Source organism: Micromonospora rosaria (assembly GCF_001567585.1).
Lineage (GTDB): Bacteria > Actinomycetota > Actinomycetes > Mycobacteriales > Micromonosporaceae > Micromonospora > Micromonospora rosaria.
Genome location: NZ_LRQV01000050.1, coordinates 1 through 44,500, shown reverse-complemented (window position 1 = coordinate 44,500; position 44,500 = coordinate 1). Strand labels below are relative to the sequence as shown.

General features: G+C 73.7%; 41 protein-coding genes, 1 tRNA gene and 1 pseudogene. 13 read left to right on the top strand and 30 right to left on the bottom strand.

The features are described 5' to 3' along the window. A pseudogene (locus tag AWW66_RS34865) lies at positions 1 to 383 on the bottom strand (D-alanyl-D-alanine carboxypeptidase/D-alanyl-D-alanine endopeptidase); the annotation flags it as partial. A gap of 147 nt (positions 384 to 530) precedes the next feature. Here AWW66_RS34865 and AWW66_RS15495 point away from each other — a divergent pair. After that, entirely contained in the window at positions 531 to 1,037 is a 507-nt protein-coding gene (locus tag AWW66_RS15495; RefSeq protein ID WP_067366206.1) for an inorganic diphosphatase, read from the top strand. 44 nt (positions 1,038 to 1,081) lie between these two features. Here the strand turns inward: AWW66_RS15495 and eccD are convergent, their stop codons facing one another. Then, positions 1,082 to 2,473 (bottom strand): type VII secretion integral membrane protein EccD, encoded by a 1,392-nt coding sequence (gene eccD / locus AWW66_RS15490; RefSeq protein WP_067366204.1) that lies wholly within the window; start codon positions 2,471 to 2,473, stop codon positions 1,082 to 1,084. Between the two features lie 102 nt (positions 2,474 to 2,575). Here eccD and eccCa point away from each other — a divergent pair, with 102 nt between their 5' ends. The 3 genes from eccCa (at position 2,576) to AWW66_RS15475 (ending at position 9,014) form a co-directional block, all read left to right on the top strand. Beyond that, positions 2,576 to 6,583, top strand: coding sequence for a type VII secretion protein EccCa (gene eccCa, locus AWW66_RS15485; RefSeq protein WP_067366201.1), 4,008 nt, complete (start codon positions 2,576 to 2,578; stop codon positions 6,581 to 6,583). A gap of 464 nt (positions 6,584 to 7,047) precedes the next feature. Then, positions 7,048 to 8,226, top strand: coding sequence for a type VII secretion-associated serine protease mycosin (gene mycP / locus AWW66_RS15480; RefSeq protein WP_067366208.1), 1,179 nt, complete (start codon positions 7,048 to 7,050; stop codon positions 8,224 to 8,226). A 50-nt stretch (positions 8,227 to 8,276) separates the two neighbouring features. Then, entirely contained in the window at positions 8,277 to 9,014 is a 738-nt protein-coding gene (locus AWW66_RS15475) for a phosphatase PAP2 family protein (protein WP_067366198.1), read from the top strand. Between the two features lie 22 nt (positions 9,015 to 9,036). Here the strand turns inward: AWW66_RS15475 and AWW66_RS15470 are convergent, their stop codons facing one another. The 6 genes from AWW66_RS15470 to AWW66_RS15445 form a co-directional block, all read right to left on the bottom strand. Beyond that, the gene (locus tag AWW66_RS15470; RefSeq protein WP_067366195.1) at positions 9,037 to 10,215 is read right to left on the bottom strand and encodes a MarP family serine protease; all 1,179 of its coding nucleotides are present in this window, start codon (positions 10,213 to 10,215) and stop codon (positions 9,037 to 9,039) included. Positions 10,216 to 10,273: 58 nt separating this feature from the next. Beyond that, the gene (locus tag AWW66_RS15465) at positions 10,274 to 10,972 is read right to left on the bottom strand and encodes an NUDIX hydrolase (protein WP_067366192.1); all 699 of its coding nucleotides are present in this window, start codon (positions 10,970 to 10,972) and stop codon (positions 10,274 to 10,276) included. Next, on the bottom strand, positions 10,969 to 11,598 hold the full coding sequence (locus tag AWW66_RS15460; RefSeq protein WP_067366189.1) for a TlpA family protein disulfide reductase: 630 nt from the start codon (positions 11,596 to 11,598) through the stop codon (positions 10,969 to 10,971). The genes AWW66_RS15465 and AWW66_RS15460 overlap by 4 nt, the downstream gene beginning before the upstream one ends. Next, entirely contained in the window at positions 11,595 to 12,374 is a 780-nt protein-coding gene (nth, locus tag AWW66_RS15455) for an endonuclease III (RefSeq protein WP_067366185.1), read from the bottom strand. The genes AWW66_RS15460 and nth overlap by 4 nt, the downstream gene beginning before the upstream one ends. Positions 12,375 to 12,538: 164 nt before the next feature. Then, positions 12,539 to 13,693 carry a CapA family protein gene (locus tag AWW66_RS15450; protein ID WP_067366182.1) on the bottom strand — a complete coding sequence of 385 codons (1,155 nt, stop codon included), beginning with the start codon at positions 13,691 to 13,693 and terminating at the stop codon, positions 12,539 to 12,541. Between the two features lie 11 nt (positions 13,694 to 13,704). Then, a complete protein-coding gene (locus tag AWW66_RS15445; RefSeq protein ID WP_067366181.1) occupies positions 13,705 to 14,574 on the bottom strand; it encodes an adenosylcobinamide amidohydrolase in 870 nt (289 codons plus the stop codon). 229 nt (positions 14,575 to 14,803) lie between these two features. Between AWW66_RS15445 and AWW66_RS15440 the strand changes: the two genes are divergently transcribed. Together AWW66_RS15440 and AWW66_RS15435 are read left to right on the top strand one after the other, a co-directional pair. After that, on the top strand, positions 14,804 to 15,481 hold the full coding sequence (locus AWW66_RS15440) for a Crp/Fnr family transcriptional regulator (RefSeq protein WP_007073398.1): 678 nt from the start codon (positions 14,804 to 14,806) through the stop codon (positions 15,479 to 15,481). Between the two features lie 90 nt (positions 15,482 to 15,571). Continuing rightward, positions 15,572 to 16,315: a metallophosphoesterase family protein gene (locus AWW66_RS15435; protein WP_067366178.1), complete on the top strand. Its 744-nt coding sequence runs from the start codon at positions 15,572 to 15,574 to the stop codon at positions 16,313 to 16,315. 108 nt (positions 16,316 to 16,423) lie between these two features. Here AWW66_RS15435 and AWW66_RS15430 read toward each other — a convergent pair whose 3' ends face one another. Then, on the bottom strand, positions 16,424 to 17,569 hold the full coding sequence (locus tag AWW66_RS15430) for a hypothetical protein (protein ID WP_157527483.1): 1,146 nt from the start codon (positions 17,567 to 17,569) through the stop codon (positions 16,424 to 16,426). Next, complete coding sequence (locus AWW66_RS15425) at positions 17,566 to 18,510, bottom strand: transporter substrate-binding domain-containing protein (protein WP_067366172.1); 945 nt, start codon at positions 18,508 to 18,510, stop codon at positions 17,566 to 17,568. Before AWW66_RS15425 ends, AWW66_RS15430 begins: the two co-directional genes overlap by 4 nt. Positions 18,511 to 18,655: 145 nt before the next feature. On the opposite strand from AWW66_RS15425, the gene AWW66_RS15420 reads away from it, so the two are divergent. Further along, positions 18,656 to 18,991, top strand: coding sequence for a hypothetical protein (locus AWW66_RS15420; RefSeq protein WP_157527481.1), 336 nt, complete (start codon positions 18,656 to 18,658; stop codon positions 18,989 to 18,991). Here AWW66_RS15420 and AWW66_RS15415 read toward each other — a convergent pair. From AWW66_RS15415 to AWW66_RS15390, 7 genes are all read right to left on the bottom strand, one after another. Beyond that, complete coding sequence (locus tag AWW66_RS15415) at positions 18,978 to 20,531, bottom strand: serine/threonine-protein kinase (RefSeq protein ID WP_067366166.1); 1,554 nt, start codon at positions 20,529 to 20,531, stop codon at positions 18,978 to 18,980. The genes AWW66_RS15420 and AWW66_RS15415 overlap by 14 nt on opposite strands. A gap of 30 nt (positions 20,532 to 20,561) precedes the next feature. After that, entirely contained in the window at positions 20,562 to 21,041 is a 480-nt protein-coding gene (locus AWW66_RS15410) for a hypothetical protein (protein WP_067366161.1), read from the bottom strand. Positions 21,042 to 21,153: 112 nt separating this feature from the next. Next, positions 21,154 to 24,732: an adenylate/guanylate cyclase domain-containing protein gene (locus AWW66_RS15405; RefSeq protein ID WP_067366158.1), complete on the bottom strand. Its 3,579-nt coding sequence runs from the start codon at positions 24,730 to 24,732 to the stop codon at positions 21,154 to 21,156. Then, on the bottom strand, positions 24,729 to 25,583 hold the full coding sequence (locus AWW66_RS15400) for an MBL fold metallo-hydrolase (RefSeq protein ID WP_067366154.1): 855 nt from the start codon (positions 25,581 to 25,583) through the stop codon (positions 24,729 to 24,731). The genes AWW66_RS15405 and AWW66_RS15400 overlap by 4 nt, the downstream gene beginning before the upstream one ends. A gap of 158 nt (positions 25,584 to 25,741) precedes the next feature. Further along, positions 25,742 to 26,203 (bottom strand): RidA family protein, encoded by a 462-nt coding sequence (locus AWW66_RS15395; RefSeq protein ID WP_067366150.1) that lies wholly within the window; start codon positions 26,201 to 26,203, stop codon positions 25,742 to 25,744. After that, positions 26,200 to 26,355: a Sp36 family protein gene (sp36, locus tag AWW66_RS33715; RefSeq protein ID WP_157527479.1), complete on the bottom strand. Its 156-nt coding sequence runs from the start codon at positions 26,353 to 26,355 to the stop codon at positions 26,200 to 26,202. Before sp36 ends, AWW66_RS15395 begins: the two co-directional genes overlap by 4 nt. A gap of 44 nt (positions 26,356 to 26,399) precedes the next feature. Then, positions 26,400 to 26,882 (bottom strand): hypothetical protein, encoded by a 483-nt coding sequence (locus tag AWW66_RS15390; protein WP_067366147.1) that lies wholly within the window; start codon positions 26,880 to 26,882, stop codon positions 26,400 to 26,402. 415 nt (positions 26,883 to 27,297) lie between these two features. On the opposite strand from AWW66_RS15390, the gene AWW66_RS15385 reads away from it, so the two are divergent. The 3 genes from AWW66_RS15385 (at position 27,298) to bagB (ending at position 30,170) form a co-directional block, all read left to right on the top strand. Next, positions 27,298 to 27,888, top strand: coding sequence for an Rv0361 family membrane protein (locus tag AWW66_RS15385; RefSeq protein WP_067366144.1), 591 nt, complete (start codon positions 27,298 to 27,300; stop codon positions 27,886 to 27,888). 98 nt (positions 27,889 to 27,986) lie between these two features. Beyond that, positions 27,987 to 28,964 (top strand): ATPase BagA, encoded by a 978-nt coding sequence (gene bagA / locus AWW66_RS15380; RefSeq protein WP_067366141.1) that lies wholly within the window; start codon positions 27,987 to 27,989, stop codon positions 28,962 to 28,964. Positions 28,965 to 29,018: 54 nt separating this feature from the next. Next, entirely contained in the window at positions 29,019 to 30,170 is a 1,152-nt protein-coding gene (bagB, locus tag AWW66_RS15375; RefSeq protein ID WP_169807117.1) for an ArsA family ATPase, read from the top strand. 9 nt (positions 30,171 to 30,179) lie between these two features. Here bagB and AWW66_RS15370 read toward each other — a convergent pair whose 3' ends face one another. Next, positions 30,180 to 30,500, bottom strand: coding sequence for a WhiB family transcriptional regulator (locus AWW66_RS15370; protein ID WP_067366136.1), 321 nt, complete (start codon positions 30,498 to 30,500; stop codon positions 30,180 to 30,182). Between the two features lie 396 nt (positions 30,501 to 30,896). Here AWW66_RS15370 and AWW66_RS15365 point away from each other — a divergent pair, with 396 nt between their 5' ends. Continuing rightward, positions 30,897 to 33,317 (top strand): penicillin-binding protein, encoded by a 2,421-nt coding sequence (locus AWW66_RS15365; RefSeq protein ID WP_067366133.1) that lies wholly within the window; start codon positions 30,897 to 30,899, stop codon positions 33,315 to 33,317. 114 nt (positions 33,318 to 33,431) lie between these two features. Here AWW66_RS15365 and AWW66_RS15360 read toward each other — a convergent pair whose 3' ends face one another. Further along, a complete protein-coding gene (locus tag AWW66_RS15360; RefSeq protein WP_067366130.1) occupies positions 33,432 to 33,887 on the bottom strand; it encodes a GatB/YqeY domain-containing protein in 456 nt (151 codons plus the stop codon). A 25-nt stretch (positions 33,888 to 33,912) separates the two neighbouring features. Between AWW66_RS15360 and AWW66_RS15355 the strand changes: the two genes are divergently transcribed. After that, the gene (locus AWW66_RS15355) at positions 33,913 to 34,809 is read left to right on the top strand and encodes a metallophosphoesterase (protein ID WP_067366127.1); all 897 of its coding nucleotides are present in this window, start codon (positions 33,913 to 33,915) and stop codon (positions 34,807 to 34,809) included. 457 nt (positions 34,810 to 35,266) lie between these two features. After that, positions 35,267 to 35,343: transfer RNA gene (locus tag AWW66_RS15350), tRNA-Pro, on the top strand. A gap of 65 nt (positions 35,344 to 35,408) precedes the next feature. Here AWW66_RS15350 and AWW66_RS15345 read toward each other — a convergent pair. From AWW66_RS15345 to AWW66_RS34420, 11 genes are all read right to left on the bottom strand, one after another. Then, positions 35,409 to 36,572 (bottom strand): site-specific integrase, encoded by a 1,164-nt coding sequence (locus tag AWW66_RS15345; protein WP_067366124.1) that lies wholly within the window; start codon positions 36,570 to 36,572, stop codon positions 35,409 to 35,411. Beyond that, the gene (locus tag AWW66_RS32735; protein WP_083978515.1) at positions 36,572 to 36,766 is read right to left on the bottom strand and encodes a helix-turn-helix domain-containing protein; all 195 of its coding nucleotides are present in this window, start codon (positions 36,764 to 36,766) and stop codon (positions 36,572 to 36,574) included. Before AWW66_RS32735 ends, AWW66_RS15345 begins: the two co-directional genes overlap by 1 nt. Positions 36,767 to 37,211: 445 nt before the next feature. Beyond that, positions 37,212 to 38,777 carry a hypothetical protein gene (locus AWW66_RS15340; RefSeq protein WP_067366121.1) on the bottom strand — a complete coding sequence of 522 codons (1,566 nt, stop codon included), beginning with the start codon at positions 38,775 to 38,777 and terminating at the stop codon, positions 37,212 to 37,214. Continuing rightward, positions 38,774 to 39,670 (bottom strand): bifunctional DNA primase/polymerase, encoded by an 897-nt coding sequence (locus AWW66_RS15335; RefSeq protein ID WP_067366118.1) that lies wholly within the window; start codon positions 39,668 to 39,670, stop codon positions 38,774 to 38,776. The genes AWW66_RS15340 and AWW66_RS15335 overlap by 4 nt, the downstream gene beginning before the upstream one ends. Continuing rightward, entirely contained in the window at positions 39,663 to 39,935 is a 273-nt protein-coding gene (locus AWW66_RS35355) for a hypothetical protein (protein WP_067366115.1), read from the bottom strand. Before AWW66_RS35355 ends, AWW66_RS15335 begins: the two co-directional genes overlap by 8 nt. Then, positions 39,935 to 40,225, bottom strand: coding sequence for a hypothetical protein (locus tag AWW66_RS15325; protein ID WP_067366112.1), 291 nt, complete (start codon positions 40,223 to 40,225; stop codon positions 39,935 to 39,937). Before AWW66_RS15325 ends, AWW66_RS35355 begins: the two co-directional genes overlap by 1 nt. Then, on the bottom strand, positions 40,222 to 40,470 hold the full coding sequence (locus AWW66_RS15320; protein ID WP_067366109.1) for a hypothetical protein: 249 nt from the start codon (positions 40,468 to 40,470) through the stop codon (positions 40,222 to 40,224). The genes AWW66_RS15325 and AWW66_RS15320 overlap by 4 nt, the downstream gene beginning before the upstream one ends. A gap of 142 nt (positions 40,471 to 40,612) precedes the next feature. Further along, positions 40,613 to 42,805 (bottom strand): P-loop NTPase family protein, encoded by a 2,193-nt coding sequence (locus AWW66_RS15315; protein ID WP_067366107.1) that lies wholly within the window; start codon positions 42,803 to 42,805, stop codon positions 40,613 to 40,615. A 360-nt stretch (positions 42,806 to 43,165) separates the two neighbouring features. Further along, the gene (locus AWW66_RS15310; RefSeq protein WP_067366104.1) at positions 43,166 to 44,053 is read right to left on the bottom strand and encodes a hypothetical protein; all 888 of its coding nucleotides are present in this window, start codon (positions 44,051 to 44,053) and stop codon (positions 43,166 to 43,168) included. Continuing rightward, a complete protein-coding gene (locus AWW66_RS33710) occupies positions 44,050 to 44,226 on the bottom strand; it encodes a hypothetical protein (RefSeq protein WP_157527477.1) in 177 nt (58 codons plus the stop codon). The genes AWW66_RS15310 and AWW66_RS33710 overlap by 4 nt, the downstream gene beginning before the upstream one ends. Further along, positions 44,226 to 44,500 (bottom strand): NUDIX hydrolase (locus tag AWW66_RS34420; protein ID WP_483819088.1); only part of this gene is annotated, 275 nt, incomplete at its 5' end. The genes AWW66_RS34420 and AWW66_RS33710, both read right to left, overlap by 1 nt.

Here is a 44,500-nt window from a genome sequence, read left to right as displayed (position 1 = left end):
GCGGCGCCGCCGGACGGCGTGCCCGCGCCGGGCCCGCCGCCGGACGGCGTGCCCACGCCGGGCCCGCCGGCGGACGGGGTGCCCGCCCCGGACGGATCCGCGGGGCCGGCGGTCGGCTCCGGGGCGGTCGCGCCCGGGGGACGGTAGACCGGCGGTGGGGGCAGGTGCCGGCCGGCACCGTACCCACCGCCGGCCGGACCCTGCGGCTGGGGGGAGCCGACGCCGTCGGTCGCGCCGACACCGGGCCGGACGCCCTGGTCGGCGGCCCGGGGAAGCTGGGCCTCCGGCACCGGAACGCGGCCGGTCGCCCCGCCACCGCCCGGTCTGCCGGTCCGTCGCCCGTCGGCGCTGTCCGGGCGGTAGTGTGAATCTTCCCTCCCCACGGCCCCCTCCTCCCCAGCGCAAAATCGGCTTGGGTGACACTACTTCGGTCCGAAGACTATGCGGCGGCCGGAGCCGACGGGTGGGCATTCATCCGACCGGAGCGCCACTGGTTCCGTCAGCCAGCGTGGGCAACGAGGGAGCGTGAGATGGATTTCGACGTCACGGTTGAGATCCCCAAGGGTCACCGCAACAAGTACGAGGTGGACCACGTGACCGGTCGGATCAGGCTCGACCGTACGCTCTTCACGTCCACGCAGTACCCGGCCGACTACGGGTTCATCGAGGGCACCCTGGGCGAGGACGGCGATCCGCTGGACGCGCTGGTGCTGGTGCCCGAGCCGACCTTCCCCGGTTGCCTGATCCGGTGCCGCACCATCGGCATGTTCCGGATGACCGACGAGAAGGGCGGCGACGACAAGGTCCTCTGCGTGCCCTACGAGGATCCGCGCCAGGAGCACCTGCGCGACATCCACCACCTCGGCGAGTTCGACCGGCTGGAGATCCAGCACTTCTTCGAGGTGTACAAGGACCTGGAGCCCGGCAAGTCCGTCGAGGGGGCGACCTGGGTGGGGCGCATCGAGGCCGAGGCCGAGATCGTCGCCTCGTACCGGCGTCACCAGGAGGCCGAGGCGCGCGGGGAAGCCCCGCACTGACCCGGCCACCGGCCGGACCGTTCGCCGACCGCGCCCGTGGGCTGCTAACCCAGCAGCCCACGGGCGCGGTCGTACAGGCCCAGCACCGCGCAGGCCACCGGCACCACGGAGACCACCAGCGCGGTGTCGGTCAGGTCCGCGATCCGGCCGAGGTACGGCGACACCGGCCGCTGGGCGTACGTGCTGCCCGCCGCCACCGTCACCAGCGCCAGGACCAGCCCGGCGACGGTCAGCACGGCCAACCCGGTCGGGCCGGCCCGGTCGACCAGCACCAGTCCCGCGACGGCGAACCCGGCCAACCCGGCGGCGACGGGCGGCACCCGGTGCCGCAGCGCCACGAAGAGCCGGGCGCGCAGCAGCAGCACCGCCGACCCGACCGCCACCAGCACCAGCCCGGCGGTACCGCCCAGCGCCCCCAGGACGACCGTCGCGGCGACCGCCAGGACGGCGTGCCCGAGCAGCAGGCCGGTCAGCATCTCCTCGGTGCGGGCCACCGCCGCGTGCACCCGGGACCGGTCCGGCAGTTCGCGCGCCCGGTCCGGCCCGCCGTCCCCACCGGCCGGCAGGGTCACCGGGGGCAGCGGCAGCTTGCCGAACCGGATGGCCAGCAACGGCACCGCCCCCACCGTGAGGACCAGGACGCAGAGCAGCACCGCCGCCGTCGCCGTCGGGGCGAGGACGAGCCCGCCGAGCGCGGCGAGCGCACCGACCAGACCGACCGTGGTACCGGCGACGAAGACCCGCAGCCGGGCGGCCACACCGAGCAGGCCGAGCACCGCGACCAGCAGCAGCGCCACCGTACCGGCGAGCAGTTCGGGGGCGCCCAGCCAGCGCAGTGCCGGCACCGGGCCGACCGGGTCGCCGGTGGCGACCGCCACGGCACCGGCGGCGAAGGCGTAGGGCAGCGCGTACCCACCGAGGGTGGCGCCGACCGGGCCGTCCCCGTACGCCCGGGAGGCCACCGTGCCGGCGAGGGTGAGCAGCAGCGCCACCACCACGGCGAACGGCCAGCCGCCGCCCTGTCCGGTCAGTACGGCGGCCAGCCCGACGGCGAGCGGCACCCCGGCGCCGGCCAGGGCGGCGGCCCGGGTGGCCGTCGGCGCCCAGGCGCTGCCCCGCCGGCGGGCCCCGTCGGCGATCGCCTCCACCACGTCGTCGTACTCCAGCTCGGGCCACTGCGCGCGGGCCGGCACCAGGTGCAGCACCTCGCCGTCGCGTACCCCCTGCGGTAACAGCGCCTGAGCGGTGTGCAGCACGACGCCGTCGGTCCGCCGCAGCACCCAGCCGCCGTGCCGCTCGCCGTCGTCGGCGAGCCCCTCCCCGGCATGCCGGAGCACCTCCGGCAGCAGCTCGGCCAGGGGAACCTGCTCCGGCAGGGCGACGTCCACCCGGCGCTGCGGCGCGCTGATGGTGACCCGGGCCAGGCCGATTGACATCGACTCATCTCCATATCGAGCGGGAGTGGTGGCTGCGCGGACGACAGGACTTTACCTACGATGAGCCAGGCTCGGGTTACCGAGCGCTGTGGGGGAGGGTGTGTGTCCACTGTCGTGATCAAGCGGCCACCCCGGCGGCCGGCACCCGAGATCCCGGTCGGGGAGCTGCCCGTGGACGGGCCGCCGGAGATCCCGGCCAGCACCGGCGGACGCTGGCAGCAGCTGCTGATGGTGCTGCCGATGGTGGGTGGCACGGTCGCGATGGCGATGATGTTCGGCCGGGGCGGTGGGGCCTACTCCTACGTGGTCGGGGGCATGTTCGGGCTTTCCTCGGTGGCGATGCTGGCCACCTCCTGGGGCGCCGCCTCGGGGTCGCCGAAGAAGTCGGAGATGATGGCCGCCCGCCGGGAGTATCTGCGCCACCTCGCCGCCCTGCGCCGTCGGGTGCGGCAGACCGCCGGGCAGCAGCGGGCCGGCCTCTACTACCGGCACCCCGACCCGGGTCACCTCTGGTCGACGGTGGAGAGCCACCGGGTCTGGGAACGCCGCCCCACCGACCCCGACTTCGCGGTGGTCCGGGTCGCGGTCGGCCCCCAGACGCTGGCCACCCCGCTGGTGCCGCCGGTCACCCGCCCCCTGGAGGAGCTGGAGCCGATGACCGCCGGCGCGCTGCGCCGGTTCCTCGACGTGTACTCGGTGGTGCCCGACCTGCCAGTGGCGCTCTCGCTGCGCAGCTTCGCCCGGGTCTTCGTCCGGGACGCGGCGGGCGGCGGGCGGGGCGACGCCGTCGTGCCGGGTTCGACCGCCGGGCTGGACGCGCGGGCCGCCGGGGTGACCGGCGCGCAGGCGCTGACCCGGGCGATGCTCACCCAGCTCGCCGTCTTCCACGCCCCGGACGAGCTGCTCGTCGCGGTCTGCGCCGGCCCGGAGCGCCGGGCCGCCTGGGAGTGGGTCAAGTGGCTGCCCCACGCCCACCACCCCGCCCGCACCGACGCCCTCGGCCCGGTGCGCCTGGTCGCCAGCTCCGCCGCCGAGCTGGAACGCCTCCTCGACGAGGTGCTGGCGGCCCGGCCCCGGTTCAGCCCGACCGGCCCGGCCACCGACGGCCCGCACGTGGTGGTCGTGCTCGACGGCGCCGACCTGACCGGGGCCACCGAGCTGACCGGGGACGGGGGCATCGACGCGGTCACCGTCCTCGACCTGGACACCCCGCCGCCCCGGCTGCTCGACCGGTTCGCGCTGCTGCTGGAGATCCGCGACGGCCGGCTGCACTCGCACTCCGCCGACGGGCACGCCGAGGTCGGCACCGCCGACCGACTGGCGGTCGCCGACGCCGAGGCGGTCGCCCGGCGGCTCGCGCCGCTGCGGCTGGCCACCCCGGCCCGGGGTCCCGACGCCGCTCCCGGCGCCGAGCTGGGCCTGCCCGAACTGCTCGGCATCGGCGACCCGGAGAACTTCACCGCCGAGCAGGGCTGGGCGCCCCGGTCGGCGCGGGACCGGCTACGGGTGCCGATCGGGGTGGGCACCGACGGCGGCGCGATCGAACTCGACCTCAAGGAGTCCGCGCAGGACGGCATGGGGCCGCACGGGCTGCTGATCGGGGCGACCGGCTCGGGCAAGTCCGAGCTGCTCCGGACGCTGGTCCTCGGGCTGGCCGCCACGCACAGCTCCGAGCAGCTCAACGTCGTCCTGGTCGACTTCAAGGGCGGCGCGACCTTCGCCTCCTTCGACCGGCTGCCGCACACCGCCGCTGTGATCACCAACCTGGCGGACGCGTTGCCCCTGGTGGACCGGATGGTCGACGCGATCAACGGCGAGCTGGTCCGCCGGCAGGAGCTGCTGCGCCGGGCCGGGAACTTCGCCAGCCTGCGGGACTACGAGCGGGCCCGGTCCGCCGGCACCCCGCTGGCCCCGCTCCCCTCCCTGCTGCTGGTCTGCGACGAGTTCTCCGAGCTGCTGTCGGCCAAGCCCGACTTCATCGACCTGTTCGTGCAGATCGGCCGGCTGGGCCGGTCGTTGGGGGTGCACCTGCTGCTCGCCTCGCAACGGCTGGAGGAGGGGCGGCTGCGGGGGCTGGACACCCACCTGTCGTACCGGATCGGGTTGCGGACCTTCTCCGCGCTGGAGTCCCGGACGGTGCTCGGCGTGCCGGACGCGTACGAGCTGCCCCGCTCCCCCGGGCACGGGTACCTCCGCTTCGGCACCGAGCCGCTGGTCCGGTTCCGGGCCGCGTACGTCTCCGGGCCGGCCCGGCGCCGGGGTGCGGCCACGGCCACCGGGGCCACCGGCGCGCCCCGGCTGCTCACCTTCTCCACGCACCACGTGCCGCTGCCCGAGCCGGCCGTCCCGGCCCCGGCCGCCACCGAGGAGGCGGGGGCGGAGAGTCTGCTCGACGTGCTGGTCGACCGGCTGGCCGGGCAGGGCCCTCCGGCGCACCAGGTGTGGCTGCCGCCGCTCGGTGACCCGCCCGCCCTGGACGACCTGCTCGGCCCGGTCGGCACCGACCCGGCCCGGGGCGTCACCGTCGGCAACCCCGAGCTGCAGGGTGCCCTCCAAGTGCCGGTGGCCGTCGTGGACAAGCCGTACGAGCAGCGCCGCGACCTGCTCTGGCTGTCGCTGGAGGGCGCGGCGGGGCACGTCGCGGTGGTGGGCGCGCCGCAGAGCGGCAAGTCGAACCTGCTCCGGACGCTGGTCTGCGCGCTGGCGCTGACCCACACCCCGACCGAGGCGCAGGTGTACTGCCTCGACTTCGGCGGCGGCGGGCTGGCGGCGCTGCGGGACCTGCCGCACGTCGGCGGGGTCACCGGCCGCTCCGACCCGACCGCCGTGCGGCGGACCGTCGGCGAGGTCGTCACGGTGCTGGCCGACCGGGAGCACCGCTTCGCCGAGCTGGGTGTCGAGTCGATGGCCGCGTACCGGCGGCGGCGGGCCGCCCTGGCCACGACCGGCCAGCCGGTGACCGACCCGTTCGGCGACGTGTTCCTGGTGGTCGACGGGTGGGCCACCCTGCGGGGCGAGTACGACGACCTGGAGCCACTGATCACCGACCTGGCCACCCGGGGCCTGTCGTACGGGGTGCACGTGGTCGCCAGCGCCGTCCGGTGGACCGACTTCCGCCCGGCGATCCGGGACCTCTTCGGTTCCCGGATCGAGTTGCGGCTCAACGACCCGTCGGACTCCATGGTGGCCCGGCGGGCGGCGGCCAACGTGCCGGAGGCGACGCCGGGTCGGGGGGTGACCGCCGGCAGCCTGCACTTCCTGACCGCGCTGCCCCGGCTGACCGGCCCCGGCTGGGAGACCGTCGACCTGGTCAAGGCGGTCGCCGACGGGTGGGCCGGTCCGCCCGCGCCCCCGGTCCGGCTGCTCCCGCCGGTGCTGCCCTACGCCGACCTGGACCTGACCGCGACGACGGGCCTGCGGCTGCCGGTGGGGATCGCCGAGGCGGACCTGCGGCCGGTGCTGCTCGACTTCGCCGCCGAGCCGCACTTCGTGGTCTTCGGTGACGCCGAGTGCGGCAAGTCGTCGTTCCTGCGCGCGTTGGCCACCTCGATCACCCGACGGTTCACCCCGGAACAGGCCCGGGTGATCCTGGTGGACTACCGGCGCAGCCTGCTCGGCGCGATCGACGACCTGCCGCACCTGATCGGCTACGGCACCGCGGCGGCGCACACCACCGACCTGGTCGAGTCCTCGGCCGGGTACCTCCAGCAGCGCATCCCCGGCCCGGAGGTCACCCCGACGCAGCTACGGGAGCGGTCCTGGTGGTCCGGGCCGGAGCTGTTCGTGCTGGTGGACGACTACGACCTGGTGTCCAGCGGCCCGGCGAACCCGCTGCGGGCGCTGGAGGAGTTCCTGCCGCAGGCCCGGGACGTCGGCCTGCACCTGGTGCTGGCCCGCCGCTCCGGCGGCGCGGCGCGGGCCCAGTTCGAGCCGATCGTGCAACGGCTGCGGGAGCTCTCCACCGCCGGGCTGGTGATGACCGGCAGCCCGGACGAGGGTCCGCTGGTCGGCCCCGTCCGGCCCGGCCCGTTGCCGCCGGGCCGGGGTCGGCTGGTCACCCGCCGGGAGGGCGTACGGCTGGTGCAGCTCGCCCACCTGCCACCCCCGTGAGGCGGGGCGGGGCAGCCGGTGGGATCGTCGAGCCAGGACATCTGCGCGGTTCGCTCCGTGGCAGGCGGGGAATTCGGTAATCTCCGAGCATCATGTGTCTGTCGCGATGAATGGCTGAGGATGTGACTGGGACTCGGCACGGCTGCTCGACAGCGGCCCGACGACTGGCCGGCCGGGCGTTGCTCGGCGTCACGGTGACCGCCGTCTCGGTCGCCGGCCCGGCCTCCCCCGCCCTGGCCACCACTCCCCTTCCGGCCACCGCGCCCGCCCTGACCGCCGTCCCCGCCCTGGCAAGCTCGGCCGACAGCGCCACCTCGACAGACCGGGCCACCTCGACAGACAGGGCCACCTCGGCCGACAGCACCAGCTCGGCCGACAGCGCCAGCTTGGCGGTCCGCGCCGCGCCGGCGGCGGCCACCTGGACGGCCCTCGGGGCGGCGACGCTCACCACGCCCGTCGGGTTCGTGCCGCCGAGCGGGTTCGCCCCGGTGGACACGCCGACCCGGGTCGACCAGGTCCGTGACGAACAGTGGCAGTTGGACGCGCTGCGGGCCGACACGGCGTGGCGGACGTCGACGGGGCGGGACGTCACCGTCGCGGTCATCGACTCCGGAGTGGACGGCAGCCACCCGGACCTCGCCGGCCAGGTGCTCCCCGGGCTCGACCTGGTCGACCCCGGCCGCTCCGACAGCCCCGACCCGGTCGGCCACGGCACCACGGTCGCCGGCCTGATCGCCGGGCGCAACGACGACAGGCGGGGCGTGGTCGGGCTGGCCCCGGACGCGAAGATCCTCCCGGTCCGGGTCCTCGACGAGGACAACCGCTACGACGACGCGCTGATCGTCGCCAAGGGGGTGCGCTGGGCGGTCGACAACGGCGCCCGCGTGATCAACCTGTCCCTCGGCGGCAGCGGCGACAGCCCGGCCCTGGCCGCCGCGGTCGACTACGCGTTCGCCCGGGACGTGGTGGTCGTCGCCTGCACCGGCAACGTCGCCACCTCCACCAGCACCAAGGTGTGGTACCCGGCCCGGGAGCCCGGCGTGGTCGCGGTCGCCGGCCTCGAACGCGACACCGAGCAACTCTGGTCCGGCTCGATCACCGGGCCGGACACCGTGCTCACCGCCCCGGCCAGCGGGCTGGTCGGGGCCCGCCCGGGTGGCTACTGGCGGGTGCAGGGCACCAGCTTCGCCGCCCCGTTGGTGGCCGCCACGGCCGCGCTGATCCGCGCGAAGTACCCGCAGATGTCCGCCGGGGACGTGGTCAACCGCCTGATCACCACCGCCCGGGACATCGGCCCCACCGGCCGCGACGACCGGTTCGGGTACGGTCTGGTCGACCCCGTCGCGGCGCTCACCACCGACGTCCCGTCGGTGCCCCGCAACCCCCTCGACGACAACCTCTCGCCCGGGGTGGCCGGGTTCGGGCCGGCGCCCGGCACCGCCCCGGACGAGCAGGCCGCCGGTACCGGCACCGACTCGCTCGACCTCGCCGCGCCCCGGCAGCAGACCTGGTGGACCGCGCACCCCGCCGGTGGGCGGGACGACTCGGGCCCGGACCGGCTCTGGACCGGGGTGGCGGTCCTCGCCGCCCTGGTCGTCGGGGCCGCGTTGGTGGCCCGCCGAATCCGTCAGTCGGGGCGCTGACCCGCCCGGACCGGTCTGATCCGACGCCGCTCGGGGTAGAAATCGGAGGCATGAACCAGCCCGTCCCGCGCACCGCCGTACCCGACTCCCCGCCGTCCTGGCTGCGCCGCCGGCTGGCCCCGGAGCAGCCACGCGGGTTGCGGCTCACCCTGGCCGCCGTCGCCGGCCTCCTGATGCTCCCGTCCACCGGGCTGGCCGTCCTGGTCCTCACCGGCTGGCCGCCCCTGCGGGACCTGGACGTACGGGTGACCGACGCGCTGCACGCGTACGCCCTGACGAACCCCGGCTGGGTCCGGCTGACCAGCCTCTGGACGGACGTCTTCGCGCCGAACCCGCTGCGGGTGGGGGCGCTGTTCCTGGTGCTCTGGCTGGTCCGGCGCGGGGCCCGGCGGCTGGCCGCCTGGGTGACCGTCACCATGGTGGGCGGCGGGCTGCTGGGCCCGTTGCTGAAACTGGTCGTCGGGCGGGACCGGCCCGACCTGCTCGACCCGGTCTCGTCCGCCGCCGGGTACGCCTTCCCTTCGGGTCACGCGCTGAACGCGACCCTCGCCGCCGGGGTCCTGCTGGTGGTCTTCCTGCCGGCCACCGGGGGCCGGCCCGGCCGGCGGGCCGCCTTGTGGGCGGCGGCCGTCGCCCTCGCCGCGGGGACCGGGCTCAGCCGGATCGTCCTCGGTGTGCACTGGACCAGTGACGTGCTGGCCGGCTGGCTGCTCGGCGCGGCCGTGGTCACCGCCACGGTCGCCGGCTTCGCGCTCTGGCGCCACCGGCCCACCGCCCCGCCCACCTGACAGCGCCCGCCCGAGCGGCTGCTCAGGTGCATCCGCCGGTGCCGACCGGGCGGGTGTTCTCCGCGCCGGCCAGCGCCACCGGACGGGCCTCGGCGGCGGTCACCGCGAAGCCGGTGTTCGGGTCGTCGGCCGCCGCCGCGAAGATCACCCCGAGCACCAGGCCGTTGGAGGAGACCAGCGGCCCACCCGAGTTGCCGCTGCGGACCAGGGCCCGGATCGTGTAGATCTCCCGGGTCACGTCCCCGGAGGAGTAGATGTCCGGCCCGGTGATCCGGTCGACGTCCCGGACCCGGGCCGACTGCGCGTCGTACGGCCCGTCGAGCGGGAAGCCCAGCACGATGGCGTCGGCCCCGCTGCCGGCGTTGCCGGCGGCGAACCGCATCGACGGGCCGGGCAGGTTGGGCACCCGCAGCACGGCGAGGTCCCGGTCCGGGTCGTAGACCACCACGTCCCCGTCGTACCGCTGGCCGTTCAGCTCGACGGCCACCCGTTCGGTGCCGGCGACCACGTGCGCGTTGGTCATCACCCGGTCCCGGGCGTACACGAACCCGGACCCCTCGATCCGCCGGGAGCAGCTCGGGGCGGAGCCGAGCACCTTCACCACCGAGCGTTGCCCGTTGGCGACCACCTCGGAGCCGGCGAGCGCCGGGTCGGGCGGGGAGACCTGCCGGGCCCGGGTGGGGGCCAGGTTGCCGAAGACGTCCGGGAAGCCGTTGGTGTCGACGGTGTCCCGCAGCGCGGTGGAGAGCTGCTGCGCCTCGTCCGGCATGACCTGGTCGACCACGCCCAGCACCGCGCTGTTGCGCACGGAGGAGGCCAGCCAGGGCAGCGACGAGGAGCCCAGCGGCACCGCGACCAGCCAGGCGACGAGGATCACGGCGAGCAGCGAGACGAACGCGCCGCCCACGTCGTCGGCCCGCCGCCCGATCTCGCTGGTGATCGTCCGGCGCAGGTGGGAACCGAGCCAGCCGGCCAACGCCTGCCCGATCACGGCCAGCCCGAAGACCGCCACCAGGGAGATCAGCACCCGCATCCCGCTGTCGACGAACTGGTTGGCCAGCATCGGGCCCACCTGGAGCCCCACCAGCGCACCCACGAAGAACCCGGCGAACGACAGCACCCCGATGACGAAGCCCTGACGGTATCCGCTGATCGCGAACACGAGCATGAGCAGCAGGAGCACGAGATCAACGGCGGACACCCGTCAAGGGTACGGGCACCGCGCACGCCCGACGGCCGGCGCTGGCGGAGCGTGACCGTCAGGTCAGCGGACCCGCGACCTCGTCCACCGGGTCGGTACCGGCCGAGGGCGCCGGGCTCGCCCCGGTGGGCGGCAGGTCGATCACCCGGTCCCGGGGCCACGGCCGGGCCCAGCCGGCCATCTCCAGCAGCGTGGCGAGGACCCCGGCGGTGAACCCCCAGACCACCATCCCCCGCGCGGTGAACGCCGGGCCGATCCACCCGCTGGAGTGGCGTACCCGCAGCCGGTTGGCCGGGTCGACCAGCTCCGCGACGGTCAGCCGGGCCACGTGCGCCACCTCGGCCGGCTCCCGGGGATGCACCGGGTGCGGCGTGTGCCACCAGGCGAGCACCGGGGTCACCACGAAGTCGCTGACCGGGATCCAGAGCCGGGGCAGCTCGGCGAGCACCGTGACGCTGGTCGGGTCGAGACCGACCTCCTCGTTCGCCTCCCGCAACGCCGTCGCGGCGGCGTCCGCGTCGCCGGGGTCGGCCGCGCCGCCGGGGAAGGCCGGCTGCCCGGCGTGGTTGCGCAGGGTCGCGGCGCGCTGGAGGATCAGCACGTCCGGGCCCGCGCCCGGTTCCTCACCGAGGAGCACCAGTACGGCGCTCTCCCGGCCCCCGGTGGTCGGGGTGGCCAGCTGGGTGAAGTCCGTCACCTGGGCGGTGGCGAGCCGGGTCAGCAGCGGCGCCATCCACTCCGGTGGTCGACGGGTCACGCCGTCACCCGCACGCCGAGGTGCCGACGGACCAGATCGGCGAGGCTGGCGTCGTCGAGGGCCCCGGAGACGTCGAGGTGCCGGATCCGGCCGTCGGCGCCCACGAAGAGGGTCATCGGGATCGCGTTGCGCTCCACCGCGCTCTGCACACTGTCACCCTGGTCGTACAGCATCGGGAACCGGACGCCGAAGTCCTCGCCGATGGACTGGGCGCCGGTCCGGCGGTCCCGGCTGTTGATCCCGATCACCTGGAGCCGGTCGTCGGCCCGCTCGGCGAGCCGCTGGAAGGCGGGCAGCTCCTCGCGGCAGGGCGGGCACCAGGACGCCCACACGTTGATCACCGCCGGCCCGCGTACCTCGGCGAGCGCGACGTTCTCCCCGCCGGTGAAGCAGGGCAGGACCAGGTCCGGCAGCCGCTGCCCGACCGGCGGGCCGGCGGAGGTGGCTGGGGCCGGGGTGTCCGGGCCGGCCGACGGCGGGACGGACGTGAGGGCGGCACAGTCGGCGAAGGGTGACGGCCGGGTGTTGCCCTGGGCGGTCGGCACGGGGCCCGGTTCGGGCCCGGTCGTGCAGCCGGCCCCGAGCAGCAGTACCGGCAGGAGCAGGGCGGCGAGTCGTCGGTTCACGGTACCTCCGCCGCCACCGCCGCCGTCGGCACCAGGTCCGGGTCGACCCCGGCGGCCACCGCGAGGTCCCGCGCCCGGGGGCCCTTGAGCAGCTTGGCCGCCAGCGCCGGATCGGTCGGCCCGGTGCCGTACGCCGGGCAGAGTGTGGCCAGGGTGCAGGCCCCGCAGGCGGGCTTGCGGGCGTGGCAGACCCGCCGCCCGTGGAAGATGATCCGGTGCGACAGCATCGTCCAGTCGCGCCGGGGGTACAGCGCGCCGACCGCGTGCTCGATCTTGACCGGATCGGTCTCGGTGGTCAGCCGCCACCGTCCCACCAGCCGCTGGAAGTGGGTGTCGACGGTGATGCCGGGTACGTCGAAGGCGTTGCCGAGGATCACGTTGGCGGTCTTGCGGCCGATCCCGGGCAGCGTCACCAGGTCGACGAGGCGGCCGGGCACCTCGCCGTCGTACCGCTCGACCAGCTTCCGCCCCAGGTTGATCAGCGAGGTGGTCTTGTTCCGGTAGAACCCGGTCGGCCGGATCAGCTCCTCCATCTCCGTCCGGTCCGCCCCGGCGTAGTCGGCGGCGGTCGGATAGCGGGCGAAGAGCTTCGGCGTGACCTCGTTGACCTTCTTGTCCGTGCACTGGGCGGAGAGGATCGTCGCCACGGCCAGCTCCAACGGCCCGGAGTGGTTCAGCTCGCAGTGCGCGTCGGGATGGGTCTCGGCCAGCTTCCGCCCGATCCGCCTGGCCCGGCGGGTACGCCCGAGGTCGGTCTCGTTGGCACTCCTGCTCACGCCGGCCAGCCTACGTCGCCCGCCCCGTCCCCCGTCCCAACCCACCCTCCCGCCCGCCCGGCCCACCGGCCCCGCCGGTGAGCAAGGGGTCTGTGTCGATGCGGGGGCGCGACACTGACGGAAACTCCGCGACCACCGGGACCCGCCCAGGGGGCGGGAGGGGCTCAGGCGGGGCGGGGGGTGGTGATCGAGCCGGTGTCGGAGAAGCGGGCCCCGGTCTTGGGGAAGTCCAGCCGGGTCAGCTCGCGGGCCAGGCCGAGGCCCCGGTCGTCCGGGTCCATCGTCGGCTTGCCGGTCCCGTTCATGTACGTCGAGACGAACTCGCCCTCGACGAACGTGCCGTCCGGCTTCAGCGACACCTTGAGCACCCCGCCCCAGCCCAGCCGGCCGGAGTTGTTCAGCGTGTTGCCGCCCCCGGCGAAGTTGCCCAGGCTGTAGGCGATCAGCCGGCCCTGGTGGAACTCCATGCCCCGCAGCACGTGCGGCCCGTGCCCGACGACCAGGTCCGCCCCGGCCTCGACCATCCGGCGGGAGAACCTGATCGGGTCGCCCCGGTTCTCGCCGAGGAACATCTCGGTGCCGGGCTTGACCCGGGTCATCGCCGCGCCCTCGGCCCCCATGTGCACCTGCACCACGACCAGGTCGGCCAGGGTCGCCGCCTTCTTCACCACCTTCTCGGCGGCGTCGATGTCGACCAGGCTGTTCGACCAGACGTACGACGAGAAGCCGGCGACGGCGACCTTGACGCCCTTGACGTCGACCACGGTGATCTGGTCGGGCGCGCCGGTGTGCTCCAGGTCGTACTTCTCCAGCGCCTCCTGGGTGTTCGTGTACCCCTTGGGGCCGTAGTCGTACCCGTGGTTGTTGGCCATGTTGAGCAGGTGGAACCCGGCGTCGCGCAGGTGCGCCGCGTACTCCGGCGGGGCCCGGAACTGGAAGCACCGGGTCGAGTTGGGGCCACACTTGCCGGTGCCGGTGTCGACCGTCAGCGGCTCCTCCAGGTTCCCCATCACCAGGTCGGCCTCCAACGCCTCGGTGACCGACTCGAAGAAGCCCTTCCCGCCGTTGGCGGGCAGCCGGTTCGGGACGTTACCCATCAGGATGTCGCCGGTCGCGGAGAGCGAGATCACCTGCTCCGCCTCGGCCGGTGGTCCACTCGTGGCGGGGCTGCCGCTCGCCCCGCCGGCGGCCGGCGGCTGCCACAGCGGGGTGGCGGCGGGCTCGGCGCAGCCGGCGGCGAGCAGCACGGTCAGGACCGCGCCGAAGACGAGCGGGACACGGCGACGCGAGCGGGACGCGAGGGGGGCGGCAGCATACATCGCCGCCGACGCTACCGCCCGGTTTTCCGTGTGGCGATGGCCGTTCGGACGAACTCGGCCGTCCGCACCTTCCGGGACCACGGGGGCGCGTCGGCGGCTCCCCCGGCGCGGACGGCGGCGTGCACGGCGCGGGCGAGCGGCGCGCCCCACCGGCTCCGGGGCCCGCCGTAGTCGGCGACCGGCCCGTCGACCGGGCAGAGCACGGTGACCGCGTCGGTCGGGGTGCCGGTGCCGGCCCGACCCAGTTCGATGATCGCCTGCGTCTTCGCCTCGGTTGCCGTGGCGACGGCGTTGACCAGTGCCGCGTCGCCGAGCCGCACCGGCACGTACACCACGATGTTGACCGTGCCGACCCGCCGGGGCGCCGGCGGCACCGGCCCGCCACCGGCACCGGACGCGGGCCCCGGACCCGGCACGGACTCCCCACCCGACGCGACGGCGGCAGCACCGTCGGCCGGGGCGGACGTCGCGGGTTCGTCGGCCGGCGTGGGTTCGTCGGCTGGCGTGGGTCCGGGTGCGGCGGGCCCCTCGGTCGACGCGGGGGCGGCGGCCCAGAGGGGCAGGCCGAGACCGACCGTGGCCCAGACCCGGACCCCGGTGTCCGTCCGGCTCACCACGTCGGCCACGTCCACCCCGGTCAGCAGGCCCACGCCCGGCCCGTCCAGGCCGAGGCCGGCGGCGAGCGCGGCCAGGTGGTCGGCCGGGTCGTCGCGGTGGTACGACATCGGCACGGTCGCGTTCACCACCCACCGGCGAACGCCGAGCCCGCCGCCGAGCGGAGCCGAACTGACCGCGCGCAGTGGTCGCTCCGCCCGCCAGACGAGCACCGGTGGGTTCCCACCGTCCTCGGCGCGGGTGGTCAGTACGGGCTCGGTCAGCACACCGGTGACCCTACTGTCCCGCTGACCTGGGCGGTCGTGGGAGCGCTCGCATCCGGCGGCGACCGGAATCGTAGTGGTTGATCAGGTCGGGCAGGTTACGTCCAACGATCAAGTTTCCAGGGGTGCACCTCTGATTACTGCTCACATGCGCCTAGACTTGGCGGCGCGCGAGGGATCAGCGGACGGCGAACCCGGGCCGACGGACGGCACGCGCAGGCGGAGGTGCGCGATGGACGAGGTACTGGCCCGCAGCGGGATCTTCCAGGGCGTCGACCCGGAGGCTGCCGAGGCGCTCGCCAAGGAGATGGAGACGATCGAGGTCCGCAAGGGCGAGGTCGTGTTCAACGAGGGCGAGCCCGGAGACAGCCTGTACATCCTCCTGTCCGGCAAGATCAAGGTCGGTCGCCGGGCAGCGGACGGCCGGCAGAACCTGATCGCCGTGATGGGCCCGTCGGACATGGTCGGCGAGTTGTCCCTCTTCGACCCGGGGCCGCGGACGGCGACCGCCACGGCGGTGACCGACACCCGCCTGGTACGGCTGCGCAAGCAGGCCCTGCGGCCGTGGCTGAACAACCGACCGGAGATCGCCGAGCAGTTGCTGCGGGTGCTGGCCCGCCGGCTGCGCCGCACCAACGACTCGCTGGCCGACCTGATCTTCACCGACGTGCCGGGGCGGGTCGCGAAGAACCTGCTCCAGATGGCCGGCCGGTTCGGCACCCGCGACGGTGGCGTGCTGCGGGTGACCCACGACCTGACCCAGGAGGAGATCGCCCAGCTCGTGGGGGCCTCCCGGGAGACCGTCAACAAGGCGCTGGCCGACTTCGCCTCGCGCGGCTGGCTGCGGCTGGACGGCAAGAGCATCATCATCCTGGACCCGGAGCGCCTGGCCCGCCGCGCCCGCGTCTGAGCGGCCACCGGGTCCGGGCCAGCCGGAAGCGGCGTCTGCCCAGCGCAGAAGCGCTGGACCGGCCGGCGGGCCACGGATCACGATGGGTGGATGCTCGAACGCGTCGCCGTCCTCTCCGACATCCATGGTGCCCTGCCCGCGCTGGAGGCGGTGCTGGCCGAGCCGGACGTCGCCTCGGCGGACCTGGTCGTGCTCACCGGCGACCTCGCCGCCGGACCCCAGCCCGTCGAGACGCTGGACCTGCTCGCCACGCTCGGCGACCGGGCCCGGTGGGTACGCGGCAACGCGGACCGGGAACTGGTCGAGGCGCGGGGCGGGGTGCCCTCCGGCATCGAGGTCTCCGACTGGGGCGCCCGACAGCTCCGCGACGACCAGGTCGACCGGCTGGCCGCCCTGCCGCTGACGGTCACGCTGCCCGTCGCCGGGTTGGGCGAGGTGCTGTTCTGCCACGCCACGCCCCGCGACGACGAGGAGGTCGTCCTCGTCGACACCCGGCTGTCCCGCTGGGCGGAGGTGCTCGCCGACGTCCCCGATCCGGTCCGCACCGTGGTCTGCGGGCACACCCACATGCCCTTCACCCGGCTGGTCGACCGCCGGCTGGTGGTCAACCCGGGCAGCGTCGGGATGCCGTACGGCGGGCCGGGGGCGTACTGGGCGCTGCTCGGGCCGGGCGTGCAGCTACGCCGTACCGACTTCGACGTGGCGGCGGCGTGCGCCCGGGTGGCGGCGGAGTCGACGTACCCGGAGGCGGGGGCCTGGGCCGACGTGTACCTGCGCTCCCGGCACAGCGACGCCGAGGCGCTGGCCGTCTTCGCCCCCCGCGACGGCCGCTGACCCGCTGCCCCGCTCCCCGCCCCCGCTCCCCGCCCCCCGCTCGACGGGGTGAGAAGGGTTCCCCTCTCGACCGTATGCGTTAACAGGGGGCCCCTCCTTACACCCCTCTCAGCCGATCGCGCGGCAGGCGGCGTCGATGCGGTGCACCGGGCGTACCCGGCGGCCCAGCCCCTCCAGCAGCGAGTCCTCCACGTGGAAGTCGTGGACGCGCAGCCGGTGCCGGGGCAGTTCCTCCTCGGCGGGGCAGAGCACCTGCGCCCGGACCTGGTCGACCGGCACGTACCGGACGCCGCCCCGCTCCTGGAGGATCACCATGCTGATGTCGTCGACGCTGACCACGTGCCCCCGGATGTCCTCGGTGTCCGCCCCGGCGGTGGCCGCCGTGGTCACGGTCAGCGGCAGCACCGGTGTGCTGATCACCGGCAGGGCCGCCCAGACCAGCCCGGCCAGCACGGCGGCCTGGGCCACCGAGGCCAGCGGCCGGATCACCAGGCGGGGCAGCGGCCCGGTGATGGCCAGCGCCAGCAGCGGCGGGACGGTCACCAGCGCGATCACCAGCGACTCCCGCTGGGCGGCGGCGGCGAACAGGGTGGGTCGCAGGAACCAGAGGTACCCGAGGTACAGCCCGGCCGCGATGGCGATCCGGGCGCCGATCCGGTCGTGCAGGCGTTCCGGCCCGAGTTGGAACGCGGCGGCGAAGGCGGGCAGCAGCAGCGGCAGGTAGAGCAGCTTCCAGGTGACCAGGGCGAGCAGGAAGCTGGCTACCACGAACCAGTCGGGGGTGATCTCGACCCAGCGGGCGAAGATCGGTCGGCGGAACGTCGGTGGCAGCCGGTCGGCGCTCACCGCCAGGACGGCACCGAGGGCGAACACGGCGACCAGGCCGGTGGAGAGCAGCCGGGCCGCCGTGGTGAGGAAGCCGGCGAGCAGGTTGACCGGCCCGACGTTCGCCACCAGCAGCAGCGTGGTCTGGAGTTCACCGCCGGCCTCGACGCCGAGCCGCAGCACCGAGAAGACGGCGGGCACGCCGACCACCGCCGACCAGAACGACTGGCTGGCCCGCGCCCGGCGTTCCGCCGGGTCGACCCGTCCCAGGCCACCCCGCAGCGACCCGCCGCCCGGGGCCGCACCGGCCGGCACCGCGCCGGTCGTAGTCGCACCACCCGCAGCAGCGTCGCCCGGGGCCACGCCGGCCGGAGCAGCACCGGCCCCGTCGGCACCGGCTGCGGCGGCGGGGGCCGGGGGCGTGCTCATCGCCGGGGGGCCCGCTCGTCGAAGTCCACCAGGTCGGGGACGTCGAGCGGCTGCGGCTGGGTCCGCTCCACCCCCAACCAGCCACCCAGCGTGCGGTTGTACGCGCTCTGCCACGGGCTCGACCCGGTCTTGCGGCCCTGGAGGTAGCTCTTCTGCAGGAAGAAGGCGACCAGGTCACGCAGGGCAGGGTCGCCGATGGGCACCCCGATCGCGAGCAGTTCGCTGGTGCCGAAGGGCATGTTCACGATCTCGAACTCGTTCGGGTACTGGTAGCGGTACCCCGCGAGCATGGTCTCGTCCGAGGCGACCGCGTGGTACCGGCCCTCCCGGATGCCGTCGACGCAGTGCCCGACCTCCATCACGACCACCACCGGTACGTCGTGCCCACGCAGTTCGGTCTCGGTGGTCGAGCCCCCGCTGACGCAGACCTTGTACTTCGGGTCGGCCAGGTCCTCCAGGGTGCGGATCTTGTCCTTGAGCCGGGTCGGCACCAGCACCTCCGGCGTGGTGACCAGGTACGGCCCGGCGAACTGGACCAGCTTCTCGCGTTCCTCGGTCATCGAGAAGCTCGCCACCACGAGGTCGACCTGGCCGCTCTGCAGGGCCGGGATCCGCTCCTCGGTGGTCAACGCGACGAAGTCGACCCGCTCCGCCCCCTCGTAGCTGAGCGAGGAGGCGATGTACCGGGCGATCTCGATGTCGAAGCCGGCGAAGGTGCCGTCGACGTTGCGCTGACCCATCAGCGGGGAGGTCGCGGAGACGCCGATGCGCAGCTTCGGCTGGTCGTAGATGTGGGACTCGCGGAGCTTGTCCCGGACCGAGGGGACCCTCGGCTCCTGCCGGCTGTCGCAGCCGGCGGCGGCGGCCAGCGTGAGGGTCAGCGAGACGGCGAGCGTGGTGGCCATCGACCGGACCCGGGCACGGGAGAGAAGCTGGTTCATCGGCGACCTCACCGGAGAGCGTGGCCTGCGGAACACCGACGGTAGTCGTAGCCGTCCAGTGACACCGCGCAGCCACTCGCGCCCACACTGGGGGACACCACCGGGCCGCGGTTGACAAGCCGCCCGGCCGGTACATGCTTGTCAGGTGAGGAGATTACCCCCGTTCGATGCCCGGGGGGTGGCGGTCACCGCGTCCCTGGCGGCGGCCTCCCTGTTGGGCGCCCTGCTGCTGTGGGGGCGTGACGACGTGGTGACCGTCGGGATGGCGCTGCTCTGCGTCCTCTGCACGGTGACCGCGGGCGTGGCCGCGAGCGCCAGTCGGCAGCAGCGCGCCCCGGTCACCGGCATGCCCCCGGCGGAGCACCACGTGCCCGGCGGCTCCGCCGTCGACGCCGACACCCTCGAGGCGTTCGACTGCCGGGACGCGCTGCACGCGGTGGACGTCCGGCAACGGCGCGCGGGTCGGCTCAGCGATCGGTGAGGGTCGGCACGGCGAGCGCGTCCACGCCCCGCCCGGCCAGACAGCGGTAGGACCCGCCGGCCTCGTCCTCGACCGGCGGCAGCACCTCCAGGTTCCACCCGGTGGGGGTCATCCCGCTGGTCAACCGGAAGGTCTGCGGGCCGCAGGCCGCCTGCACCGTGGGGTCGCCGCGTACCTCGTCGTGCCCCGCGCCGACCAGTTCGGCCGGCAGGTCCCCCTCGGCGAAGCTCTCCCAGGTGTGCCGGCCGTCGCAGGACACCTGGGCCGCCTGGGCCTGCCCGCCCCGGACCAGGACCGGCCCGAAGCACTCCAGTTCGGGGGCGCAGCGGGCCCCGCCGGGCAGCGCCGCCGATGCACCGCCGGTGCCCGGGAGGCAGCCCGGCAGCGCGCCCCAGGGCCCCGCCGGGTTGGTCGTCCGGCTCACCACCGAGGTCTGCGACGACCAGGTCGGGGTACCGCTGGCGACCCAGGCCCCGGCCGCCGCCGACCCGGCCAGCGCGAGCACCCCGGCGCCGCCGAGGAACCAGCGGCGACGCCACCGGGCGGCGGTCGTCGGCACGGTGGCGTGCTCGTCCTGCTCGATGGGCGCACGGGGGCGGGGCTGGGCGGTGCCGTCGCGGGCGACCCCGGCGTCGGGGTCGGTCGGCTGCTCCGCACCGCCCTGCCCCGCCACCTGGAGGTTGCCGAGCAGCGGCATCCCGCTGGACGTGCCCGGGGCCAGCCCCAGGCCGGCGAGCAGGCCGTGCAGTTCCACCGCCGTCGGGCGGGCGGCCGGGTCGTTGTCCATCCCGGCGCGCAGCACGTCGAGCAGCTCGCCCGGCACGCCGGGCAGGTCGGGGATCGGCTGGTGGAACATCTCCAGCACGGTGACCAGGCTCGGGTTGCGTTCGGTGCGCCAGCGTGGCGGCCGGCCGTACATCACCGCGTAGAGGGTGGCGCAGAGCGCGTAGACGTCCACCGCGGGCGAGGGCGGGGCGTGGTTGAACATCTCCGGCGGGGCGTACGCCGGGGTCAGCACCTCCAGCGCGACCGAGGCGTCCCGCAGCTCGGCGACCACGGCCAGCCCGAAGTCGGCGAGCACCGCCGAGTTGAAGTTCGAGTAGAGGATGTTGGCCGGCTTGACGTCGCGGTGCAGCACGCCCGCCGCGTGCGAGTGGGCGACGGCGTCGGCGATCTTGATGCCGAGGTCGCACGCCTCCGCCGGGCCGAGCGGCGAGGTCCGCATCCGCTCGGCGTACGACCCGTCGCAGAGCTCCATGATCAGGTATGGGTGCTGGTCGACCGTGACCCCGACGTCGAAGAGGTCCACCACGTGCGGGTGCGACGACATCCGCCCGGCGGCCCGTGCCTCCCGCAGGAACCGGGCCTGGTCCCGCTCACTGTCCAGGGTGCGGTTCTCCACCTTGACCGCCACCTCGCGCCCGACCGAGATCTGCACGGCGCGGTAGATGGTGGCGTAGCCACCCCGGGCAAATACCTCTAAATCCGTCAGACCAGGCACGATGGGCGTCGGCATGGCGCCGGGCGGGGTGTCGGTCACAGCTCGAAAATACCCAACTCGATCGGCGGCTCAGTGGCCTGTGTCCGGGCCGGTCCCGGCACCGGCCGGGGCGCTCCGGTCGGCGGCGTCCGCGCCGTCCCCACCGGCCGCCGCCCAGCGGGCGTCCACCCGGAGCCCGACGGCCGTCGCCACCGCCCCGAGCCCCTCCCAGGCGGCCACCCCGAAGAAGCGGTCCGGGGCGATCCCGGCCAGCACCGCGATGGTGAACACGGTGAACGTCAACAACCGGAAGTAGACGGTGAAGCGGTAGAAGGCCCGCCACTCGGTGACGGTGGCCAGCAGGTAGTAGACCCCCATGTTGAAGGCGGCCATCGAGGAGGCCATCAGGAAGGTGCCCGTGTAGTCGCCCGGGGCGCGCTGCGCCGGCACCTCGAAGCCGAGCATCCGTAGCTGCGCCTCCGGCCAGAGCAGTCCGACCGCCCCCATGACCAGCGCCAGGATGCCGAAGACCGCGATCGTCCAGCCGGCCACCGAACGCGGCAACCTCATGACACCCCTCCCCGTACCACTGTGGAGCCCGTCGTGCCCCCACACGCTAGCCGGTACGCCCGACACGCACATCGGCGAAACCGGCACATCCCGCCATCCGGCGCGACGGCGGTCAGGCGTCGGCCCGCAGGCGGTGGTGCAGCGTGGTGGCGGCGAGGCGTTCGCTGATCTGCTCGGTCGCGAAGGCCAGGCGTACCGCGTCCTCGGCACTGGCCAGCGCCTCGGCGGGCTGACCGGTGGCGGCCAGGGCCTCGGCGAGCACGATGGCGGCGACCACCTGGCTGCGGACGTCCTCCGCCGGGGCGGCGACCGCGCGCCGGGCCCAGTCCAGCGCCTGCTCCCGCTGCCCGTGGGCGAGCAGCGCGCCGGCGTACCGGGCCATGGTGTGCCGGCGGGAGAAGAGCAGCGACGGCCGGCTCGCCGCGACGGTCGCCACCGGGGCGAGCAGCCCGACCGCGGTCGCCGGGTCCCCGGCGGCCAGCCGCGCGGTGGCCAGCAGGACCCGGGGCCCCACCTGCGCCGGGGCCTGCGGGTTGTGCGGCTCGACGGCGGTCAGCACGGCCCGCGCCGCCGCCTCGGCGGTCTCGTGGTCCCCCATGTCCAGGGCGACGAACCCGCGCAACGTGCCGGCCATCCCGGTCAGCAGCGGGTGCGACGTCCGGTCGGCGTACTCCTGCGCGTCGGTGAGCAGGTCCGCCGCGTGCTCCGGCTCGCCCAGGCCGCGCGCCACCACGCCCCGCACCACCAGGGCGAACCCCTGCCCCCACTCGTCGGAAACCTCGGCGAACTCCCGGTACGCCCGGCGGGCCCCCCGGTCCGCCTCGGCCAGGTCACCCAGTTCGGCGGCGGCGAACGCCTCGACCGCCCGCAGCGTGCCCACCGCCCACGCCTCGCCGACCCGCTCGCCGAACGGCAGGAACACCCGGGCCAGCCGGCCCGCCTCGCGCAGCCGGCCGGCGAGCAGCCGGGCGTACGCGGTGGTGCCGCGCAGCCAGGCCCGGCCGTACGGGTCGCGCAGCTCGGCGAAGAGCCGGGCGGCCCGGCCGAGCACCGCGTCGGTACCGGCGAAGTCGCCCCGGGTGGTGGTCACCCAGGCCAGGTTCTGCAACGACCAGGCCTGCCCGCGCGGGTCCTGCGCGGAGAGGCTGACCTGGTACGCGGCGGCGAGCCGGCTGCTCGCCTGCCCCAGGTGCCCGGTCAGGAAGTCGGCCATGCCGAGCCGCCGCATCGCCGAGGCGCGCAGGGTCGGCAGGCCACCGGCGGTGGCGACCTGGAGCGCCTCCTCCCAGGCGGTCACCGCCCGGTCCGGCTCGCCGAGGGTCTGGTGCGCCTGGCCGGCGAGGAGCAACGCGCTGGCCCGGATCGCCTCGTCACCGGCGTTGGCGGCGATCTTCTCGGCCGAGGCGAGCGCGTCGTGCACCCGGCCGACCTGGAGCAGCGCCCGCGCGTGCACCACCCGGTCGGCGGCCGGTACCCCGTCGCGGGTCAGCTCGGCGGCCCGCTCGGCGTACTCCACGGCGAGGGCCGGCTCACCGGCGGCGAGGGAGCGCCGGGCGGCCCGGCCCAGCGCGGCGACGCCCAGTCCGGCGACCGCGCGGGCCGCCGAGTCCGGCCGCAGCCCCACCGCGTCGGCCAGCGCCACCGCCCGCTCGACGTGGGCGGCGACGAAGTCGTCCCGGGCCTGCTCGGTGAAGCCGGCGGCACCGGCCGGCGGGGTGCCGCCGTCCGCGCCGGGGGCGGCCCAGCGGGCCAGCGCGGCGTGCCGCTCGGCCAGTTCGGCCTTGCTCACCCCGGCGTACGCGGCCTCGCGCATCAGCGGCGTGGCGAAGGCGTACCCGGTGCGGGTGCGGTGCAGCATCCGGCGTTGCAGCAGCTCCTCGACGGCCCGGTCCAGCTCGACGGCGACCACCGCCGCCGGGCGGCCGGCCCGCCCGGTCCGCTGCTCGCGCAGCGCCTCCACGGTGCCGGCCGGCACGGTGTCGCCGACCACCGCCGCGTCGCGCAGCACCGACCGGGCGTCCGGCGGCAGCGCGTCGATCCGGGCCGCCAGCACGGCGGCCAGGTCCCGGGAGAGCAGCCGGCTGCCCAGCGAACCGGGCGCGAGCCGCCACCCGCCCTCCCCGACCGCGGTCAGCGCCCCCCGCTCCATCAGCAGGGTGACCAGCTCGGCCAGGTAGAACGGGTTGCCCTGGGCGGTGGCGAGCAGCCGGTCGGTGTCCGGCTGCGGCAGCCGCCCGCCGCTGAGGTACGTGGTGAGCAGCCGGGCGGCGTCCGCGCCGCGCAGCGGCGGCAGCGCGTGCACCTCGGCGTCCGCGACCCGGGTCAGCGCCCCGGCGGTCCGGACCAGCTCGGGGCGGCCGAGCAGCAGCACCAGCACCGGACCGGTCAGCCGGGACAGGGTCAGGCCCAGCGCCCGGATCGTCTCGCCGGTGGCGTCGTGCAGGTCGTCCACCACGACCACCAGCGGGGTCTCGGCGGCGAGCCCGCTGAGCAGGTCGGCGACCGCGTTCGGCACCGCCTCCGCGTCGGCGGGGTTGCCGCTGGTGCTCCACTCGCCCTGGTCGGTGGGGCTGCCGGTGCCCAGGTCGGCGTACCCGAGCAGGGCCAGCAACTGGTCGGTGGCGACCGGGGCCGGCTCGGGGCGCAGCCGGGCCAGCCGCTGGCCGAGCCGGCGCAGCCGCTCCTCCACCGCCGGCCGGGTCGACGCGGTGGCCGCGTCGTTGGGCAGGCCGACCGCCGCCCGGACCAGGTCGGCCAGGGGGGCGAGCCGGCGCCGCTCGCCGAAGGCGGCACAGCGCACGGAGAGCACCCGGGCCCCGGTGTGCGCGGCGAACCGGCCGGGGCCCACGTCGTACCCGGCGGCGAGGCGTTCCACCTCGGCGGCGAACCGGGACTTGCCGATCCCCGCCTCGGCGGTCATCAGCAGCACCCGGGGTTCGGTGCGGTCGATCACCTCGGCGAGCCGACCGGCGACCCGGCCGATCTCGGTCTCCCGCCCCACGAACGGCGCCTCGTCGCCGAGGCCGGAGCGGGTGCCCGGGGCGTCCAGCAGGCCGAGCAGCTCGTACGCCTCGACCGGTTCCCGCTTGCCCTTGAGCCGCAGCGGGCGCAGCGCCCGCCAGGAGGCGACGTGCCGGGTGGCGGCGGCGGTCCGGCCGCCCGCGTACACCGCGCCGACGGCGGCGGCGTCGGCGAGCCGGGCGGCGGTGTTGACCGTGTCGCCGATGACCGTGTACTCGATGGCGGCCTGGATGCCGGCGATCACGTCGCCGGTGTTCAGTCCGACCCGCAGGCCGAGCGGGGCACCGCCGCCGCGCTCGTCGTCGAGGACCCGGCGGACCGCCCGCTGCATGGACAGCGCGGCGCGGACCGCCCGTTCGGCGTCGTCCTCGTGCGCCACCGGCGCGCCGAAGACCGCCATGATCCCGTCACCGGTGAGCTTGTCGACGTGCCCGCCGAAGGTCTTGACCGCGCCGGCCAGGGCGGCGAGCACCCGGTCGGTGACCGCGCCGACCCGCTCCGGGTCGAGGTCCTCCGACCAGGAGGTGAAGTCGGACAGGTCTCCGAAGAGCACGGTGACCACCCGGCGCTCGGCGGCCGGCAACGTCGCGGCGGCCGGCAGGGCGGCGCCGCAGTTGTGGCAGAACCGGGCGCCGGGTACGGCGACGGTTCCGCACACCGGGCAGGTCACGGCTGGTCCAACCGCGCTTCCGGGCCGCCGGATTCCCCGGTCGGCAGCCCGAGGTACTCCAGTTGGGCCCGGACCGACCACTCGGCCGCCCACCACAGCGAGCGGTCCACGTCGGCGTACACCCGGGCGACCACCTCGGCGGCGGTCCGGTCACCGGCGGCGACCGCCGCCCGGACCTGGTCGAGCCGGGCCCGCCGGTGGGCGAGGTAGTAGTCGGCGGCGGCCCCGCAGTCGGCCAGCGCCGGGCCGTGCCCCGGCAGCGCGGTGACCCCCCGGTACGCGGCCAGCCGGGTCAGGCTGGCCAGATAGTCGGCGAGGTTCCCGTCGGGGTGGGCGACGACGGTGGTGCCCCGGCCCAGGATGGTGTCGCCGGTGAGCACCGCCCGCTCGCCCGCGTGCTCGACGAGAAGGCAGACCGAGTCGGCGGTGTGGCCGGGGGTGGCCAGCGGCTCGATCGACAGGCCGGCCAGTTCCAGCGTCGACCGGTCGCCGGTGGGGTCGGTGGAGACGGCGAGCGGCTCGGCGCCGACGGTGTGCGCCGGGTCGACGGCCCGGACCGGGACGCCACCGAGCAGGTCGGCCAGGCGACGGGAGCCGTCGGTGTGGTCCGGGTGCCCGTGGGTGATCAGCACGGCGGCGATCGGCCCGTGCCCGGCGATCCGGGCCAGGTGCTCCTCGTCGGCCGGGCCGGGGTCGACCACGACCGCCTCGGCCCGGCCCGGAGCGCGCAGCAGCCAGGTGTTGGTGCCGTCGAGCGTCATCGGCCCCGGGTTCGGCGCCCGCAGCAGGGTCGCCCAGCCGGGCAGCTCGTCGGCGAGCGCCGCCACCGGCGCGGTCACATGCCCCGTCATGGCTGCGATCGTACGACCCCGCCGGGCGCTCCCCGCGATCATGACGACTCACCGCCGACGGATCGCGGGAAGCGGAGCGGCTCGGGCCGGGGCGGCGGGCCACCGGAGGGCGCGCACCGACCGCCGGGCACCGGCACCGGATCGCCGGGCGGACCGCCTCAGGCGACCTCGAACACGACCTCGACCTCGACCGGGGCGTCGAGCGGCAGTTCGGCCACGCCGACCGCGCTGCGGGCGTGCCGGCCGGCCTCGCCGAAGACCGCGCCGAACAGGTCGGACGCGCCGTTGATCACGCCCGGCTGGCCGGTGAACCCGGGTGCCGAGGCGACGAAGCCGGTCAGCTTCACCACCCGGACCACGCTCGCCAGGCCGACCAGCGAGTCCACCGCGGCCAGCGCGTTCAGCGCGCACCGCTGGGCGAGGTCCCGGGCCTGCTCGGCGGAGACGGCGTCGCCCACCTTGCCGGTGGCGAGCAGCGTGCCGTCGGCGACGGGGAGCTGCCCGGAGACGTAGACGTGCTGCCCGGACCGGACGGCCGGCAGGTAGCTGGCCACCGGCGGAACGACCTCGGGCAGTTCCAGCCCGAGGTCGGCGAGCGCGGCGCGCGGGTCGGCGCTCACGCCTTGGGCCGCTTCAGGTACGCGACGAGCTGCTCCGGGTTCGGGCCGGGGATCACGGCGACGAGTTCCCACCCGTCCTCGCCCCAGTTGTCGAGGATCTGCTTGGTCGCGTGGACCAGCAGCGGGACGGTGGAGTATTCCCACTTCTGCATCGGTGAGCGCTCCCTGTGTGGACGTCGAACAGTTCCGCGACAGCCTACGGTCCGGCCGACGGCCGGGGCGCGGGGCGCTGCTCAGGAGCGGTGGGCGCCTCACCGCACGGCCCGCCGTGGTCGTACGGCTGGGGACAGCGGGACCGGTCGGCCAGCGGCAGGTCGCAGAAGACCCGCTGCCGGTTGTTCTGGTCGTCGGCCGTGGAGACGGTCGTCTCCCCGGCGTCCAGCTCGACCAGGAAGCCGAGGGAGACCGCGACCCGGCCGGCCAGGGCGGTCGCCGCGGCCAGGTCGGCGACCCGGATCGGCAGGTGGATCACGTACCCCGGCTCCTCCTCGTCCCGGACCCGCTCGTCCGACCGGTGCAGGCTGCGGACCAGCTCCCCGGGATCGGCGAGGCGCCGGTACGACCGTTCGTTGAGGGGCGGACCGTTGACCGGCCCGTCGGTCTCTCCGCCGGCCCCGACCCGTCGGGCCCGGTCGCCGAAGGGGGCAGAGGATCGGGGGGTGTCGTCCGCGTCGTGCATCGCAGTGCCTCCCGGCGTCGTTTTTGTCCTGTCTTCTGGCATCCGGGACGGACAACCCGTCCGGCCCGACCCCCGCCACCGCGGCCGAAGGTAGGGCCGGAAGTCCCGAGGTTCAACCGGACGCGCACAGTCGATCACGTCAAGTCACATATGCGACACATCCCGCGTCCAGTACACGATCGCGGTCCGGCCACCTTCATGCCTCCAGACCTCGCCGGGGGGCGCCCCCGCCCGCCGCACCGGAACCGCGCCGCCCCCGCCGACGGGGACCGGCGGGCGATCCGGACACCCGGCTCACTCCTCTCATCGGGGCATAGACCGCTACCCTTCCCGACGGGCGCCCGGCTCGCCCGCCACGGCTCGACTCGCGTCGCCACCCCTTCCGGTGGCCCGACGCCGCACCCCGGGGGACCAGATGACCCAACCGCCGCACGGTGGCCCGACCGGATCGCCCGCCGCTCCCCCACCCCGCGACGAGTCGACCGCCCGCGGCACGTCGCCCACCGGGCCCCAACACGCCGCGCCCACCGGCCCGGCCGCGCACGCCGCGCCCCGCCCGGCCCGCAACCGGCGGGGCCTGGTGATCGCCTCGCTCGTCCTGGTGGCGGCGGTGCTGCTCTGCGGGGGCGGCGGTGTGGCGGCCTTCCTGACCCTGCGCGACGCGGAGCACGGTGAGGGCCCCCCGGAGCCGACGACCGCCGTGGACAGCTTCATGGCGGCCGTCTACCGGGACCGCGACCCGGCCGGCGCGGCCGACCTGGTCTGCGCGGCGGCCCGGGACGAGAAGAAGATCGCCGCGAAGGTCGCCGAGGTGGAGGAGTACGCCGCCGCCTACCGCAACCCCCGGTTCCGGTGGACCTCGCCGACCGTGGACAACCAGAACGGCGACCGGGCCACCGTCACCACCAGACTGACCATGACCACCTCCGACGAGAAGGTCGCCGACCAGGACCTGCGCTTCACCGTGGTCCGTAAGCAGGGCTGGTGGGTCTGCGAGGTGGGCTGACGGCGGTCGGCCCGGCGACCCGACCCACCGCCACCGGCGGGACGGTGGTCGCGGCGGGAGGCGGTGGCCGGCGGCCCGGGACTGGATAGGCTCGACCGGTGCGAGTCTCTGAGCGGCCGACGGACCCGGCCGGCCCCGGCTGGCCGGCCCGCCTGCACGTGGTGACCGGCAAGGGCGGCACCGGCAAGACGAGCGTGGCGGCGGCGCTGGCCCTCGGGCTGGCCGCCGGTGGCCGGCGCACCCTCCTGGTGGAGGTGGAGGGGCGGCAGGGCATCGCCCAGCTCTTCGGCACCGACCCGCTGCCGTACGAGGAGCGGCACCTGACCGACGCCCCGGGCGGTGGGGAGGTACGGGCCCTGGCGGTGGACGCCGAGGAGGCCCTGCTGGAGTACCTCGACATGTTCTACAAGCTCGGCGCGGCCGGTCGGGCGCTGCGCAAGTTCGGCGCGATCGACTTCGCCACCACCATCGCCCCCGGCCTGCGGGACGTCCTGCTCACCGGGAAGGTGAAGGAGGCCACCACCCGCTCCACCGGGCAGCGCCGGGTGTACGACGCGGTGGTGCTGGACGCCCCGCCGACCGGCCGGATCGGCCGGTTCCTCAACGTCACCGCGGAGACCGCGCGGCTGGCCAAGGTCGGGCCGATCAAGACGCAGAGCGAGGGGGTCGCCGCGCTGCTGCGCTCCCCCATGGCGGCGGTGCACGTGGTGACGCTGCTGGAGGAGATGCCGGTCCAGGAGACGGTGGACGCGATCGCCGAGCTGACCCAGTTCGGGTTCCCGGTGGGCCGGGTGATCGTGAACGCGGCGCGGGCGCCGCTGCCGGCCGGCACCGTGGTCAGCCAGGCCGAGCTGCGCCGGGGGCTGCTCGCCGCCGGCCTGCCGGCCGACCGGGCCACCGTCGCCGGGCTGCACGGGGAGGCGCGGGACCAGGCGGCCCGGCGCGAGCTGGAGGACTCGCTCCGGGCCGACCTGGTGGAGCTGGGGCGGCCGATCACGGAGTTGCCGCTGTTGCCGGGCGGGGTCGACCGGGCGGGGTTGCAGGCGCTGGCCGCGGCGCTGGTCGCCGCGGATTGACTCACACCTGCCCACGGCACCCGGCGGAGCAGCACCGTGGACCGATACGCTCGATTGGTGCCTTCCGAAGACGCGGCGCCGCGACTGGACGTGGACCGGATCCTCGCCGACCCCGGCGTCCGGATCGTGGTCTGCTGCGGCGCGGGTGGCGTGGGCAAGACGACCACCGCCGCCGCGCTCGCGCTCCGCGCGGCCGAGCAGCACGGCCGGCGTACCGTGGTGCTCACCATCGACCCGGCCCGCCGGCTGGCCCAGTCCCTCGGCCTGACCGAGCTGGACAACACCCCCCGCCAGGTCAAGGGGCTCGACGTCGAGGCCAGCGGCGGCGAGTTGCACGCCATGATGCTGGACATGAAGCGGACCTTCGACGACGTGGTGCTGCAGCACACCGACCCGGCGAAGGCGGCGGAGATCTTCGCCAACCCCTTCTACCAGGCCATGAGTTCGACCTTCGCCGGCACGCAGGAGTACATGGCGATGGAGAAGCTCGGCCAGTTGCACGCCCGGGGCGAGTGGGACCTGATCGTGGTGGACACCCCGCCGTCCCGCTCCGCGCTGGACTTCCTGGACGCGCCGGCCCGGCTCTCCCGGTTCCTCGACGGGCGGATGCTGCGGCTGCTGCTCGCCCCGGCGCGGACCGGGGGGCGGAGCATGTTCAGCTTCGTCACGGCGAGCTTCGGGATGTTCTCGAAGGTGGTGCAGAAGGTGCTCGGCGCCCAGCTGCTCACCGACCTGTCCGGCTTCGTCGCCGCACTGGACTCGATGTTCGGCGGCTTCCGGCAGCGGGCCGAGCAGACGTACCGGATCCTGCAGGCCCGGGAGACGGCGTTCCTGCTGGTCGCGGCACCGGAGCCGGACGCGGTCCGGGAGGCCGCGTACTTCGCCGGCCGGCTGCGCGAGGAGCGGATGCCGCTGGCCGGGCTGGTGCTGAACCGGGTGCACCGGCCGGCGGTGCCGGCCCCGGACGCGGCGGAGAGCCTCGCCGCCGCGCAACGGCTGGTCGAGGCCGGTGGGCACGAGGGCACCGTCGAGGTGCTGCGGGCGCACGCCGCCCTGGCCGAGCAGGCGGACCGCGAGCGGCGGGTGGCGGCGCGGTTCACCACGGCGTTCCCGGCGGTACCGGCGGTCTCGGTCGCGGCACAGCCCGTCGACGTCCACGACGTCGACGGGCTGCGGGCGATCGGCGCGGCGATCAGCCAGCCGTGAACCGGCCGGTCAACCGACGTTGACCAGCACCTTGTCCTTACCGGACTTGTCGTCCTTGGCGTTCTTCTTCATCGCCGCCTCGAACATCTTGCGCCAACTCGCCACCTGCGGGTGCCGGCGCAGCAACGCCCGGCGCTCACGTTCGGTCATGCCACCCCACACTCCGAACTCGATCCGGTTGTCGAGCGCGTCGGCCAGGCACTCGTACCTGACTGGGCAACTGCGGCAGATCCGCTTGGCGACGTTCTGTTCGGCGCCCTGGACGAACAAGGCGTCCGGGTCTCCGTTCTGACACGCCGCCAGCGACGGCCAGTCAGTGATCATGCCCATCTGTACACGTCCCCCCTCGGAGTACTACCGACGTCGTCGCGACCAGCCGTCCACGTCCCGGTCGTCCTGCCCGGCCTCCCCCAAGGCGGCACGGACGACTGTGGCTGGATCGTCGCCACCATCATGCTCTGTAGTCGCCTGATTACGCAACGTTGTCGGCGAAATCCATCATTCCGGACACTCCCGGCTTCCCGGGCTCTCGTCGGCCGCTTACCCCACCCCGGGTCAGGAAAACGCTGCGCGACCGGACCACCACGGAGGAGACTCGCCGGTTTCGCGCAACCACTGACGGGGGGTCGTGCGTTTAGCACAACGAGACCGGCGCGTGCAGGAAATGGGGAAAGTGGCCCCAGCGCCCCTCGTTCCCTACTCGCGTACCCTGTCGAGGTGACCTGGATGCGGAAACGTGACCACAATGTGCTGACCAACGCCGCATCGCTGCTCATCTGTGGCCTGTTGGCCGGGGTCGTGGTCGCTGCGGCGGCCTTCCCCGCGGTGGCGATGTCCGGACTAGCCGCCAAGGCGGGCGCGGAGACATTCGGCGCCCTGCCCAAGGAGCTGACGATGGCCCGCGCGCCGCAGATCAGCTACGTGCTCGCGGCCGACGGCAAGACCCCCCTAGCGATCATGTACGACGAGAACCGTCGGGACGTCAAGCTGGCCGACATCTCGCCGGTCATGCAGAAGGCGATCATCGCGGCCGAGGACCACGACTTCTACAAGCACAACGGCGTCGACATCAACGGCGTCGTGCGGGCTTTCGTCAACAACTCCTCCGCCGCCAACTCGCGGCAGGGCGCCTCCACGCTGACCATGCAGTACGTGCGGCTGAACATCGCCTACTCGGCGACCCACCCGCAGGACGTGGTCGCGGCCACCGAGGACACCAGCGCCCGCAAGGTCCGGGAGATGAACTACGCGCTCCAGATCGAGAAGGAGCTCAGCAAGGACGAGATCCTGGAGCGGTACCTGAACATCGCCGCCTTCGGCAACGGCGCGTACGGCATCTTCGCCGCCAGCCAGGTCTACTTCGGCAAGCCGCCGAAGGACCTGAAGATCGAGGAAGCGGCGATGCTGGCCGGCATGGTGAAGGCGCCCACCGCCTTCAACCCGACCACCAAGAGCGGCTACCAGCAGGCGGTCGACCGGCGCAACTACGTGATCCAGAACATGGTCACCACCGGCGCGATCACCCAGGAGGAGGCCGACAAGGCCAAGGCGGTCAAGCTGACGGTCAAGGGCAAGCGCGCCCCCAACGGCTGCGTCGCCACCACCAAGAAGGGCTGGGGCTTCTTCTGCGACTACTTCTACCGCTGGTGGCTGCAGCAGGAGGAGTTCGGCTCGACCACGTACGACCGGGAGCGGCGGCTCAAGAGCGGCGGCTACACCATCACCACCACCCTCGACGTGCAGGCGCAGGACGGCGCGGACAGGGCGGTCCGCGACGGTCTCTCGGTGCGGAGCAAAGCGGCCCGGATGGTGGCGATGGTCGAGCCGGGCACCGGCCGGGTCCGCGCCCTGTCGGTGAACCGCAACTTCAAGCTCGACGACCCGGACAAGCCGCAGAACGAGCTCGCCAGCGAGCCGAGGAAGCGGGACAAGGGCATCCGGGGCAACTACCCGAACACCGTGAACCCGCTGCTCACCGGCGGTGACGGCATCACCGGGTACCAGGCCGGCTCGGTCTTCAAGATCTTCACGATCGTGGCCGCCCTGGAGAAGGGCATCCCGCTCAGCTACTCGTTCGACTCGCCGCAGCAGTTCAAGTCCCAGTACATCGTCGAGCGGGGCAGTCCCGCCGCCTGCCCGGGGACGAACAACTACTGCCCGACGAACTCGAACAAGAAGGCCGGCGGCGTACAGAACATGTGGAGCGCGTTCGCCCAGTCGACCAACACCTACTTCGTCCCGCTCCAGCAACGGGTCGGCGCGGAGAACGTGGTCGACGTGGCCAAGCGGCTCGGCATCGAGTTCCGGGTGAGCGAAGAGGCGAAGTGGGCCGACAACAAGGCCTACGCGCACGACTGGGGCGCCTTCACCCTCGGCGTCTCCTCGGTCACCCCGCTGGACCTGGCCAACTCGTACGCCACCCTGGCGGCGGACGGCAAGTACTGCGAGCCGATCCCGGTGCAGGAGATCAAGGACCCCGACGGCAAGAAGCTGGACATCGCCAACCCCCGCTGCAAGAAGGCGGTCAGCACCGAGGTCGCCCGCGCTGCGGTCGACGCCGCCCGCTGCCCGGTCGGCGACAACTCCCGCACCAGCCGCTGCGGCGGCAGCCGGACCGCCGCCTCGGTCAAGTCGGTGGTGGACGCGCCGGTGGCCGGCAAGTCTGGCACCACCGACTCGGAGAAGACCGCCTCCCTGGTCGCCATGACCAAGCAGTACGCGGTGGCCGGCATCATGGCCGACCCGGACTGGCCGCAGACCCGGCAGCGGATGCCCCACCCGGGCTCGGGCGGTATCAACCAGCCGGTGGAGAGATCGCTGGCCGCCGCGATGAAGGGCAAGGAGCGGATCAACTTCACCCCACCGGGGCAGAAGATCTCCGAGGGTGACCAGCGGAGCATCCCGAACGTGAGTTGTCAGTCCGTGGACAGCGCGAAGTCCCGGATCCAGGGCGCCGGCTTCCAGGCGGTCGTCTCCGACGCGCGGGTCGCGTCGAGTTGCCCGCCGGGTACCGCCGCCGGCACCAGCCCGAACGGCCGCACCATCAAGGGCGGCGTGGTCACCATCCAGGTGAGCGCCGGCAACGGTGGTGGTGGCAACCAGAACGACGGCGGCCAAGGCCCGCCCGACGGTCGACCCGGCGGCTGAGCCGGGCGACACCCGACACACCGAAGCGGGCGGCACGAATCATCGTGCCGCCCGCTTCGTCGTACCCGACAGGTCCGTCGAGGGCGCTCGCCGCCGGCCGGCCGGCGGCCCCGGTCAGAGGCCGAGCTGCCGGCGTACCTCGGCGGCGACCCGACCGCCCTCGGCCCGGCCTGCCACCGCGGCCTGGGCCGCCTTCATCGCCGGGCCCATCTGCGCCTTCCCGGTGAAGCCGCCGTCGGCGAGCGCCCCCGAGACCAGCTCGGTCAGCTCGGCGTCGGAGAGCTGCCGGGGCAGGTACCGCTCCAGTACCTCGCCCTCGGCGCTCTCCTTGGCGGCCTGCTCGGCGCGGCCGGCGTCGGCGAAGGCGGTCGCGGCCTCGCGCCGCTTCTTCGCCTCCTTGGTCAGCACGGCGAGCACCTCGTCGTCGGTGAGCTCGCGCTTGGCCTTGCCGGCCACCTCGGCGGTGCCGACGGCGGCCAGCGCCATCCGCAGGGTGGAGGTGGTCAGTTCGTCGCGCGCCTTGAGCGCGGTTCGCATGTCGGCGGTGAGCCGGTCCTTCAGCGTGCTCATGGACGGTCAAACTACCCTGATCGCCATGCGAAAGCGCACACTATTCCGCCGGCTCGCGGCCGGAACCGTCGTGGCCGGCGCGGCCACCCTCGCGTACGCGTCGCTCGTCGAGCGCAACATGTTCACCCTGCGCCGGTACGACGTGCCGATGCTGCCGGCCGACGCGGAGCCGCTGCGCATCCTGCATGTGTCGGACCTGCACATGATGCCCAACCAGGCCCGCAAGCAGAACTGGGTGGCCTCGCTGGCCGCCCTCGACCCGGACCTGGTGGTGGTGACCGGGGACAACATGGCCGATCCCGGCGCGGTCCCGGGTGTGCTGCGCGCCCTGCAACCGCTGCTCGACTACCCGGGCGCGTTCGTCTTCGGCTCCAACGACTACACCGGCCCGGTGCTGAAGAACCCCTTCTCCTACTTCCTGCCCGACCGGGAGTACGCCGAGGGCGCCGAACTGCCCTACGAGGAGCTGCGGGACGTCCTGGTCGGTGCCGGCTGGGCCGACCTGAACAACGCCCGTACCTCGATCAAGGCGGGCGGGCGGCTGGTCGAACTGGTCGGGGTGGACGACCCGCACATCGGCCGGGACGAGTACGACCTGGTGGCCGGCCCGGTCTCGGCCTCGGCGGAGCTCGCCATCGCGCTCACCCACTCGCCGGAGCCGGTCGTGCTAGACCAGATGGCGGCGGACGGCTTCGAGCTGCTGCTGGCCGGCCACACGCACGGCGGCCAGGTCTGCGTGCCGGGGTTCGGGGCCCTGGTGACCAACTGCGGCCTGCCCCGGTCGATGGCCAAGGGCCTGCACCGCTGGCCCGAGTCGGACGCCTGGCTGCACGTCTCGGCCGGCCTGGGCACCCACCCCACCGCCCCGGTACGGTTCGCCTGCCCGCCGGAGGCGAGCATCCTCACCCTGATCCCCCGCTGACCCTCGCCGTCACGCTCGGGCTGGCGGGCGGGCGGGCGGGCGGGCGCAGCCTAGCGGCCGGCCCTGTCGAGCTGAATCGTTGGTGACATCACCGGTGCGGCGGCCCGTGACGGGGTGCCGTGCGGCGTCGCGGGACGTCGAGGGCTGCGGTCGGCGGCGTCCCACCTACCCGGAGCGACCGCCCGACCGCCCGGCCGGCTCCACAGGGCCCGGCCGGCCGCTCCGGGCGCTGACGACTGAGTCGCTCACGACATCAGCTCGACAGGGCCATCGGAGGTGTTCGGCAAGTCCGGGCCGGAGCGGGGTGCGACCCCGTCGGGCGGCCCGCTCCGGCCGCCCGGTCGGCCGTCGGTCCGCACCCGCGCAGGTCGCGCGGGTGGTGCTGCCGGCCCCCGGAGGGGAGGGGGTACCGAGTTTGCCCCCCGGGCGCGGTGGGCTAGTATTTGTCCGCACGCCTCGGGGTGTGGCGCAGCTTGGTAGCGCGCTTCGTTCGGGACGAAGAGGTCGTCGGTTCGAATCCGGCCACCCCGACCAGGTGAGAGGGCACATCCAATCGATGGATGTGCCCTCTAGTGCTTCCTGAGTGACTAACTGAGTGACTAGCGCTCCGGGGCCAGCGCGAAGATGCGGTCCATGGCGACCGCGCCGCTGAGCAGCACCGGCCGGAGCTGGTGCCGGTAGACCTTCTCCGTGACCGTGGTGCCAGAGTGCCCGCACAGGTCGGCGATGTCTTCCAAGCTCACCCCGCTACTGGACAGCACCGACACGAAGCTGTGACGCAGTTCTCGGGGCGTCCAGTCGGCGGCGGTCAGCCCTGCCTTGGCGGCCACTCTCCGAAACGCGCGCCGGACGTTGGCTGCGTCCAGGGAGCTGCCCACCGTGCTAGCGAACACGAGGTTGCGCGGTCTCCAGTCCTTGCCAGCCTTGTCGCGGTCGCGCTGTTGCAGTTCTCCGTGCCGACGGAGCGCGAGCACGCACCGGAGAGGCAAGGCGAGCGTACGGCGTGACTTGCGGGTCTTGGTATCGCCACCGGCGCGGACCGAGTGCCATACCGCGATGGAGGGCGGCACGGGAGGGTCATCGTCGGGTCGGCCAGTCAGGTCGACGTGGTCCCACGTCAGTGCTCGTAGTTCCTCGGTGCGCGCCCCGGTCAGAAGCGACAGCACGACGTAGGCATAGAGCCGGCTGTCCTCGGCAGCGGCGAGGACAGCCTTTGCCTGGTCCAGGGTCAGCGATTTGGAGGGTCGCCCCTCTTGCCCTTTCGGTATGGAGCAGAGCGCGACCACGTTTCGCTTCACCTTGTCCCGTGCCATTGCGCGGTTGACCGCGCGATTCAGGCAGGCGCACACCTCTCGCAGCGTGCGGGTACTCAGGATTGCCGCCTTCCCTGCAAGCCACCGGTCGACATCTTCCGCGCTGAGGTCACGCAGTTTCCGCGCCCCGATGTCGGGGATGATGTGCCCGCGACAGAGGTAGCCGCACTTATCGATGGTGCCTTTCGACGTTCCGGGCAGTCCGTAGGTAAGCCAGTCGTTCACGGCGTCCGCGACGGTGAAGCCCTGCGGAGCGATGGTCAAGCCGTCTTCATGGTCGCGCAGTACCTCTTTGAGCTTGGTCTTGGCCTCCGTCTTGGTCTTGCCGCTGCCACGCCGAACGATGCGCTTACCGGCAGGGGTGTAGCCGACCGTGACGGACGCGATCCAGCGCTGGCGTGCCTCGTCCCAGTGCAGGCCACCATCCCCGCGACTTCGGCGCTTGGTCATCAGGCAGCCTCCTTCATGCTTTCACCTTCAAGTAGGGCGACGTAGTCGGCGATTGCTTGGGCGGGCACGAGTCGTGCCCGACCTTGGGTGACCGATCGAAGTCGGCCGGAGCGAATCTGTTCGTAGATCACGGTGCGGCTCAGGCTGAGCAGTGCCATTGCCTCAGGGATGCGGTAAAGGGCTTTAGGTCGCACGCTGAGCGCCTTTCGTGAGGGTGGGCACACGGCAAGCAAGACGGGAAGGCATTGACGCAGAACGGCGCTAGCCGGGCCGCTGGGAGCGCCGTAGAGCCAAGATCGGAGGCGGCCCGGTGTTAGGCATGGGCGAATCCGTCTGTGTGGCTCTCAGCGGGTCGGCGTGGATGGGGTCGGTGGCGGGCGGTCGATGCTGTTGTCAGGAGGGCTGAACCATCTCCGCATCTCCGCATCTCCGCAAACATGGCCTTGAGCTGGGCGAATGCTTGCGGAGATGCGGAGTCACCTCGGGGGGCCATCTCCGCAAGAGGGCTTCATCTCCGCAGGTTGGTTGCGGAGATGCGGAGATCGATGATTGTCGGGGTGGCGATCTCCGCAGAGTGTTTTTCCTGCTAGGGGGTGGTGGGTGCGGCGTTGCGGAGATGCGGAGATGGTTCAGCGGGTTTCAGCCCTGGTGGCGTTCGACCCAGAACACGGCCCGGTCACCGCGCTCACTCTTCCCGGCCCGGACGACGTGGTCGCCGCGCCATCGTCCGGCCTGCCCGGTCAGCAGTCGCCCGAGTTGGAGGGGGTTGGGTAGGCGTCCGGCGCTGGTGGTGATGAACTGCCCGTCCCACGGGTCGTGAACGTCGCTGCCCAGCGTCATCGGTTCGGCGTCACGACGAAGGTCGGCGGCGGTCAGGGGCCGACCGGCGTGGCGCTCGTGCCAGGTGGTGAGGAACGCGCGCCAGCGCGTTTCGTCTTCATCGATCTCTCGCACGTCCGCCGCGTTGGTGAGGAACCCGTCGATGTGGTGGTGGGCGAGGAACCCGCCGAGTGCTTGCGCCCACGGGGTGAACTGCCGCATCGACAGCCCGGCGGCGCGGGGTGCCCCTTGACGGGTCCAGTCGAGCACCAGGACCAGGAGGTGCCACAGGACGGTCAGTTGGTTGGCCGGGTCGGTGATCCACTGGTCAAGGTGCGGGATGCCGAACCCGGACTGGTCGCGGAGTTCCGGTCGGGGCATGTTCGGGTCTAGGTGCACCCGCACGGTTCGGGAGGCCATGTCTCCGCCGACTTGCAGGTTGTTGCCGGTGGCCATCCACAGCCGGTCGTTGACGGTGGCGACGTTGCGCGACGCGCCCAACTGCCGATCCGACCACACCCCGCTCGTGACGAGCTGGGCGAGCACAGCGGAGTCGATGACGGTGCCCTCGGCGAGGTTGTCCCAGATCACCACCCCGACCTGCTCGGCCAACACCGCCGTGATGCTCTTGCGGAGTTCTTCGTCGGAGTACGCCCACGGCATGACCCGCTGCCCGTAGAGCATTCCCGGCCCGGCGGTCAGGATGGTTTTCCCCGATGAGGGCATGGTGGCGTCGATCAGCGCGAAAGGGGTCAGGCTGCGGGTGAAGTGTCGCAGGATCGGTGTGGCCAGCAGCGCGACGTAGTTCGCCCGGTCGGCGGCGCTCGCCCATGGGAAATCGCGCAGGAACCGTCCGAGCAGGAACCGTCTCGCCTCGCTGACCTGCTCGCCGGTGGGCTGGTCGGGCACCGGAGGCAGCGCGACCTTGGCGGCGAGGTACAGGCCGGTAGCCGGGTCGTAACCGGGCCGCTGCAACAGCGTCCCGTCACGGCGCAGAACAGGTGCGCCGATGATCCCGCGCAGCGGTGCGACGTTCGGCCACGTCTTCCCCGCCAGCACCGACGACAGGATCTCCCGAGGTGGGGTGACTTCTTCCTCGTACGGTTCGGGGTCGCCGCTGTCGTTCTTGCGGACCTTCACCCGGTAAACGTAGGCGTGTTCGGCGAGCAACCCCGCCAAGCCGGCCGGGGTGACCGGGCTCGCCGCGACCGGGAGGGGTGAGTCGTCGTCGGCGGCGGTGGTGAGGCCACCGGACACCGACTCCATGTGCACGAGGGTGCCGGCCGACACGTACGTGTCGGGCAGCACCCCATCCGTCAGGGCGGCTTTGAGGGTGCGGATGGTTTCGGGGCCGGTGCCGACCTGCAACCGCCGGTCGCTGCTCATGCGGCCACCTTCCTGGGTTGACGCGCCCCGACCCGCAGGCCGGACGCGATGGTGCGGGTGACCTCCCCGTGCCGCAGCCCGATCGACAAGGCGGCGGGCTCCAGGGCGGCGGTCACGTCGTCATCGGTGAGCGCTCCCCCGGCAGCCAACTGACCGAGCGCGACCGCGCTGGCGAACAAGGCGTGATTGCGCTGCCCTTCGGGGGCGTGGGTGAGGTGGTCGACCTGGCGGCGGATCGCGGCGGCCACGTATCGGCCGCGCCGGTCGGCCGGCAACCCGACCACGGCAGGCCGGTGGGCCGGTCGCGGGGCGGGGGCGAGCAGGTCGGCCAGCCATGCGGGTAGCGGGTCGGGGTCGCAGTCGAGCGCCACCGTGTAGGGCCGCCCGGCGACCGTGCTTCCGGCGCCCACGACGTACCCGCCGTGCGCGCGGGTGTCGACCATCGGGCCGACCGTGCCGGCCGTGTTTCGCAACGTCGGCCCGGTGTCGGGGTGCCGGTAGTAGAGGTGCGCGCCACCTCGGCCGGTCGTGACGGTGTACGTCGGGTCGACGGTCCCGCCGTGCCGGCCGGTCAGGTCGGTGAGAGTGTCCAGGCCGGACGGCCCACCATCGGTGACGTCCAGGTCGACCACGACCAGCCCCGACGGGCCGCACGCCACCCCGATGCCGTAGGGGCGGGTGGTCCATGCCCGGCGGATACGGGTCGGGTCGGTGGTGGCGCGGTCTTCCCACCCGAGGTGCCGGCCGGCGGCCCGGCAGCGCGGGTCGCGGCCGGTGCAGTCGTCTCCGCTGTGGTCGGGCACGGCGGGTCGCTTGTCGTCAGGGCGGAGGGGGAAGACGTGCCAGCCTCGTGCGGCGTGGGCGAGCGCGGCAGCGAGCAGGTCGTCAGGCACCGGGGGTCTCCTTCCATGCGGGGGCGCGGCGGGTGGCGCGGGCGGTGTCGAGGTCGATGAGCGCCGCACCCTGCCCACCCCGGTCGACCGGACGGGCGGGGCGGGCGGTGGCGGTGAGCGCGAGCCGCAGGTAGACGCGGTGCCGTCCGGCGTCAACCCCGGCCAGCGGGTGCGGGTCACCGCGGAACACCACATAGGCGGCGGCGGTCAGGGCGTCGATCGCGGCGGCGAGTTCCGGCGTGGTGCCGGTCAACCAGACCTCCATCACCCGGCCCTCCCCGCTGCCGGCCGGGCGGCGATGCCCGCGCGGGTCACGGCCTGACGGACGTCGGCGAGTAGCCCGACCAACTGACGGCGGGCGGCCACCTCGGTCGGGGCCAGTGCGACCCGTAGCCGGATTTCGGCGTGGTCGCGGCCGGCGGCGGTCCGCACCCGCACCAGGACGGCGCGGGCACGGCCGGGCAGATCGACCACGAGTTCGTCGGAGCGGTGCTCGCCGAGGTTGCAGCGGTGGTCCCGGCCGCACCAGTCGGTGTGCCCGGCGCGGCGGGTCATCGGGTGGCCTCGCTGCGGATGCGGTGGAAGTAGGCGAAGATCCGCCGACCGACGCGCAGGTGGATACCTCGGTCGCAGCGCCGGCAGGCACGCGGCCGGCGCAGGAACCGCGTCGTGGTCTGGCCGGTTCCGGCGCAGCGGCGGCACCGGGTGAACGGGCGGACGTAGCACAAGCCGGCATAACCGAGCGTGACCAGCGCGGCCGGTGCGGCGACGGTGATAGCGAGGGTGAGCAGGGGGTCCACAAGAGCCTCCGGGGCCGGTTTCAGGGCGTAGAGGGCTGTGAGCTGCTATCCGCTAGAGGGCAGCTCATGATTGGGATGTGGTGCTAGCGGGGGTGCTAGCGCTAGCAGGTCGGGCCGCTAGCGCTAGCACCCACACGGCGGGCTAGCCGGCGGACCGCTTCCGGTCACGCTCCGCGATCGCCTTGAGAAGGTCGGTGTGCTTGATGCCGCGCCGGGTGACGGCCTTTCCGTCGACCCGCCGACCCACGTCGCCGACCTTCACCAGGGGGTGTGGCTTGAGTGCGGTGGTGAGTTGGGCGGCTTCCCACCCCGTGTAGACGTCGGGCCGCAGCTCGGCCAGCAGCCCGCACAGCGTCTCGTTCCAGACGGCCTTGTCGTCGCCCGGCCACACCCGCGCGAGGTCGGCGAGCAGGTCGGCGACCGGCCCGGCGTCGCGGGTCTGCTCATCGAGGTTGGGCAGGGTGCCGGCCGTGGCGCGCAAGGCGACGGCGCGGGCCACGATCCGGGCGGCGGCGGTGGTGTCGACGTAGAACGACCGGACGGAGGCGACCTTGCCGAACCCGCGCAGGATGCCCCACCCGGCCTCGTCCACCGGCTGAAACACCGTCGCCCGGTAGCCGTTCTTGTACGCCGACGTCCCGAGGATCATGTCGTTCGCGGTCTGGTCGGCCACGGACAGGCAGAACCGGGAGTTGACGTTGCGGGTGATGCCGGTCGGCAAGCTGTCCTTGTCGGGGATCTGCGTCCCGATCAGGATGATCACACCCAACGCCCGACCCAGCTTGATGACCTTCTCCAGGATTTCCCCGGCGTCTTTGCCGTACTTGCTGGTCATCAGCTCTTGCAGCTCATCGAACCAGGCCACCAGCGGGTGCAGCCCGGACCCCTTCAACGACGCGAGTTCGGGGGTGACCTTGTTCTCGGGTGCCTTCCCGAGTCGGGCGTAGTGCTCGATGCGCTTGGAGCGGCGGCGGCATTCCTCGTACAGCCACTCGATGAACGCGAAACACCGGGCGAGGGTGTCGTCGTCGAAGCCGTTGCCGTACTCGGCCATCACCGGCTCCAACACCGCGAAGTCGCCGACTCCCTTCAACTCGTAGCCCCGGATCTCCGCGCGCGGGTCCAGGGCTGCGGCGAGGATCAGGTCACGCAACGCGAACGTCTTCCCGCTGCCGGGCTGTCCGCCGAACAGGAAGTTGCGGAACATCAGGTCCACCGTCACCGTGTCCAGCCGGGGCGTGGTGGCGAACGGGAACGGCTTGAACACGTCCACCCGCGCCGTGCCGGCCAGCAGCGGCCACGGGGGTTGCTTCATCTGCGACGCCGGCTCGTACCCGACCCACAACGCCAACCGGCCGGTGTGTCCGGGGGCCGGTTCCGGCCACACCTGGTCCAGGGGCAGGCGCATCGCCGATGCGAGCTTGCCGCGCCGGGCGACCACCTCGGCCGCCTCCACCCCGTACGGGAGGTCGACCACCGCGAGGTGGCCGGGGCCGTCGCGGTGGATGTCGACCGGGAAGCTGATCGCCTTCGGGTCCTTGGCGACCGCCGAGTTGATGGCGGCCATTTGCAGCGACGTGAGCGCCCGCCGGACCAGGTCGGCGGTGAGCTTGCGGTAGCGGGTGCCTTCCGTGACCCGATCGGTGAGCGGCTTGTCAGCCGGACGACCTCGGGTCGCCAACCACGGCACCACCACGCCGGCCGCGACCGCCGACCACCACGACGGCCCGGCAGCCACCACGACCACACCGGCCCCGGTGCCGGCGGTGCCGGCGGCGAGAACCCACCACCGCCACACCGACTGACGCTGCCGCCGGGCGTCCAGCTTCAACCACGTGTCGGCGTCACCCCGCGACGCGGCAGCCTGCCGTAGGTGCCAGTTCCCTTCCTCGGCGGTCGCCCACCGCAACGCCTGACCGATCCCGCGAACCGCGCCGATCGGTGCCCACGCGATCGCCTTCACCAGGTACTTCGGCAACCGGACACCGTGATACGCGGCTACGTAGCCGGCATCCTTGGCCTGGTGCCGGACAGCGGCACGCAAGCCCCGGCCCGACCGCGCCCACTCGGCCAGGATCGGCCGACGCTCACGCTGCCGCGCCACCACCTCGGCCGGAATGTCACCGGCCATGTCCACCGGACCACCGATGCGGCCCGGCCCGTCGTCCACCGTCTCAGCGTCGGTGTCGTCGTCGTTGTCGTCGGCCGGCGGGCGGGGCGACGGCACCCGCCGCGCCCGCGCCTCGTCCAGGTCGACCACCTCAGCATCCGGCCCAACCGTCAGATCGGCCTCAGCCGCCTGCCAGTCAAAGCGCTCGTCATCAGGGGCAGTCATGATGGTGTTCCTCCAACTGGTTCTGTCAGGGATGGGGGCCGGCGGCACAGCCCGTGGTTTGCGAGGCCGGTAGGGCTGTGCCGCCGGATGGGGGTCAGAGGGGGGTGGTGGAGATCGAGATGACGTCTCCGCCGGGGATGTGCCGGGGCTCGCAGCCGTCGCAGCACAGGTAGCGGGTGTTCGGTCGGGTCAGGGACGACACGACAACGCGGCGGGTGGCTGGCTTGCCACAGATGAAGCACTTCATCGGACGGCCGAGTCTGCGAACATGGTGGTCTCTCCCACGGTTGTGATGGCTGAGGGTTGAGGCCGGCGGCACAGCGCGGTTTTCCAGGCCTTGGGCTGTGCCGCCGGGCGGGGCTAGTGCTGCTCGCGGACCAGGTGCGCCAGCGCCGCGCCCATGCCGAGGACGGCCACGGGGAGACAGGCGACGGCGGTGGTGATCCACCACGGGGCCGACGTGATACCGGCGGCCACGAGCAGGTGGTAGGCGACCTGACCGAGAGCCCCGATAGCGAGCGACCCGAGAGCCGACCACTTGGCGAAGGCACGTGCCCGGTCCGGTACCCGGCCGGACAACCACACGTACAGGGCGTACGCGCCGTAGGTCTCGACCCCGATCGGCAGCGTGATCGCCGAGTTGATGGAGAAGCTGTCCCAGATGCCCGGCAGCGGGTGGACCACCCCGAACCCAGTGAGTCCGCCCAAGCCCACCCAGCCGGACCAGATCGCCACGAACGCCGGCAGGGCGAGCAGCACCACCGGCCACACCACCGCCGCACGCGGCCGGGCGGGCGTGTCGGTCGGGGTGGGCGTGTCCGGGTGACTGACCGTCGTGGCCTCGGGCGACACCTCGGGGGCGGTCGCCTCGGCGGGCGGCTCCGGGTGCGGGGTGGCGGTCGGCGGTGCCTGGGTGTCCGCCGGAGCGGCCTCGGGATCGTCGCGGGGAACGTCGACCGCGTCGACCGGGGTGGGGTCGGGGTCGACGGGGAACAGGATCGGCCGGTCGAGCAGACCGCCGGACAGGACGAGTTGGGCGTGGATTCGGTCGGACTCGGCCTGCTGCTCCCGCTCGGCGGTCAGCCGGTCCCGAAGCTCGTTGGCCTTGGCCGCGCCGATCCGGTAGGTCTGCATGAGCTTGTTCCGCGACGGGATGCCGTCGAGGTCGGCGGCCAGCTTCCGAGCGGACGGCAACAGTTCGTCAACGGGCTGAGGGAACTTCGTGCCGTTGATGGTCGGGGCGGTCATCGGGAGTCCTTCCGGTTGGCGGGTCGGGTGATGAGGAACGGTCGGTGTTCGCTGACGTTGTGGGCGCGGCCGGCGGCGGCGGTGCCGGTGAAGCCGGCCGGGCCGGCGGTGTGGGACACGTGCGGGCTGGTCGACCAGCGCGACCGGGTGCGCTTCGGCGGGTGGTCGGCCATTAGCCGGCCTGGTGGGTGTCGAGCACGTCGGCGAGCAGGTCCCGGTGGGCGGGGAACACCTGCCCGGCGTAGACCTCGGTCAGGTGGCGAACCACACAGTCGTAGTCGACGGCGGGCACCCACACGGCGCGGCGGGCGTCGTCACGGCCGGACACGTCCGGCAGCGGTCCGACGTAGCTGCCGAGGTCGATGCGAACGGGGGTGGTGACCATCCACGCCTCGTCGGAGGCGCGCGGGTCGGGCACATAGCGGGCCGGCAGCGTCTTTGCCCACG

Bases quoted from the DNA above. Each gene is read 5' to 3' on its own strand.
- AWW66_RS15310 (WP_067366104.1), bottom strand. From the start codon at position 44,053: ATGACCGCCCCGACCATCAACGGCACGAAGTTCCCTCAGCCCGTTGAC.
- AWW66_RS15345 (WP_067366124.1), bottom strand. From the start codon at position 36,572: ATGACCAAGCGCCGAAGTCGCGGGGATGGTGGCCTGCACTGGGACGAG.
- AWW66_RS15360 (WP_067366130.1), bottom strand. From the start codon at position 33,887: ATGAGCACGCTGAAGGACCGGCTCACCGCCGACATGCGAACCGCGCTC.
- AWW66_RS15410 (WP_067366161.1), bottom strand. From the start codon at position 21,041: ATGAGGTTGCCGCGTTCGGTGGCCGGCTGGACGATCGCGGTCTTCGGC.
- AWW66_RS15315 (WP_067366107.1), bottom strand. From the start codon at position 42,805: ATGACTGCCCCTGATGACGAGCGCTTTGACTGGCAGGCGGCTGAGGCC.
- AWW66_RS15435 (WP_067366178.1), top strand. From the start codon at position 15,572: ATGCTCGAACGCGTCGCCGTCCTCTCCGACATCCATGGTGCCCTGCCC.
- AWW66_RS15325 (WP_067366112.1), bottom strand. From the start codon at position 40,225: ATGACCCGCCGCGCCGGGCACACCGACTGGTGCGGCCGGGACCACCGC.
- AWW66_RS15355 (WP_067366127.1), top strand. From the start codon at position 33,913: ATGCGAAAGCGCACACTATTCCGCCGGCTCGCGGCCGGAACCGTCGTG.
- AWW66_RS33710 (WP_157527477.1), bottom strand. From the start codon at position 44,226: ATGGCCGACCACCCGCCGAAGCGCACCCGGTCGCGCTGGTCGACCAGC.
- AWW66_RS15450 (WP_067366182.1), bottom strand. From the start codon at position 13,693: ATGTATGCTGCCGCCCCCCTCGCGTCCCGCTCGCGTCGCCGTGTCCCG.
- AWW66_RS15425 (WP_067366172.1), bottom strand. From the start codon at position 18,510: ATGAACCAGCTTCTCTCCCGTGCCCGGGTCCGGTCGATGGCCACCACG.
- AWW66_RS15440 (WP_007073398.1), top strand. From the start codon at position 14,804: ATGGACGAGGTACTGGCCCGCAGCGGGATCTTCCAGGGCGTCGACCCG.
- AWW66_RS15495 (WP_067366206.1), top strand. From the start codon at position 531: ATGGATTTCGACGTCACGGTTGAGATCCCCAAGGGTCACCGCAACAAG.
- AWW66_RS15385 (WP_067366144.1), top strand. From the start codon at position 27,298: ATGACCCAACCGCCGCACGGTGGCCCGACCGGATCGCCCGCCGCTCCC.
- AWW66_RS15430 (WP_157527483.1), bottom strand. From the start codon at position 17,569: ATGAGCACGCCCCCGGCCCCCGCCGCCGCAGCCGGTGCCGACGGGGCC.
- AWW66_RS15400 (WP_067366154.1), bottom strand. From the start codon at position 25,583: ATGACGGGGCATGTGACCGCGCCGGTGGCGGCGCTCGCCGACGAGCTG.
- AWW66_RS35355 (WP_067366115.1), bottom strand. From the start codon at position 39,935: ATGGAGGTCTGGTTGACCGGCACCACGCCGGAACTCGCCGCCGCGATC.
- AWW66_RS15365 (WP_067366133.1), top strand. From the start codon at position 30,897: ATGCGGAAACGTGACCACAATGTGCTGACCAACGCCGCATCGCTGCTC.
- AWW66_RS15370 (WP_067366136.1), bottom strand. From the start codon at position 30,500: ATGGGCATGATCACTGACTGGCCGTCGCTGGCGGCGTGTCAGAACGGA.
- AWW66_RS15340 (WP_067366121.1), bottom strand. From the start codon at position 38,777: ATGAGCAGCGACCGGCGGTTGCAGGTCGGCACCGGCCCCGAAACCATC.
- sp36 (WP_157527479.1), bottom strand. From the start codon at position 26,355: ATGCAGAAGTGGGAATACTCCACCGTCCCGCTGCTGGTCCACGCGACC.
- AWW66_RS15475 (WP_067366198.1), top strand. From the start codon at position 8,277: ATGAACCAGCCCGTCCCGCGCACCGCCGTACCCGACTCCCCGCCGTCC.
- AWW66_RS15390 (WP_067366147.1), bottom strand. From the start codon at position 26,882: ATGCACGACGCGGACGACACCCCCCGATCCTCTGCCCCCTTCGGCGAC.
- eccD (WP_067366204.1), bottom strand. From the start codon at position 2,473: ATGTCAATCGGCCTGGCCCGGGTCACCATCAGCGCGCCGCAGCGCCGG.